Source organism: Amycolatopsis tucumanensis, assembly GCF_021654135.1.
Classification (GTDB): domain Bacteria; phylum Actinomycetota; class Actinomycetes; order Mycobacteriales; family Pseudonocardiaceae; genus Amycolatopsis_E; species Amycolatopsis_E tucumanensis.
Genome location: NZ_JAKGSD010000006.1, coordinates 1 through 54990 on the forward strand (window position 1 = coordinate 1; position 54990 = coordinate 54990).

The window sequence follows — 54990 nt, forward strand, 5'->3', positions numbered from 1 at the left end:
CGGCGACTGAAACACACTCAAGGAGAGGGGGCGGGGGTGGTCGGAAGGTGACCTTTCGGCGCCGTAAGGCGCACCGCCCGCAGGGCGGACTCCCCGCCGCGCGAAGGCGCGGCTTTAAAGATCAAAAGAGTCCTCGCCGGACGGGCAGGCTCCGGGATGACCAGGGGTTGGGTGCCTCGTCCCACCTCGTGCAGTGGGTCGCTGGGTGGTCATCCCGTCGCCTTCCGGTTTGTGCATATCACCTTGATCCAGGGCCGCAAGGTTGGCATGTCCGGCCGCCGGTGAGCACGGAGGTTGCGGCCCTGGCTCAAGGTGATCGTCCAGTTTCAGGCGACGGGATGACCACCCAGCTACCTTGGTTCGTTCGTTCAGAACGGTTCGTCGTGCAGCCAGTCCAGTGCCTTGCGCGCCGCATTGGACACGGCGCGGTCGGGGTGTGCCACGACGACCGATTCGAGCACTTCGCGTGCGCTCGGGTGGCCGCAGATCGTCGCTCCGGCCAGGAACAGCAGTTGGTCCGGCCGGGGTTGTGAGGCGAAGTCGGCGAGGGCCTTTTCCCGGCCTTCCGTCCGGATGTCCGCCGCCAGGAGGTCCACCTTGCTGTACGTGCGCTCGCGGCCGGCGACCTCGCTGCGGTCGATCAGGCCGGCGTCGAACAGCCACGTCGTCGCGGCTGGGCCTGCTGCCGAGTGGTCCCGCAGGGCGGCGATCGCCGCGACGCCGTCGCCGCCGAGGCGCGCCAGCAGCCGGAACGTCAGCATCAGGTGTTCGAAGTCGTCCGTGCGGCGGGCCAGCGCCGACAGCTCGGCGATCGCTCGTTCGGGGTCCCGGGCGCGCAGCCACGTCGCCGAGCCCTCGTCGAGCACCTGCGCGTCCAGCGGCGCCAGGCGCGCGAACAGGACCTCCGCCGTTTCGGTCGCGAGGTCGTCCACCGTCAGCACCGGCTCGCCCTCGGCGACCCGCAGTTCGTAGGCCGCCTGCACGCCGAGCGGCAGCAGTTGCACGACCTGCCGCTCCTCTTCGGGCACCTCGTCGAGGTAGTCGACCCCGGCGAAGTCCAGCAGGTCCTCGACGTGCTCCTCGCCCGCCGGGAAGATCTCCACCAGCCCGTACTCGGCCAGCCGGTGCACCACGCGCAGGATCGTGCCGCCGTCGCCGCCCAGCATCTCCACCAGCATCGGGATCGTGGCAGGCTCCGAAGCCAGTTCGGTGACCATCTCGGCCGCGACCGGGTTGCCCAGGACCGACGCCACCGCCGCCCGCCACAGCTCGACCGGGTCGGCCAGCCGCCGCGCCGCCTTCTTCACCGGCACCAGCCGACCGCGGTAGACGCGCACCACCCCGGCCCGCTTGGCCATCGCGACGAACTCGGCAGGCGCGCTGATCTCCGCCAGGTCCCGGCCGTCGCCGACCCACTCGACGAACCGGCGCAGCTGCGGCACCACCGCCGTGACCTCGGCCTCCGCCGCCAGCCGGTCGGGCGACGCGAGCGGGAACACCGGGGACGGCGCGGCCGCCTCCGCGTCCGGGTCGCCCTGGTAGTGGCGGTACGCCAGGTCGTGCAGCAGCGTCTGGTCGACCTCGACCTCACCCCGCCGCACCCGGTCGATGAACGCCTGCGCGGCCACCTCGTTCAGCGGGTCGATGCCGTGCTCGGCCATCGCGACGGCCCAGAACTTGGCCAGCCCGAAGTTCGACGGCTCGTTCATCGCCGTGTCGAACCGGTCGGCGATCGCGGTCAGGTAAGTGCGCAGCACGGCCGGCTGCTCGCTGCGCTCGTCCAGCAGGTCGGCGTCGTCGAAGAAGTCCATCAGCGCCTCGACCGTGGACAGCACGGCCGAGGAGTGCGGGTCGAGCAGCACGACCTTGCGCGGGAACCACACCAGCAGCGCGTTGCGGAGGATGTCACGCGTCCAGCGGCCGAGCAGGCCGTCCCGTTCGAAGCGGAAGTCCAGCATCGCCCCGGCGACCACCGGGTCCACCACCCGTTGCCGCATCTGCGACCAGGCGTCCAGCTCGACGAGCAGCCGCTGCCGGGCGTCGATGAACTCTTCCTCGTCCGCTCCGGTGTACACCATCCGCATGGGTCCGATCGTCCCCCAGATGGCGCGTCTTCACACCCCCGGCGACCGTTGCGGGCCGCGAATTCCTTCGAACGCCGCAGCCAGCTGCAGCACACCGAGGTCGTCGAAGCGCCGTCCGGCGATCTGCAGCCCGACCGGCTGTCCCCCACTCGTATAACCGCAGTTCAACGACACCGCGGGCTGGCCGGACATGTTGTAGGGCACGGTGAACGCGATGTGCTCGAACGGCCGCTCCGGGTCGTTGGTCGGCGACGCCCACTCCGCGGGCGGGGCGGAAACCGGGCAGGTCGGCGACAGGACGAAGTCGTACGGCTCGCCGGCGCGTAACGCGGCGACGCTGATCGCGTCCATCTGGGCGAACCCGCGGTACGCCGCGACACCGGAGACCTCCGCGCCGCCCTGCGCCCAGGCGGCGATGTACGGCAGCACCAGCGCCTGCCGTTCCGGGGGCAGCGCGCTGATGTCGCACCACGCCCGCACGCGCCAGAAGTCGTCGAGCCCGTCCAGCATTTCCCTGGTCAGGAAGGGTTCGACCGGTTCGACGATCGCGCCGGCCGCCTCGAACCGGCTCGCCGCGTCGAGCACCGCGGCCCGCACGTCGTCCTCCACCGGCAGCCCGACCCCGGCGTCCAGCTGCAGGCCCAGGCGCAGTCCGGTGACGTCGAGTTCCAATTGTGACCAGGCGATTTCCGCCGGCGGCAGGCTCAGGTGGTCCCGGCTGTCCGGCGCGGACACCACACCCATCAGCAACGCCGCGTCCGCCACCGTGCGCGTCATGGGCCCGGCGACCCGGCCGGGGAACGGCGGGTGCACCGGCACCCGCCCGAAGCTCGGCTTCAGGCCGACCAGCCCGCACCACCCGGCGGGCAGCCGGATCGAACCGCCGATGTCGGTGCCGACGTGCAGCGGTCCGTACCCGGCGGCGGCCGCGGCGGCGGCGCCCGCGCTCGACCCGCCGGGCGTCCGCGAGAGGTCCCACGGGTTGCGGCTCGCGGTGTGGAAGCTGGACAACCCCGAGGTCAGCATCCCGTAGTCGGGCATCGTGGTCTTGCCGAGCAGCACCGCTCCGGCCTCGCGGACGCGGGCGGCGGCGGGCGCGTCGGCCGGGGCCGGGACCAGCTCGGTGGCCGCGGTGCCCAGCGGCACCGGCGTGCCCTTGGTCGCGATGTTCTCCTTCAGCGTGAGCGGCACGCCGTCGAGCGGCCCCGCCTCCCCCGCGACCCACCGCTGCTCGGACGCCTTGGCCGCGTCCCGCGCCTGCGACGGGTCGTAGGCGTAGAGCGCGTGCAGGGACGTCTCCAGCGCGTCGATGCGGGTCAGCACCGCCTCGGTGACCTCGACCGGGGACAACGTCCCGGCGCGGTAGGCGGCGAGCAGCTCGGTCGCGGTCAGATCGGTCGGCTCCACGGGTCCCTCCTCATTCCGGCGGTGTGTAGCGGCCGTCCACCGCGGTCCAGCCGCCGTCGACGGCCAGCACCGCCCCGGTGACGAAGCTCGCGGCGTCGGAGGCCAGGTAGACGACGGCCCCGGCCAGCTCGGACGCCTTGGCCCAGCGGCCGAGCGCGCTCTTGCCCGCGTACGCGGCGTACCAGTCGGGGCTGGCCTTGATCTGTTCGGTCAGCGGCGTCTCGACCACGCCGGGCGCGATCGCGTTGACCCGCACGCCGGACGGCCCGAACTCGGCGGCCGCGGTGCGGAACAGCTGCACGAGCCCCGCCTTCGTCGCCGCGTACGGCCCCTGACCGGGTTCGACGGTGGTGCCGCGGATCGAGGAGAACCCGATGATGCTGCCGCGCCCACGCTCGACCATGCCCGCACCGAAGGCCCGGACGACGTCGAAGGTCGCGCCGAGGTTGAGCGCGACGACCCGGTCGAACTCCTCGCGCCGGTAGTCGAGCAGGCGTTTGCGCACGTTCGTCGCCGCGGTCAGCACGACGACGTCCAGCACACCGAGCTCGCCCGCCGCCCGCTCGACGGCAGACGAGTCCAGCACGTCGATCTCGTAGGACTCGCCGCGGATCTCGCGCGCGGTCTCCGCCGCGGCGGCGGCGTTGCGGTCCGCGCAGATCACCTCCGCGCCGTGCGCGGCGAGCGCGAGCGCCGATTCGCGGCCGATGCCGCTGCCCGCGCCGAGCACAACGGCACGCTTCCCGTCGAGCCGGAACAGCTTCTCGTAGTTCACGCCCTGATCACCGCCATCCGCGTCACGGTCAGCTCGTCGATCGCGAACCGCGGCCCCTCGCGCCCGATGCCGGAGTCCTTCACGCCGCCGTAGGGCATGGTGTCCGACCGGAACCCGGGCACCTCGTTCACCACGACACCACCGACCTCCAGCTCGTCGAGCGCCCGCATCGCGGTGCGCAGCGAGCGGGTGAACACGCTCGCGTGCAGCCCGTACCGCGAGTCGTTGACCTGCGCGAACGCCGTGTCCACGTCGGGCACGCGGCGCAGGCAGACCACCGGCCCGAAGATCTCCTCGTCCCAGCAGTCCACGCCGTCGGGCACGTCCGTCAGCACGGTCGGCCGGATGATCCCGTCCACCGCTTCGCCGCCCGCGGCCACCTTCGCGCCCGCGGCGACCGCCGCCGAGATCCAGTCCAGCACGCGACGGGTGGACCGTTCGTCGATCAACGCGGACACCCGGGTCTTCTCGTCCCGCGGGTCGCCGGTGACGACCTCGGGCAGCCGGGCCAGCAGGCGTTCGGTGAACTCGTCCGCCACCGCGTCGACGACGAGCAGCCGCTGCACGGAGATGCACGCCTGCCCGGACGCGTAGAACCCGCCGCGCAGCACCGCGTCCACGGCCGCGTCGAGGTCGGCGTCCTCGGCGACCACCAGCGCCGAGTTCGAACCCAGTTCCAGCAGGGTCTTCCGCGGCGCCGCGTCCTTCGCGATCCGGTGCCCGACGGCAGCCGAGCCGGTGAACGACACCGCGCCGATCCGCGGGTCGGTGACCAGCGCGGATCCGACCTCGGCATCACCGGTGACCAGCTGGACCATCGGCAGCGGTGCGCCGACGGCAGCCGCCGCCTCGCGCACGAGGTGCACCAGCCACAACGTCGACAGCGGCGTCTGCGGCGCCGGCTTCACGATCACCGGGCACCCCGCGGCGACGGCGGGCGCGATCTTGTGCGAGGCGAGCAGCAGCGGGTAGTTGAACCCGGCGACGCCGACGACCACGCCGATCGGCTTGCGCACCCAGAACCCGGTGAGCCCCTCGCCGGCGGGCAGCAGGTCCAGCGGCACGGTCTCGCCGTGCAGCCGGGCGACCTCCTCGGCCGCGGCCTGCCACGTCACCATGGTGCGGGCGACCTCGACGCGGCAGTCGACGAGCGGCTTGCCGGTCTCCACGACCAGCAGTCCCTCCAGCTCGTCCCGCCACTCCACCAGCGACCGGTGCACGCCCAGCAGCACCTCGCGGCGCACGTGCGAGGGCAGCTTCGCCACCTCACGCGCGACGAGCACCGCCTCGTTGACCGCGAGGTGCGCCAGGTCGGGCGTGCCGACCGGCGCCCGCGCGACCACGCAGCCGTCGTAGGGAAACCTGATCTCCGTCGTGTCCGGTGTGGACACCCAGTCGGACCCGATCGGCAGTCCGTCGGGATAGGGGTCGAACATCATCGTCCTCCCTGCAGCCTGGCCAGTTCCGCACGCAGGTTCGGGGCCGCCGCGACGAGCTCCCTCGTGTAGGGATGTCGCGGATCGCCGTAGACCTGTTCCACCGCGCCCAGCTCGACGAGCTCCCCGGAGCGCATCACGGCGACCGTGTCGCAGACCCGGCGTACCACGGCGAGGTCGTGCGAAACGAACACCAGCGTCAGCTCGAAGCGCTCGGTCAGCTCGGCGAGGAGGTCGAGGATCTGCTTGCGCACCGACACGTCCAGTGCGCTGACGGGCTCGTCCGCGATCAGCACCCGCGGGCGCGGCGCGAGCGCGCGGGCGATCGAAATCCGCTGCCGCTGGCCGCCGGAGAACTGGTGCGGGTACCGGCTCGCCGCGTCCGGCGGCAACCCGACCGCGGTCAGCAGCTCCGCGACGCGGTCCGGATCGCGGCGGCCCAGCGGTTCGGAAATGATGTCCCGCACGCGCATCCGCGGGTCGAGCGAGCCCATCGGGTCCTGGAACACCACCTGCAACGCGCTGCGGAGGAACCCCAGCTTCCGCTCGGGCAGGCCGTCGATGCGCCTGCCGTCGAAGGAGATCTCGCCGGAGGTGGGCCGGTCCAGCCCGGCCAGCAGGCGCACCAGGGTGGACTTGCCGGAGCCGGATTCGCCGACGATGCCGAAGCGCTGCCCGGCCGCGACGGTGAACGACACCCCGCGCAGCGCGTGCACCTCGCGTGGCCGCCGGTAGTGGCGGTGGACGTCCCGCAGTTCGATCACGCCGCCTCCAGGTCCGACGCGGCCAGCAGCTTCTTCGTGTAGTCGTGCCGCGGCCGGGTGAGAACGTCCGAAGTAGACCCTTCCTCGACGATCCGGCCCTCGAACATGACGAGCACCCGGGTGCAGACCCGCGCCACCACCGCGAGGTCGTGCGTGATGAACAGCAGCGCCGTCTCCCGCTCGGCGACTCCGGTCAGGATCAGGTCGAGCACCTGCGCCTGCACCGTGACGTCCAGCGCCGTCGTCGGCTCGTCGCAGATCAGCAGCGCCGGATCGTTGGCCAGGGCGATCGCGAGCACCACCCGCTGCCGCTGACCGCCGGAGAGCTGGTGCGGGTAGGCGCGGGCGAGCTGCTCCGGATCGGGCAGCTTCACCGCGTCCAGCAACGCCACCGCGGCCTCGTGGGTGGCTTGCCGCGACCTGCGGGTGTGCAGCCGGATCGCCTCGGCGACCTGGCGGCCGACGCGCATCAGCGGGTTCAGCGCGGTCATCGGCTCCTGGAACACCATCGCCAGGTCCCGTCCCCGCCGACGCGACAGCTCTCGTTCGGACGCGCCCAGCAGCTCGGTGCCGGTCAGCTTCGCCGAACCGCTCGCCCGCAACCCCTCCGGCAGCAGGCCCATCACGGCGGACGCGGTCAGCGACTTGCCGGACCCGGACTCGCCGATCAGCCCGACCCGCTCACCGGCGCCGACCGCGAACGACACCTCGCGCACCAGCGGGTGCGCGCCGGCGTGCACGGACAACTCCGAAACTTCGAGGGTCATCGCCGCTCCAGCCGGGGGTCGAGTCGGTCGCGCAGACCGTCGCCGAGCAGGTTGAACCCGAGCACCGCGATCGCGATCGCGAGACCCGGCACCAGCGCGAGCCGCGGCTGCACCGTCAACAGTTCCTGGGACTCCTGCAGCATGCGCCCCCAGGACGGCGTCGGCGGCCGCGTGCCGAACCCGAGGAACGACAGCGCCGCCTCGGCCAGCACCGCGATGCCGAACGACACCGAGCACTGCACGATCACCAGCCCGCCGATGTTCGGCAGCACGTGCCGCCGCGCGATGAAGAACCGCGACCGGCCCGCCGAGCGCGCCGCCAGCACGTACTCCGTGCTCATCACCTGCAACGTGCCGGAGCGGGCCACCCGCGCGAACGACGGGATGGTCGCGACTCCGATCGCGATCATCGCGGTGACCGTGCTCGCGCCGTAGACCGCGCCGAGCATGATCGCCAGCAGCAGCGCCGGGAACGCGAGCACCAGGTCGTTGACCCGCATGACGAACTCGCCGAGCCACCGCTTCGACATCCCGGCCAGGATCCCCAGCGGCGTCCCGACCAGCGCGGCGACGCCGACCGCGATCACGCCGACGTACAGCGTCGTGCGCGCGCCGACGAGGATCTGGCTGAACACGTCCCGGCCGAACTTGTCGGTGCCGAACCAGTGCTCACCGGTCGGCCCGAGCAGCCGGGCGGTCGATTCGACCTTCAGCGGATCGTGCGGCGTCCACACGAACGACACCAGCGCCGCCAGCACCACGAGCCCGACCAGTACCGCCCCGGCGATCAACGCCGGCGATGTCCGCCCCTTCACCGCGCCGTCCTCAGCCGGGGGTCGATCACCACGTACAGCAGATCGACCACGAAGTTGACCACCAGCACCGCGACCACCAGCACGAGCACGATGCCCTGCACCGACAGCAGGTCACGCGCCGACACCGAGTCCAGCAGCATGCTGCCCAGGCCGGGCAGCACGAACACCCGCTCCACCACGACCGCGCCGACCAGCAGCGTGGTCAGCTGGAGCCCGAGCACGGTCACCACCGGGACGGCGGCGTTGCGCATGCCGTGCCGCATCAGCGCCGGGTACGGACGCAGGCCCTTAGAGCGGGCGGTGCGCAGGTAGTCCTGGCCGAGCGTGTCCAGCACCGCCGAGCGCACGTACCGCGTGAGCACCGCGCCCTGCACGAGCCCGAGCGACAACGCGGGCAGGATCAGCCCGCGCAGGAACTCGCCGGTGTCGACGTTCGGCGGCGTCCACCCGCCCGACGGCAGCCACCGCAACTGCACCGCGAACACCTGCACGAGCAGGATCCCGGCGAGGAACGCCGGCACCGCCACCCCGAGCTGCGAGAGGCCGGAGATGGCCGTGCCACCGAAGCGCCGGTGCCACACCGCGGCGAGCGCGCCGAACGGCACCGCGAGCACCACCGCGACCAGCATCCCCGCGCCCACCAGCCACAACGTCACGCCGAGCCGGTCCACCAGCTGCGGCCCGATCGCCTCGCCGGTGACGTAGGAGCGGCCGAAGTCGCCCTGCAGCACCCCGCCCATCCAGCTCAGGTACTGCTCGACCAGCGGCCGGTCGAGGCCGAAGTCGGCGCGCGTCCTGGCGAGCAGCTCCGGGGTGGCGTTGATGCCGAGCGCGACCTGCGCCGGATCGCCGGGCAGCACCGCCATGAACGCGAACACCACGATGGAGGCGACCAGCACGCTGACCACCAGGATCGCCACGCGGCGCAGGATCGCGGCGGTCATCAGCCCAGCCCCGTCAGGTCGAAGGACTCGCTGACCTGGTTGGCGGCGAGCCCGGTCACCTTCTTCTTCGCCACCACGACGTTCGGGTACAGGAACAGCCAGTCGGCGGCCGCGTCCGCGGTGATGGTGCGGGCGGCCTCGCGCATGTCCGCGACCTGCTGCTCCGGCGTGCCCGCGTCCGCGTCCGAGATGAGCTGCTTCACCCGCGGGTTGTCGTAGCCCCAGTAGTACTTGGGGTTGCCGAAGGTGGTGATGTCGCGGGCTTCGACGTGCTGGACGATCGAGGCGTCGAAGTCGTGGTCGGTGAACACCTGCTTGAGCCACACGGCCGGGAAGTCCAGCGGCTCGATCGTGACTCGCACGCCGATGTCTGCCAGATCCGAGGCGACCACCTGCGCGGCGGCCGTCGCGTACGGCAGGTTCGCGACGCGCAGCCGGATCGACAGGTTCGTCTGCCCCGCCTCGGCCAGCAGCGTCTTCGCCTGCACCGGGTCGTGCGGGTAGTAGCCGGCGAGGTCCTCGTACCAGGGGTCGGTGGGCGGGACCATGCTGCCGAGCACCGTGCCGCGACCGGCCCACGCGGTGTCCAGCAACGCCTTGCGGTCGATGGCCAGGGTGAGGGCGCGGCGGACGCGCACGTCGTTGAAGGGTGCTTTCGCGCCGTTGAAGGAGAGCACGACCTCGCCGTTCGTGGTGCCCTGCAGGACGGTGAACCGGTTGTCGTTCTCGAACTGCGGGATCGAGTCCGGCGCGGTGATCTGCGCGATGACGTCGATGCCGTTGCTGAGCAGCGCGTTGTTCAACGCGGTCGGATCCTTGATGTACTTCAGGATCACCGTCCGGTAAGCCGGTTTCCGGCCCCAGTAGCCGGGGTTGGCGGCCAGGACGATCGAATCGCCGCGCCGCCGGGACTGCACCTCGTACGGCCCGGTGCCGACGGGCTTGCCCGCCAGGTCGGCGACCCCGGTGGGGCTGAACATCGCGCCGACGCGGCCGGTCATGTCGAACAGCCAGCCGTTGCTGGGTTTCTTCAGCACCACCCGGGCGTGCAGCGGGTCGACCACCTCGACGTGGTCCACGACGTCCATCTTGGACTTGATGGAGATCGTCCAGTCGGTCTTGACCCGGTCGATGGAGAACTTCACGTCGTCGGCGGTGAACGGCGCGCCGTTGCTGAACGTCACGCCGGGCTGGAGCTGGAAGTCGTAGGTGCGCCTGTCCTCGCTCACGGTCCAGGACCTGGCGAGCAGCGGCACGATCTTGCCGCTGCTGTCCAGCTTCACCAGGCCCTCGTAGACGTTGTAGAGCAGGGCCTGCGGGATGGCGGTGCCGTCGGTGCGGGTGAAGTCGAAGTTCGCCGGCTCGGCGGTGAACCCGACCGCGAGCGTGTCCGGGCCGGAGCCGACCGTCGCCGTGGATCCGGCGGAGCAGGCCGAAACCACCAGCAGGAGTGCCAGTGCCGCGGAAATTCGGACTTTCATCCTCACCCCGAGTCAGTATGCTGGTCCGACCAGTAGCCTAGGTTTGCACCACACGGGGTGAAGGTCAAGACACGATGGAATTCGAGCCGGTCAGCCCGGTCCGCGCCTACGAGCGGATCGTGGAACAGATCGAGCAGGCCGTGCTCACCGGCCGGCTCCGGCCGGGCGAGCGGCTGCCCGGCGAACGCGAGCTGATGGCCCAGTTCGGGGTCAGCCGCTCCACGATCCGCGAGGCGCTGCGGGTCCTGCAGGCCGGCGAGGTGATCCGCTCGCGTCCTGGTGATCCGCGTGGGCCGGAGGTCCTGCCCGCGTCACCGGCGAGCCTGCAGAAGTCGCTGGACCGGCTGGCGCGCGCGGAAACGCTCGGGCTGGCCGAGCTGCTGCAGTTCCGGATGATCCTGGAGGGCTCGGCGTACCGGCTGGCCGCCGAGCTGCGGACCGAAGAGGACCTGTCGGAGCTGCGCGCGGCGCTGGCGGCGATGACGGAGAGCCTGGACGACTACGCGACCTTCAGCCGCGCGGACGTCGCGTTCCACGACGTGGTCGCGCGGGCCGGGCGGAACACGCTGATCGTGGTGTGCGGCAAGGTCGTGCGCGGGGTGGTGCTGGACCTGATCGCGGGCAAGCTGAAGAACTCGACGGACCGGCAGTCGCTGATGGCGGCGTCGGTCGCGCACCACAAGGAAGTGCTGCGCGCGGTGGAGGACGGCGACGGCCCGCTGGCGGCCCGGCTGGCGCGGCGCGCCCTGTTCGACTACTACGCCGAGTACGTCGGCGCGGACGAGCGGATCGTGCTGGAACACCTGCTGGACTGAAAATTCGGTGGTGCCACGCAATGGTTGATCGCTACCGTCCGGGCGTGGCGTACGAACACCCGCTGGCCTACGTCCTCGGCCTGGAAGGCCTGGCGCTGCTGCGATCCTTCCGCGGCGAGCACGACCGCGCGTTCGTCGCGGAACGCCTCGCCGAGATCCGCCGGCTGCTGGCGGAGTCCCCGGACGGCGTGGAGGTCGCGCACGTCGACCCGGTCGAGGGCTACGACCTGTGGGCGCCGACCTACGACTCCCCGAACCCGGCGTTCGACTTCGACGAGCCGTTCGTGCGCGAGATCGCCGGCCGGCTGTCCCCGGGGGTGGCATTGGACGCGGCCTGCGGAACTGGCCGGGTGACGGCGGTGCTCGCGGAGTGCGGCCACCGGGTGGTGGGCGTCGACTCCTCGCCGGGGATGCTCGAACTGGCCCGGAAACGCTTGCCCGACGGGGAATTCCACGTCGGGAGCCTCACCGAGCTGCCGTCCGGGCCGGTCGACCTGGTGACCTGCTCGCTCGCGCTGACGCACGTGCCGGACCTGGGCCCGGTGTTCGCGGAGTTCGCGCGCGTGTTGCGCCCCGGCGGGTGCGTGGTGATCGCCGACGTGCACCCGGAGCAGGTGGCGCGTGGTCACGTCCCGGCGGTGCGCCGCGCGGACGGTGCGCCCGGCCGGGTCCTTTCGCACTGCCACCGCACCGGCGACTACCTGCGGGCCGCGCTCGCCGCCGGGCTGGAACCGGTGCGGTGCGAGGAACCGGCGGCGCCGGCGCGGGAGATCCCGGCGTCCGAGCCCGGCCCGTGGGAGACGTGGCCGTGGTCGCTGGCCGGACTGGCGCCGGCGGCCGCGCAGGCCGCCGGCGCCGGTGTCCCGTCGATGATCCTGTGGGAGTTCCGGAACTAGTCCTCGGCCAGTAGCGCGTCGATCTGGCCCTCGGCGAGCTTCATGCCCTCCTCCATGCCCATCTCGATCAGCTTTTCCAGCTGCTCCAGGCTGTCGAAGGAGTTCACGGTGGTCATCCGGGTGCCGCCGCCGTTCGCCTCGATGGTGACCGCGCAGTGGATGACCGGCATCTCCGTGTTCCGCTCGCCCTTGTCGTCGGCGAAACCGTCGTCGAACTCCAGCCGGTGCGGGGCCTCGACCGCGGTGATCTCCCACCAGCCGTGGGACTTCGTGCCGTCCGGCCCGGTCATGAAGTAGCTGGAGCGGCCGCCTGCCTTGAAGTCGTGCTGCTCGAACGTGGCGGGCCAGGTCGGCGGGCCCCACCACCGCTCGAGCTTGCGCGGGTCCTCCCACACCCGCCACACCCGCTCCGGCGCGGCGTCGTACTCCGCGACGATCGTGAGGGTGAGGGCTTCGGTGTCCTTGTGCGAGCTGATGACCGTCATTCGTCCTCCTCGGACAGGATGTCGCCGATCGCGTCGGCGCGGTGGCGCCAGATCTGTTCGTATTCGTCGAGCAGGCGGGCCGCCTTGCGCAGGACCTCGGGATTGCCGTGCACGAGCTGCTCCCTTCCGCTCCGCTGTTTGACGACCAGCGACGCCCGCGCGAGCACCGCCACGTGCTTCTGCACGGCGGCGAAACTCATGTCGTACCTGCGGGCGAGCTGCGAGATCGACTCCTCCTGGCGGAGCACCCTGGTGACGATGTCGCGCCGGGTGGTGTCCGCGAGTGCGTGGAAGATGCGATCGATCTCCGCGTCGTCGAGTTGACTTACAACCACATGGTTGTACGTTAGTGGCCGCGGAACCGTCTGGCAAGAGGTGACTCCTTGCTCCCGGCGGGACACCCGTAGTACACCCGTCCGTATGACTGGGGTCGGGCTTTGCCTGTCCGGTGGCGGCTATCGCGCGATGCTGTTCCACCTGGGCGCGTTGTGGCGCATCAACGAACTGGGCTGGCTGCCCGAGCTGACGCGGATCTCCAGCGTCTCCGGCGGTTCGATCACCGCGGGCGCGCTCGCCGTCGCGTGGCCGCGGCTGGAGTTCACCGGCGGGGTGGCGGCCAACTTCACCGACGAGGTCGTGCGGCCGGTGCGCGCGCTCGCCGGGCGGACGCTCGACGTGCCGGTGATCCTGCGCGGCTTGGTGACGCCCGGCCGCAGCACCGGGGAGGTCCTCGCGGCGGCGTACCGGAAGCACCTGTTCGGCGACCTCCTGCTGCCGGACCTGCCCGCGCACGGCCCGCACTTCGTGTTCACCGCGACCGACCTGCAGGACGGCGACCAGTGGTGGTTCTACCGGGAACGGCAGCAGGACCCGCCGGTCCAGCTCGCGACCGCGGTCGCGGCGTCGTCGGCGTTCCCGCCGTTCCTGTCGCCGGTCGTGCTGACCACGCCGGTCCCGGGCGAGGACCGGCGCATCGAGCTGAGCGACGCCGGCGTGTTCGACAACCTCGGCCTGGACCCGGTGATCGGGCACTGCGACACGGTGCTCGTCAGCGACGCGGGCAAGCGGATGGACAAGCTGCGGTCGGTGTCCCGGAACTGGCCAGGCCAGCTGCTGCGCACGCTCGACATCATGGACAACCAGGTCCGCACGCTGCGCACGTCGTCGCTGATCAAGTCCTATGTGGACGGCACGTTCGCGGGCGCCTACTGGGGCAGCTACAGCGACATCGACAACTTCGAGGTCGACGACGCGCTGCCCGCGCCGCTCAGCCGGACCCGCACGCTCGCCGAGTCACCCACCCGGCTGCGGCGCACCCCGGCCGCGGCGCAGGAGCGGCTGATCAACTGGGGCTACGCCATCTGCGACGCCGGAATGCGCCGGTGGGTCGACCCGAAGGCCAAGCCACCGGCGGACTTCCCCTACCCCGCCGCGGGCGTTTAGCGGAGCAGCTCCTCCAGGAGGTCGGCCGCCCGCGTGGAGCCGCCCTCGGCGCGGGTCTCCTCGCGCAGCCGGGCGGACCTGCGGGCGACCTCGGGGTCGGCGACGAGTTCCAGCAGGGTGCTCCGCAGCAAGTCGGCCGTCGCGTCCGGGGTGTCGATCCGCCGCGCCACGCCGAGTTCGACCAGGCGGTCGGCGTTCATGAACTGCTCGGCGGCCTGCGGCACCGCGATCATCGGCACGCCCGCGTGCAGTCCTTCCGCGCTGCTGCCCATGCCGGCGTGCGTGACGAACGCGTCGGCCTGCGCCAGGATCGCCGGCTGCGGCACCCAGGACCGGACCTCGACGTTGGCCGGGACCTCCCCCAGCTCGGCCGGGTCGACGTACTTGCCGATCTGCAGCACCACGTGCCAGCCGGGCAGGTTCCCGAACGCGGCGAGGCATTCCCGGTAGAACGCGGCCTGGCGCGTGTAGGCCGAGCCGAGCGAGACCAGCAGGACCTTCCCGGCGTCCGCGGGCCGCGTCCACGCGCCGACATCCCCGCGGTCGCCGAGGCACGGCCCGACGAAGGTCACGCTGTCGTCCACCCGCTCGGCGTTCGGCTGCATCGCGCGGGGGATCAACGCCAGCGCGCGCGGCGGCCGGCCGGAGAACGCGTCGCTGTCCAAAGTGGTCGCCCCGGACGAGGCGAGCCAGTCGGCGAACTTCGCCCGGTGCGCGTCGGCACCAGGCAGCGCCCACAACTGCGCCGCGACCTCTTCCTCGTAGCCCTTCCAGGCCACGAACGTCGGCGACAACTGCACCAACGGGCGCCCCTGCGATTCGGCGAGGACGCGCGCGCCGTACGCGCCGATGTCGTAGAGGTAGAGGTCCGCCGGATCCGCGTCGTAGACGGCACGCAACTGCGGGAGCGCCTGGATCGCGTCGTCGAGGAACAGGTCCATCGCCGCGATCGGGTCGGCGGGCCAGTCGTTGTCGGCCACCGGTAGCGTCGAGGTGCACGGCACCAGTTCGGCGCCGGTCGGCTCGATCAGGTGGGCCACGGCCGGGTCGTTGGCGTAGGTCACGCGGTGGCCGCGGGCGACCAGCTCGCGGATCACTTCGAGGCTGGGCAGGACGTGGCTGACGGCCGGGACCCCGACCATGGCGATGTGCTTGCTCATGTCAACGGCGACCCTAACGGGATCACGCCGGGCGGGCATCCGGATTTCCTTGACCTCCAGTTATCTGGAGGTTCTAGCGTGAATCCCATGATCTTCACCGAACGCGAGCGCGCGTACCTGGCCGGCCAGCGGCTCGGCCGCATGGGCACCGTCGACACCAAGGGGCGCCCTCAGGTCCGGCCGCTGAGCTTCCGGCTCAACGACGACGGCACGATCGACATCGGCGGACCCGCGCTCAGCAAGAGCCAGAAGTGGCGCAACCTCGAACGCAACCCCGAGGTGTCGTTCGTCGTCGACGACATCACCCCGGACGAGCCGGGCGCCGTCAAACCCGGCTGGGGGCGCGGCGTCGAGGTCCGCGGCACCGCCGAACTGATCACCGGCGTCGAGCCGCCGGAGTTCGGGCGCGGCTTCTTCAGCGACGAGCTGATCCGGATCCACCCGCGGGTCGTGCACGCCTGGCACCTGGACCCGGACCAGCTGACGCGGCGGGCTCAGGTCAGCGCCTGAGCCAGGTCCCGCCAGAGGTCCTCGGGGTCCTCCAGGCCGACGCTGAACCGCACCAGGCCGGCGGGCACGTGCGCGTCGCCCGGCCACATAGCGCGGCGCTCGACGATGCTCTCCACCCCGCCGAGGCTGGTGGCGTGCCGGATCAGCCGCAGCGACGCGCACAGGCGGTCGGCGGCGTCCGCGTCGGCGAGGTCGAAGGCGATCATCGTGCCCTGGCCGGGATAGCGCACCTTCGTCACCGCCGGGTGCGCGCCGAGCCGCTCCGCGAGCAGCGCCGCGGTGCGGGACTGTTCGGCCAGCCGGACCGGCAGCGTCCGCAACCCGCGCAACGCGAGCCACGCCTCCAGCGCGCCAGGGGTGGCGCCGTTGCGGGTGCGGGCGTCGCGCAGCTCCGCGGCCACGCCCTCGTCCGCGGCGATCGTCAGCCCGAGCAGCAGGTCGCTGTGCCCGCCGATCAGCTTGGTCGCGCTGTGCACGACGATGTCCGCGCCCAGCGACAACGGCTGCTGGGCCAGCGGCGTGGCGAACGTGTTGTCCACGACGACCCGCGCGCGCTGACCCGTCAGCGCGGCGATGTCGATCAGGTCCAGCGTCGGGTTGGTCGGCGACTCGACCCACACCACGTCGGCCTCACGGGCGGCGGCCAGCCAGCCCTCCCGGTCGGACGGCTCGATGCGGCGCACCTTCAGCCGCCCCTTGGCCGCGGCGTGGTCCAGCAGCCCACGGGTGCCCGCGTAGCTGTAGACCGGCACGGCGACCTCGGCGCCGACGTCCAGCAGGTCCAGCACCGCGGCCGCGGTCGCGATGCCGGACGCGAACGCCGTCGCGTGCCCGCCTTCGAGCGCTCCCACGGCTTCTTCGAGCGCGGCCCAGGTCGGCGTGCCGTCCTCCCGCGCGTACCGGAAGCCCGCGCCGGCGAGGTAGGTGCTCGCCGGGACCAGCGGGGTGTTCAGCGGCTCACCGGCTTCGTCCGGTCGTCCGGCGGCCACCGCACGGCTGCGCGGCGTGAGGTCGTCGAGGTTCACGCTGCTCATTACAACAGCCGACCACGAGCTGGGCGTGCGGCCCCCGGAGCCGCTGGGTACCGTGCAGCGACCGCAAACACAGGGAGGAACACGCATGGCACTCGAACGCCCCGAGGTCGACAAGCCGACCGGGCCGCCCCCGGCCGAGCTGGAGGTCACCGACCTCACCGTCGGCGACGGTCCCGAAGCCGCCGCGGGCAACGTCGTGTCCGTGCACTACGTCGGCGTCTCGCACTCGACCGGCGCGGAGTTCGACGCGTCCTGGAACCGGGGTGAGCCGCTGCGCTTCCCGCTCGGCGCCGGGCACGTCATCCCGGGCTGGGACCAGGGCGTGCAGGGCATGAAGGTCGGCGGTCGCCGCCGTCTGGTCATCCCGCCGCACCTGGCCTACGGCGACCGCGGCGCGGGCGGCGTCATCAAGCCGGGCGAGACCCTCGTCTTCGTGGTGGACCTGGTCGACGTCAGCTGAGCCGGGACGCCACCCGCGCCAGCAGGCCCGCCACGGCCTCGACGTGCGCGGCCGGCCGGGGGCGGTGCACCGCGTACACCTCGCGGTCCAGCGCGCTCCCGGCCAGGTCGCGCACCACGATCCCGTCGGCGCCGCGCACCACGCTCGCCGGCACCAGAGCCGCGCCCAGCCCGGCCCGGACCAGCGCGAGGATCGCCGCGTAGTCCCGGGTCTCGTAGGCGATCCGCGGCTCCACCCCGTCCTTGGCGGCCAGCAGGTCCAGGCACTGGCGGTCGGCCGAGATCCAGTCGTCGTCGGCGAGGTCGATCAGCTTCACCTCGGGCTTGCGCGCGGCCGGGTGGTGGGCGGGCAGCACCAGCCGCAGCCGGTCGGCGAGCAGCGGCACCCGCGTCAGCCCGCGTGACGGCGGCAGCTGCCGCCCCGGGTAGCGGTGGGTGATCAGCAGGTCCAGCTCGCCCGAGACCACCAGGTCGTAGCCCTCCGGCGGCTCCAGGTCCACCAGCCGCAGCCGGGTCGACGGGTACGCCCGCCGGAACTCCCCCACGACCTGCGGCAACAGCACCTGCCCCGCGGTCGCGAAGGTGCCCACCGTCAACGCGGCGGGCGGCTGGTCGCGCAGGGCCGCAAGCGTTTGCTCCGCCTCCCGCAGCTCCCCCGCGATCGCCTCGCCGTGCCGGACCAGCAGCCGTCCGGCCTCGGTGAGCACCGTCCCGGTCGCGCGGCGCTCCAGCAGCGCGCAGCCCGCCTCGCGTTCGAGCCGGGCCAGTTGCTGGGACAGCGCGGAGGCGGTGAAGCCCATGTTCCGCGCCGCGGTGGCGATGGACCCGGCGTGGGCGACCTCGACCAGGACGCGCAGCCGTTCGGCGACGAGCATGCCGTAAGTATCGCTAATGCCGGGCAACGGGAAAGCGCTGGCGGCTTACGGCCGTCCTGCGCACAGTGGAGTCATGACAAGCACGGTCGTCCCCGACGTCACCGCCGCCGCGGAGCGCATCCGCCCGTACGTCCGCCACACCCCGGTGCTGCGCGCCGAAGTCGACGGTCGCCCGCTCGTGCTGAAGCTCGAGCACCTGCAGCGCACCGGCTCGTTCAAGCTGCGTGGCGCGCTGAACGCCCTGCTCGCCGGGGAGCGGCCGGAGCAGGTCGTCACCGCGTCCGGCGGCAACCACGGCATCGGCGTGGCGACGGCCGCGGCGATCCTCGGCCTGCCCGCGACCGTGTTCGTGCCGGACGGCGTCCCGGCCGGCAAGGCACGCCGGATCGAGGCGGCCGGCGCGCGGCTGGTGCGGGCGGGCACGCGGTACGCCGACGCGGCGGCGGCAGCCCACGAAGCCGCGCAGGCGCCGGGCGCGCGGTACGTCGAGGCCTATAACGACCCGGTCGTGATCGCCGGCCAGGGCACGGTGGCCGCGGAGATCGTCGCCGACGCGCCCGAGGTGGATGCGATCGCGGTGGCCGTCGGCGGCGGCGGGCTCGCGGCCGGGGTGGCGCTCGGCTCCGGCGGGCGGCTGACGGTCGCGGTCGAGCCGGAGCGGTGCTCCTGCCTGCACCAGGCGCTCGCGGCCGGGCACCCGGTGGACGCGGAGGTGGACTCGGTCGCCGCGTCGGCGCTGGGCGCGACCCGCGTCGGGGAGGTCCCGTTCGAGGTGCTGTCCGGGCCGGGCGTGCGGTCGCTGGTGGTCAGCGAGGCGGAAATCCTCGCGGCGCGGGACCGGCTGTGGGACGAGTTCCGGCTGGCCGTCGAACCGGCGGCCGCGGTGCCGTTCGCCGCGTGGCTGGCCGGCGCCGTGCCCGGCGAAGTGCCGTGCGTCCTGCTCTGCGGCGCCAACGCGGATTGGACGCCGTGACTACCGCGGGGCCGGGCCGGATCCGATCGTGGTGAGCATCGCCACCGCCGCCGCTACGCCTGAGGCGCCGGAGACCGTCGAGGTCCTCGCCGATCTCGTCCAACCGCCCCGCCGCGGCCACGTTCAGGTTGTCCCGTCGACGCGGTCACGCATGTGACAGTCCCTGTCGTTGTGCATCAGAACGCCCACCACCTCGCGGGAGCGCTCCTCACCGCGGCGGGGTGGAACGAAAAAACCCGGGCTCTGGGATCCAGAGCCCGGGTCATCGGGTGGGCGAGGAGGGAGTTGAACCCTCACGTCCTTTCGGACACACGGACCTGAACCGTGCGCGTCTGCCATTCCGCCACTCGCCCGAGTTGCCTGCGACAGCGAAGAGAACTCTAGCAGGCCGTTTCGGGGCCCTTCACCGGGGGTCGTGTCGAAGGGCGCGGATCCCGATAGGATCGATGCGAAAGCACATGGTGCGAAGGAGGGTGAGGGGTTCCGTGGGTCGCGTTGAGCGCTTCGATCGACGCCTGGAATCCCTGGTGGGAAACACCTTCGCACGCATGTTCGGCGGCAACGTCGTCACGCAAGAAGTGGCGCAGGCCCTGGAACGCGAAGGCGAGGACAACGTTCGTGAGCTGGCCGGTGGCAGGCTGCTCGCCCCCAACCACTACATCGTGTCACTGGGGCCGACTGACTACGACCGGATGGCCGGCGATGAGTTGCGCGTCACCAGGGTGCTCACGGAAGCCGTCAAGGAGCACCTCGCCGAACACGGTTGGGACACCTATGGTGACGTCGTAGTTTCGCTCGAGCGCAACGACGCGCTGCATACTGGACAATTCAAGACCCGTTCATCCGTCGACCCCGACGTCAGCGCGCGTAACGTCGCGGGTGCAGGACGGTCAGCACGACCCAGCAACGCAGGAGACCCAGCAATGAGCCAGCCCCCCGGCTACGGCCAAGGCCAATACGACCAGGGTGACCCGTACGGCCAGCAGGGCCAGTACGGCTACGGACAGCAGGGACAGCCCGGTTATGACCAGGGTGGCTATGGCCAGCCGGGTTACGACCAGGGTTACGGCCAGCAGCCCGGGTACGACCAGGGCTATGGCCAGCAGCCCGGGTACGACCAGGGCGCCGGCTACGGCGGCCAGCCGGGTTACGACCAGGGTTACGGGCAGCAGCAGCCCGGCTACGACCAGGGCTACGGCCAGCCGCAGGGCGGCTACGACCAGGGTTACGGCCAGCAGCCCGGCTATGACCAGGGCTACGGCCAGCAGCCCGGGTACGACCAGGGCTACGGGCAGCAGCCCGGCTACGGCACCCCGCCGGGTGGCTACGGCCCGCCGCAGGGCGCTCCGGACCCGTACGCGCAGCAGGGCTACGCTCCGCCGCCCGCCGCGCCGGGTGCGGGCCGCCAGCTGCAAGCCGTCCTCCAGCTCGACGACGGCTCGAACCGGAACTACACCCTCAAGCAGGGCGGCAACGTCATCGGCCGCGGCCAGGACGCCGACTTCCGCCTGCCCGACACCGGTGTCTCCCGCCGCCACCTGGAGATCACCTGGGACGGCCAGAGCGCGACGCTCGCCGACATCGGCTCCACGAACGGCACCACGGTCAACGGCACGCCGGTGCAGACGTGGCAGCTCGCGGACGGCGACGTGATCCGGGTCGGCCACTCCTCGCTGGTGTTCCGCACGCAGGGCTGACACGCGCGCCGGTAACCTGCGCCTGACCGGGTTCGCACCCGAAATCCCGTGTCCCGCAGAATGACCCCTGCGGGACGCCGCGGCGCACGCGTGCCACGGTCGGGAGAACAGAAGGCGGAGACACGTGCCGGAGCTGGTCGTTCAACTCACCAGAGTGGGCTTTCTCGTGCTGCTCTGGCTGTTCGTGCTGGCTGCCCTTCGGGTGGTGCGCTCGGACCTGTACGCGGCGTCGGGCCTGAAGGTCGCGATGCCCGGGTTGCGCCGCGCCAAGGAGCAGAAGAAGCCGCGGGGCAACGCCAAGACGCCCCGCCAGCTGCTCGTCACCCACGGGGCGCTGGCCGGCACGCGGATCACCCTCGACGGCAGGCCGATCACGCTCGGCCGGGCCGACGACTCCACCCTGGTGCTGGACGACGACTACGCCTCGACCCGGCACGCCCGGCTGTCGCTGCGCGGCACGGACTGGTACGTGGAAGATCTGGGATCGACCAACGGGACTTATCTGGACCGGGCTAAGGTCACTGCACCCCTCCGAGTTCCACTCGGTGTCCCCATCCGGATCGGCAAGACGGTGATCGAGCTTCGCCCATGACACTCGTTCTTCGCTACGCGGCCCGCAGCGACCGTGGCCTGGTGCGGTCCAGCAACCAGGACTCGGTGTACGCGGGCCCCCGCCTGCTCGCACTCGCCGACGGCATGGGTGGCCATGCCGCGGGTGAGGTGGCCAGCAAGGTCGTGATCGCCTCGCTCGCCCCGCTCGACGACGACGAGCCCGGCGACGACCTGCTGACCATGCTGAGAGACGCGGTGGCCGGCGGCAACGCGGCCATCAGCGAACTGGTGGCGAACGACCCGGACCTCGACGGGATGGGCACCACGCTCACCGCGATGCTGTTCTCCGGTTCGCGCCTCGGCATGGTGCACGTCGGCGACTCGCGCGCCTACCTGTTCCGCAACGGGCAGCTCACCCAGATCACGCGCGACGACAGCTTCGTCAACGAGCTGCTCGAACAGGGCCGCATCACCGCGGACCAGGCCGCGACCCACCCGCAGCGCTCGCTGCTGCTCAAGGCGCTCACCGGGCACGAGGTGGAGCCGAGCCTGACCGTGCGCGAAGCCCGCGCGGGCGACCGGTACCTGCTGTGCTCGGACGGCCTGTCCGGCATGGTCAGCGACGAGACGCTGGCCGAGGCGATCCGCATCCCGGACCCGCAGGACTGCGCCGACCGGATGATCGAGCTCGCGCTCAAGGGCGGCGGCACCGACAACGTGACGGTCATCGTCGCGGACGTGGTGGACGTCGACTACGGCGAAAACGCCCCGATCGTGGGCGGCGCGGCCGGCGACGGCAGCGACCAGTACGACCACCAGGGCGACTCCCCCGCGGCCAGGGCACGCGCGCTGACCCAGCCGCCGCCTCCGCCGCCGCAGATGATCGCGCCGCCGGAGGAGCCCAAGAAGCGCCGCAAGTGGCGCTGGATCGTGGGCGTCCTGCTGGTGCTGGTGGTGCTGGGCGCGGGCGCGATCGCGACCCGCTACTTCGTGCTCAGCCAGTACTACGTCGGCGAGGGCGCCAATTCGGAGGTCGCGATCTTCCGCGGCGTGCCCGGCAGCATCCTCGGCATCCCGCTGCACCAGCAGGCCGAGGGCTCGTGCCCGTCCGGTGACCAGGTGTGCGACGAGCTGACGGTGCCGCAGCTGCAGCAGGACGCGCAGGCCGCGGTGCGCAACGGCGTGAAGAAGGACAGCCTGGCCGACGCGCGCGACTACATCGACAACTTCCTGCGCTACAAGACGCTGCGGGACTGCACCCAGACCACCATTCCCGGCGTGCCGACGCTGCCGAGCGAATCGACGAGCCAGCAGGCGGGGAGGGACTGCGCGACGACGACGGTGCCAGGTGGCGGTGGCTGATGAGCCAGCCACCGCTGTCGGACCAGGCAGCCTCCATCTACGCGACCAACCCCCCGCGGGAAATGCCGACCCGGCGTGGCACGGAACTGGCCATGCTGGGTTTCGCCGCGTTCATCGTGACGTGCGCGTTCGTGCTCGTGCAGGCGAACCAGGAGCAGGAGCTGTCCTGGTCGATCGTCTGGTACGGGCTGGCCTACCTGGGGCTGTTCTCGGTCGCCCACGCCGCCGTGCGCAAGTGGGCGGCGTACGCGGATCCGCTGATCCTGCCGTGCGTCGCGCTGCTCAACGGCCTCGGCCTGGTCATGATCTACCGGATCGACCTGGCCAACGCCGAGAAGGCGACGCAGGCCAGCAAGGACTTCACCGCGGACGCGCCGAAGCAGGTCTTGTTCACCGCGCTCGCGCTGGTGCTGTTCCTCGCCGTGCTGATCCTGGTCAAGGACCACCGGACGCTGACCCGCTACGGCTACACCGCCGGCCTGGTCGGCATGGTCGCGCTGGCGCTGCCCGCGGTGCTGCCCAGCTCGCTGTCCGAGGTCAACGGCGCGAAGGTGTGGCTGAAGCTGCCGGGCTTCTCCATCCAGCCGGCGGAGTTCTCGAAGATCCTGTTGATGATCTTCTTCGCGTCCTTCCTGGTGGCCAAACGCGACCTGTTCATGATCGCCGGCCGCAAGGTGTTCGGCGTCGAGCTGCCCCGCGCGCGTGACCTGGGCCCGCTGCTCATCGCGGCCGGTGTCTGCCTGCTGGTCCTGGTGTTCGAGAAGGACCTGGGCACCTCGCTGCTGCTGTTCGGCATCGTGCTGGTGATGCTCTACGTCGCCACCGAGCGCGCGATCTGGGTGGTCACCGGGCTGAGCTTCTTCATCGTCGGCTGCCTGATCGCCTACCAGCTGTTCACGCACGTCGAGCAGCGCGTGGCGAACTGGATCGACCCGCTGGCGACCTACTCCGACCCTGGCGGCGGCTACCAGATCGCGCAGGGCCTGTTCGGCCTCGGCACCGGCGGCGTCGGCGGCACCGGCCTCGGCGCCGGGCGCCCGGAGATCGTGCCGGAGTCCAACACCGACTTCATCACCGCCGGCCTCGGCGAGGAGCTCGGGTTCGTCGGGCTCGCCGCGATCCTGATGATCTACCTGCTGCTGGCCACCCGCGGCATGCGCAGCGCGCTGGCGGTGCGGGACACCTTCGGCAAGCTGCTCGGCTGCGGCCTGTCGTTCGCGATCGTCATGCAGGTGTTCGTGATCGTCGGCGGGGTCACCAAGCTGATCCCGATGACCGGCATCACGACGCCGTTCCTGTCCTACGGCGGCTCGTCGCTGCTCGCCAACTACATCCTGGTCGCCCTGCTGCTCCGCATCTCGGACGCGGCGCGGCGGCCCGCCCAGAAACCCCGGCCCAAGCAGCCGCAGCAGCAGGCTCCGCTGGCCGAGGCGCACACGGTGATGGTGCAGCGGCCGCCGGCCGGGGGCAATCCGACAGGGGAACCGACGGCATGAACAAGCCCATGCGCCGCGTCGGCATCGCCATGATCACCATGGTGGTGCTGCTGCTGGTCAACATCACCTACATCCAGGTGGTGAAGGCCGACGACTACCGCACCGACTCGCGCAACCAGCGGGTGCTGCTGGACCAGTACTCCCGGCAGCGCGGCAGCATCGTGTCGCAGTACGACGGCCAGGTGCTCGCCGACGTGGTGGCGACGAACGACAAGCTGAAGTTCGAGCGCCGCTACACCGACGGCCCGATGTACGCGCCGGTCACCGGCTACTACTCGGTGCGCTACGGCTCCGGCGGCCTGGAGCGCGCCGAGGACGACATCCTCAACGGCGAGGACCCGCGGCTGTTCGTGCGCCGCCTGTCGGACATGGTCACCGGACGGGACCCGCGCGGCGGCAACGTGCAGCTGACGATCAACCCGGCCGTCCAGTCGGCGCTGTACAACGCGATGACGTCGAAGGGCTACACCGGCGCCGCGGTCGCGATGAACCCGAAGACCGGCGAGATCCTCGCGATGGTCTCCACCCCGTCCTACGACCCGAACGCGCTGGCCTCGCACGACAGCACGGCCCAGCAGGAGGCGTGGACGCGGTTCACGGACGACCCGAAGGAGCCGATGCTCAACCGGGCGATCTCGCAGACCTACCCGCCGGGCTCGACGTTCAAGCTGCTGGTCGCGGCCGCCGAGCTGGAGAACGGCGCCACCGCCGACACCCCGGTGAGCAACGCGCCGAACGTGCAGCTGCCGGGCACCCGGGTCACGCTGGAGAACTACGGCGGCGCGGCCTGCCCCGGCACCACGTTCAAGGAGGCACTGGCGCACTCCTGCAACGTGCCGTTCGCGACGTTCGCCGGCCAGCTGGGCGCCGACAAGCTGAACCAGATCGCGGTCAACTTCGGCATCGGCACGCCGCTGTCGATCCCGATGAACGTGGCGCCGTCCAGCCTCGGTGAGATGGACTCGCAGGCCGCGCTGTACCAGAGCGGCATCGGCCAGCGCGACGTGCGGCTGACCCCGCTGCAGGACCTGATGCTGTCCGCCACGATCGCCAACGGCGGCATGGCCATGAAGCCGCAGCTGATCAAGAAGCTGCTCGCGCCGGACCTGTCCGACCTGGAGACCTTCTCGCCGCAGGAGCTGACCGGCACGCCGGCGCTGTCCGCGGAGAACGCGGCCGTGCTGCGCGACATGATGATCGCCTCCGAGGCCAACACCAAGGGCGGCGGCAAGCGCGCGAACATCCAGATCGCGTCCAAGACCGGCACCGCCGAGCACGGCACCGACCCGAAGGCCACGCCGCCGCACGCCTGGTACACCGCGTTCGCGCCGGCCGCCGACCCGCAGATCGCCGTCGCGGTCATCGTCGAGTCCGGTGGCAACCGCGGCCTGGAGGCCACCGGTGGCACCGTGGCGGCCGAGATCGGCCGCGCCGCGATCAACGCCCAGCTCGGGGGTGGGTAGCGCATGCTGTCCACCGGTCAGCTGCTGGCCGATCGCTACCGTCTCGTCCACCGCATCGCCGTCGGCGGGATGGGCGAGGTCTGGCAGGCCAGCGACACCCGGTTGGACCGGATCGTCGCGGTGAAGGTGCTCAAGGCCGAGCTTTCCCAGGACGCGGAGTTCCTGCACCGCTTCCGCACCGAGGCGCGCACGACCGCGTCGCTGAACCACCCCGGCATCGCGGCCGTGCACGACTACGGCGAAACGGTGGCGGGCGAGCACGCGATCGCCTACCTCGTGATGGAGCACGTCGACGGCGAGCCGCTGGCCGGGATCCTGATGCGCGAGGGCAGGCTGGCGGCCGACCGGACGCTGGACATCCTCGAGCAGGCGGGCAACGCGCTGCAGGCCGCGCACGAACGCGGTCTGGTGCACCGGGACGTCAAGCCGGGCAACATCCTGGTCACCCCGAACGGCACGGTGAAGGTCACCGACTTCGGCATCGCGAAGGCGGCCGACGCGGCGCCGGTGACCAGGTCCGGCATGGTCATGGGCACCGCCCACTACATCGCGCCGGAGCAGGCGCTCGGCCACGACGCGGAGCCGGCGAGCGACGTGTACTCGCTGGCCGTGTGCGGTTACGAGTGCCTGGCCGGGCACCGGCCGTTCCTGTCCGAGAACGCGGTCACGGTCGCGATGATGCACATCCGCGACCTGCCGCCGCCGCTGCCGCCGGACGTGCCACCGCACGCCCGCGCGGTCATCGAGGCGACCCTGGTCAAGGACCCGCGGCAGCGCTACAACAGCGGCGGCGAGTTCGCGGCCGCCATCGCCGCGGTCCGCAACGGGCACGCGCTACCGACGCCGTCCGGACTGGTGCAGACTTATGCCCCGGTCGTCGGCCCGGTGGCTGCCGTCGGCCCGGTTTCGCAGCCGGCGATGCAGCCGGTGAGCCCACCCGGTATGCCGCACCCGAGCGGGGTGCTGCCGATGCCGGTGCCACCACGGCGGCGGGTGCCGATCGCCGTGTGGGTGCTGCTGGCCGTTCTGGTGGCCGGGATCGTGGTGGTTCTGCTGGTGCTCCTGCCCGACTGGGGCGGCGACAGCGGAACCGGCCGGGTCCCGGGCGGTCAGGTCGGCACGACCGACATGGTTCCCGGCACGCGGCAACTCCCTCCCCCCGAAGAGACGACCTACGAGGCATGATGAGCACACCTTGGACGGAACGGAACGGCTTTCTCCGATGACTGCACCCAGGATGCTGTCCAACCGCTATGAACTGGGCGACACGCTCGGTTACGGCGGCATGTCCGAGGTCCACCACGGCACGGACGTCCGGCTGGGCCGCGAGGTCGCCGTGAAGATCCTGCGTGCCGACCTCGCCCGCGACCCCCAGTTCCAGGAGCGGTTCCGCCGCGAGGCGCAGAACGCCGCGGCGCTCAACCACCCGGCGATCGTCGCCGTGTACGACACCGGTGAGGCGCAGACCGAGTACGGTCCGCTGCCCTACATCGTGATGGAGTACGTCCGCGGCCGGACGCTGCGGGACATCGTCAAGACCGAGGGGCCGCTGTCGCAGAAGCGGGCCATGGAGGTCATGGCCGACGTCTGCGCCGCGCTCGACTTCTCGCACCGGCACGGCATCGTGCACCGGGACGTGAAGCCGGCCAACGTGATGATCACCGACCAGGGTGCGGTCAAGGTGATGGACTTCGGCATCGCCCGCGCGATGCACGACGGCCAGGCCGCGATGACCCAGACGGCCGCGGTGATCGGCACGGCCCAGTACCTGTCGCCGGAGCAGGCGCGCGGCGAGGGTGTGGACGCCCGCAGTGACGTCTACGCCGCGGGCTGCGTCCTGTTCGAGCTGATCACCGGCGAGCCGCCGTTCACCGGTGACTCGCCGGTCGCGGTGGCCTACCAGCACGTGCGGGAGGACCCGAAGGCGCCGTCGGCGGTCAACCCCGCGGTGTCGCCGGAGCTGGACGCGATCGTGCTGAAGGCGCTGGCCAAGGGCCCGGCCAACCGGTACCAGTCGGCCGCCGAGATGCGCGCCGACCTGGTGCGGACGCTGTCCGGGCAGCGGCCGTCGGCGCCGATGGTCATGACCGCCGACGAGCGGACGCAGGTGATCGGCGGGGCGCCCGGCCACGCGGCCGACTACGACTACGACCCCGACGCGGTCGAAGAGGACGAGAAGCGCCGGAAGCGCAGGCGCGTCACGGCCGCGGTGATCTTCACGTTGATCGCCCTCGGGCTGATCGCGTTCATCATGTGGCTGGCGGGCGCGTTCGAGTCGAAGCCGGCGACCGCGATGATCCCCGAGGTCAACGGCCAGCAGCAGGCGCAGGCCGAGGCGACGTTGCGGGACAAGGGTTTCACCAACATCGTGCTCGCGGACAAGCCGTGCGTGCGCCAGCCCAACGGCGTCGAGACCTGCTCGGCCGACGCGATCGGCAAGGCGATCAACACCGATCCCGCCGCCGGCGTGAGCGTCGCGCTCGACCAGAAGATCACGCTGTACATCGGACGCGCGCCGGCGAACGTCGCGGTGCCGAGCGTGCTCGGCAAGACCCGGGAGGAGGCCCTGGCCCTGCTCAACCAGGTCGGGCTGCTCCTGGACCCGAACGTCCAGGAGGTCGACGTCAACGACGAAGACCAGTACGGCAAGGTCCAGAGCCAGAACCCGAACGCGAACACGCAGATCGCGCAGGGCAGCACGGTGTCCATCAAGATCGGCAAGACGCCGAACATGGTGGAGGTCACCGACTACACCGGCCAGCAGTACGACGTCGCGAAGGCCGGCCTGGAGGCGCTCGGGTTCAGGGTCAGCAAGCAGGAGGCCGACTCCGACCAGCCGGAGGGCCAGGTGCTCAACCAGAAGCCGAACGCGGGCCAGCAGCGCGAGGGCTCGACCGTGACCCTGACGGTGTCGAACGGGTCGGAGCAGAGGATCTCGATGCCGGACCTGCGTGGCCTGACCCAGAACGAGGCGCTGCAGCGGATGCAGCAGCTCGGCTGGGACGGCCAGGTGAACTACCAGTCCGACAAGCTGTCCGACGAGGACATGGACGGCAAGGTCACCGGCAGCGTGCCGACGGCGGGCAGCCAGATCAAGAAGAACGAGACGATCACGCTGCTGATCGGCGACTCCGACGGCGGCGGCGGCGGTGGCAACGACAGCACGACGCCGACGACTCCGGGAGGGATCTTCCCGACCGGTCGCAACAACGGCTGATCCACGCGCATGACGAAGGGCCCGCTTCCCCCAGGGGAGGCGGGCCCTTTCGTTTGGCACACGATCAGCGAGTGGCTGTGACAGAACTGGCACACAACGCGAATAGCGTGCGGACATGGTCTCCGCTCCGCCGATACCCCCTGCCCGGATTCGGGAACCCGATCTCGCCTCGCGCGAGCCGATCGAGAGCGGCAAGCGATGGCAGGCGGTCGTGGCAGTGGCCGGTGGGACCGCCCTGATCGCGGCACAAGCCGCGCGGTACGGCAACTGGATCGTCGACGACGCCGCCATCACGTTCGGCTACGCCCGCGGTTTCGCGGAAGGTCTGGGGCCGGTTGTGCAGCCCGGCGCGGAAGCCGTGGAGGGGTACTCGAATCCCACGTGGACCGCGCTGCTGGCGATCGGCAAGCTGCTCGGCTTGTTCGACCGGGGCGCGATCCTCGGCATCCCGGACTACGTCCTGTTCCCGAAGGCGCTGGCGCTGGTGTGCTGTGCGGGCATCCTCGCCGCGGTCCACTCGGCGGCGACGGTCGTGGGGCGTCGGCCTTGGGTGGTGACCCTGGTCGCCGGGGTTGCGCTCGCGTCCGTGCCGTCGTTCGTGATCTGGTCGTTCTCCGGTCTGGAGAACTCGCTGTACGCGCTGGTGGTCGTCGCGCTCGCGGTGACGGTCTTCCGAGCCGTCCTGGCCGGGCGGTTGCGGACGCGGGGGGTCGCGGCGGCGGCCGGGGTACTCGCTGCGGCGGCGGCCCTGACCCGGCCGGAGGGCGCGGTCTACGCGGCGGTTTACCCGTTGGTGTTGCTGATCCACCTGCGCGGGCCGGTGCTGTGGTCGAGCGTCCGGCACGTCCTCGTCTCGGTCGCGGCGTTCGCGGTCCCGTACGGCGGGTACCTCCTGTGGCGTTACGCCGAGTTCGGGCGGATGGTGCCGAACACCGCCGTGGCGAAGAAGCAGGGCGTGCCGGAGATCGAGCAGCTGACCCGCGCCGGTGACCTGGTGCAGTACCTCGGGGCGCCGGCCGTGCTCGTGCTGGTCGTCCTGATCGGGCTCGCCCTCGCCCGCTCCTCGTCGTGGCGAGACGGCCTGGTCGCGTTGCTGGTGCCGCTCGGTCTCGCGTCGCTCGCGTACGCGGTGCTCGAACCGGACTGGATGGGCCAGTTCCGGTTCGCCACACCCGTGTGGGCGCTGCTGGCGTTGATCGCCGCGCTCACGACGGTGGAGGTCTTCCGAGCCGCGCGAGCGCGTGGCCGCGCACTGATCACAGTCGCGCTCGTCGCGACGCTGCTGCCGTCCGGTGTGGTGCTCGCGGAGGCGGGCGAGAAGTTCAGCCGGACGCCGACACTGCCGATGTGCTTCATCGCAGACCGGTTCGGGCGGATGTTCAACCAGTACGCGGACATCCTGGGTGTGCAGGAGGGCTCGGTGCTCGAACCCGACCTGGGGGGCACGGCCTTGACCAGCCGGTTGCACGTGGTCGACCTGGCCGGTCTCGTGGACGCGAAGATCGCGGACTTCTACCACGACGGGGACATGGCGGGACTGCGCGACCACGTGTTCGAGACGGTCCAGCCGACGTTCGTGCACTTCCGCTTGTACTGGGGCGGAGTCACCGGACTCGCCGGCGATCCACGACTCGCACGCGACTACGTGCCGCTCTACGAGTACCCGCTCCCGGCCGAGTACGGCGGCGACTTCGTGCGCCGTGACGTGGCCGGCGACCCGGTGCTGCTCGACGCGGCACGGGAGTACGCCCGGGAGACGATCCCGGTGACGGAGAGCCGGATCAACGCGTGGGGCCTGCGGCAGTGCGGTGACACGCTGGCACCGGGACAGACGACGCTCGGACTTCACTGACCCCGCGGCAAGACCACGGTGAACACCGCACCGTCCTGTTCGGACACCGTGATGCGGCCGCCGTGGATGCGGGCGTTCTCCTGGGCGATCGCCAGTCCGAGTCCGCTGCCGGAGGTCGCCGTGCGCGCCCGGTCGCCGCGGGCGAAGCGGTCGAAGACCAGCTCGCGGAGATCCTCGGGAACACCCGGACCGGAGTCGGCCACTTCGGCCGTGACCACCCCGGGCCGAGTTCCGTCGATGGTGACGGTGATCGGCGCGGCACCGTGGGTGAGCGCGTTGGTCAAGAGGTTGCGCGCGATGGTGTGCACCCGCCGCGGATCGGCGCACACCGTCACGTCGCCGACCGTGTGAAGGGTGGTGCCGTCAGCGCCACCGACCAGGTCGATCGCCTCCGCCCACAGGTCGGCCAGGTCCAGGGGGCCGGCATGGAAGTCGGCCACACCCGCGTCGAACCGCGACATCTCCAGCAGGTCCTCGACGAGGTTCGCGAGGCGCCGCGACTGCACGGACAGCAGCCGGGCGGCGCGCCGGCGGGCGTCCGGGTTCTCGCTGTCGACTCCGTCAGCGGCGGCGACCACCGTCGCCACCGGTGTGCGCAGGTCGTGTGCGACGTCGGCGACGAAACGGCGCTGCTGTTCCTCTTTCGCGCGCAGCTCCGCGATCGACCGCCCGACCTGCTCGGCCATGGCGTTGAACGACCCGGCCAGGTCCGCGAGCTCGTCGCCTCCCCGAACGACCAGGCGCGTGTCGAGCTCACCCCCGCCCAGCCGGATCGCGGCGTTCGCGACCGCCCGCACCGGCCGCTGGATCCGCTTGGCGGCCACCATCCCGCCCGCGATCCCGAGCACCGTCACCAGCAACGCCATACCGGCGAGGTTGCGCCGCAACTTCGACAGGTCCGCCCGCAGCGCGTCCAGGGTGTAGTACTCGACGAGCACAACGTGCTTGACGGGCGACCCGGCCAGCACCAGGAACGGTGAGTTCTCGGGCTCGGTGCCCAGCGGCTCGTCCCCCGCGCGAGCGGCGGACAGCAGCCATCCCGGCACCGCCACCGGCGGCTCGGCGCCGTGCAGTACCGCCTGCTCGCCGGTGTAGTCGAACACGCTCCACGCGACCGCGTGTTCGCGCGACATGTAGTCGATCACCCGGTCGGTGGACAAGTTCTGAGCGACGAACCGCACCTGGGCGAGATCCGACGCGAAGTCGGCGCGCGACGCCGAGTGGAAGCGCCGCGTGGTGTCGTTCGACTGGAGCTGGTAGGCCGCCAGCGCCATCGCCGCCGTCGCTGCCACCGTCACCACGACGACCGCGGCCGCGATGCGTGCGCGCAGACCGAAGTGCGGCCTCATGGCCTGGTCAGCCGGTACCCGAGGCCGCGTACGGTCCGAATCAGCTCGGGATGCGCGGGATCCTTCTCGATCTTCGCCCGCAGCCGGGCCACGGCGGCGTCGACCATGCGCGAATCGCCCACGTAGCCGTAGTCCCAGACCCGTTTGAGCAGCATCTGCCTGCTCAGCACCTGCCCCGGGTGGTTGGCGAACTCGACGAGCAGTTTCAGCTCGGTGGCGGTGAGGTTGAGCTCCGCCCCGTCGGCCCGCACCGTCAGGCCGTCGGTGTCCACCTCGAGGTGACCGACCTGCAACTTCGGGGTGGACGGCGCGGCACCGCGCCGCAGGATCGCCTTGATCCGGGCGTCGACGACCCGCGGTTCGACGGGTTTCACCACGTAGTCGTCCGCGCCGCCCTCCAGCCCGACGATGACGTCCACCGGGTCGCCGCGCGCGGTCAGCATGATGACCGGCACCAGGCTGCGGGCCCGGATGCGACGGCAGACCTCGAACCCGTCGACGTCCGGCAGCATGACGTCCAGCAGGATCAGGTCGACCACGCGTGCGCCGTCGAACAACTCCGCCAGCGCGCTCTCGCCGGACTCCGCAACGACCACGTCGTGCCCGAGCCCGCCGAGCGCGAGCGAAAACGCCTCCGCCAGTGCTTCGTCGTCCTCAACCAACATCACCGACGCCACGAACACCCCCAAACCGGTGTTCCGGCACGATACTCAAGCCCGCCGGTGCACGAGCCAGCCCGTGGCCGCGGCACTCGCCACCAGCAGCAGCGCGCCACCGAGCAGGCCGAGCGCCACCGCGCCGCTGTGGGAGCCCGCGCCGGTCAGGGAGCGCAGCATCGGGTTCACCACCGGCACCCACCGGACCAGCAGCACGACCCCGAGCAGCGCCAGCGCGGCCAGCACGGTGTAGCCGATCCGCGGCAGCAGCAGCCGCGAGCAGGGCAGGCCGAGCGCGATGCCGGTCGCCGCGCAGGCCGCGTGCGCTACCACCCCGTCGGTCAGGACGGCGGCGGGCAGACCGTGGTGCACCAGGGCCGCCCACGCCAGGGACACCGCGGTGAGCACCACGCAGCAGAGCGCGGCCGCGGCCACGAACCCGGCGAGCACAGTGGACAGCCGGCGGGCGTGGACCAGCGTGATGAGCCGCTGCACCGGGTCCTCGGCGTCCACCAGCGCGATGGTCAGCCAGCACGCCACGACCGTGAGACCGCCCGCGCTGACGGCGAACTCCGGCGGAACCGGCGCCGTCGGATCGTTGTACAGGACGGCGAGCAGGACCAGGTAGGCCAGCGACGGTGGCAGCCAGCGCTGCGAATGCCCGAGCAGCGCGAGCTGGTAGCGGATCACCGGCGTGCCTCCGGGGTGTCGACCCGCACCACCGACCAGCCGCCGCTCAGCGCCTTGAGCAGCAGTTCGTCCGCGCTCCCCGCGGCGACGGTCAGTTCGACGTGGTCGCCGTCGTGGTGGGTGGCGAGCACCCCGGGCAGGTCCACCGCGCCGGAGCCGCGCAGCACCACGCGTGCGGATCGGTCCACCACCCGCAGCACGCCGTCGGTCAGGCGGACGACCTCGGTCGCGTGGGCGTGGGCGCGCTCGTCGCGGTGCTCGGTGAACACCACGCTCGCCCCGCGGGCGCTGGTCTCGGCGATGATCTCGGCCAGCACGCCGTGCGCGTCCGGGTCGAGCCCGGACCACGGTTCGTCCAGCACGAGCAGGTCCGGTTCGGTCAGCAACGCCTGGGCCAGCCCGACTTTCTGCGCGTTGCCCTTCGACAGCTGCCGCAACGGGGCGCGCGGGCCACCGGCCAGCGCCAGCCGGTCCAGCAGCGCCCGCGGGTCCACTTCGGATGCTCCGGAGATCCGGCCGAGGTGCCGCAGGTAGGCGAGCGCGCTCATCCGCGTCGACGCCGGGAACCGGTCGGGCACGTACCCGACGCGCGGGCGGCCGGTGACCGTGCCGGACGTGGGCCGGGACAGCCCGGCGAGGATCCGCAGGAGTGTCGACTTGCCGGAGCCGTTGGCGCCGACGATGCCGACCACGGTCCCGGGGCGCACGTCGAGGTCGACCCCGGTCAGCACCGGGGCGTCACCGTAGCGCTTGCCGACCCCCAGCAGCCGGATCACGCAGCGGCGGCCTTCTGCAACGCCGCGACCTCACGCTCCAGCGCGTCGACCACGGGCGCCTGGACCGGGTGCCCGGCGGTCGCCATCCAGTTCGCCAGCATCCGGTGCCCGCCCTGCGTCAGCACCGACTCGGGGTGGAACTGCACGCCCTCGACCGGCAGCTCGCGGTGCCGCATGCCCATCACCACACCGGACTCGGTGCGCGCGGTGACCTCGAAGGAGTCCGGGATCGTCTCCGGCAGCACGGTCAGCGAGTGGTAGCGGGTCGCGGTGAACGGGTCGGGCAGGCCGGCCAGCACGCCGCTGCCCTCGTGGTGCACCTGGCTGGTCTTGCCGTGCAGCAGCTCCGGCGCGCGGTCCACCGTCGCGCCCCACGCCACGCCGATCGCCTGGTGGCCGAGGCAGACGCCGAGCATCGGGGTGTGAGTGTCGGCACACTTGCGCACGACGTCGATGCTCTGGCCGGCGCGCTCCGGCGTGCCCGGGCCGGGCGAGACGAGCACCCCATCGAACTCCGGCACGCGGTCGAGGTCGACGACGTCGTTGCGCCAGACAGTGCATTCGTTGCCGAGCTGGGCCAGGTACTGGACCAGGTTGTAGACGAAGCTGTCGTAGTTGTCGACGACCAATACGCGCATGCCGCCCAGCGTACCGGCGTCCACATGGTGGACCGCAATTCATATCACAGTGAAAGTAAGGGTCACCTATCTTTACCGTGGCAAGGGTGAGCCGTAGTCCTCTTCGCGTCGCCATCATGGGCGCCGGCCCCGCCGGCATCTACGCCGCCGACATCCTCGACAAGTCCGACGCCGACGTCAGCATCGACATCTTCGAACGCATGCCGGCGCCGTTCGGGCTGATCCGGTACGGCGTCGCGCCCGACCACCCGCGCATCAAGGGCATCGTCACCGCGCTGCACAAGGTGCTCGACCGGCCCGGCATCCGCCTGCTCGGCAACGTCGACTACGGCACCGACATCAAGCTGGACGACCTGCGCGAGTTCTACGACGCAGTCATCTTCGCCACCGGCGCGATGAGCGACCGCGCGCTGAACATCCCGGGCGTCGACCTGCCCGGCAGCTACGGCGCCGCGGACTTCGTGTCCTGGTACGACGGCCACCCGGACGTCCCGCGCACCTGGCCGCTGGACGCGACCAGCGTCGCCGTCCTCGGTGTCGGCAACGTCGCGCTGGACGTCGCCCGGGTGCTCGCGAAGACCGCGGACGAGCTGCTGACCACCGACATCCCGCCGAACGTGTACGAGGGCCTGAAGTCGAGCAAGGTCACCGACGTGCACGTGTTCGGCCGCCGCGGGCCCGCCCAGGCCAAGTTCACCCCGCTCGAGCTGCGCGAGCTGGACCACTCGCCGAACGTCGAGGTCATCGTCTACCCCGAGGACATCGAGTTCGACGACGGCTCGATCGCCGCGATCCGCGCCTCCAAGCAGGTCGACATGGTGGTCAAGACGCTCCAGGAGTGGGCGATCCGCGACCAGGGCGACCGGCCGAAGCGGCTGCACCTGCACTTCTTCCACTCGCCGACGGAGATCCTCGGCGACGACCGGGTCACCGGCCTGCGCACCGAGCGCACCGAGCTGACCGGCGACGGCAACGTCCGCGGCACCGGCGAGTTCCACGACTGGGACGTCCAGGCCGTGTACCGCGCGGTCGGCTACCTGTCGTCCGAGCTGCCGGAGATCCCGTTCGACCACGACAGCGGCACGGTCCCAAACGAGGGCGGCCGAGTGCTGGACATCGACGGGGACCAGGTGCCGGGCGTGTACGTGACCGGCTGGATCAAGCGCGGCCCGGTCGGCCTGATCGGCCACACCAAGGGCGACGCGGCCGAGACGATCCGCAACCTGCTGGCCGACGCGGACCAGCTGACCGCGCCGGAGCAGGCCGACCCGGACGCGATCACGTCGTTCCTCGCCGACCGCGGCGTCCCGTTCACCACCTGGGAAGGCTGGGGCAAGCTGGACGCGCACGAACGCGCCCTGGGCGAGCCGCAGGGCCGTGAGCGCGTGAAGGTCGTGGAGCGCGAGGAGATGATCCGCGTCTCGCGCGGCTAGTTCACCGACACCTGGTTGAACGGGAGCATCGGCTCCAGCCAGGGGAACACGACGAACAGCAGCAACGCGATCACGCCGAGCACCAGCACGAGCGCGATCAGGGCCCGGACCGCGACCGGTCCGGGCAGCTTGCGCCAGATCCAGCCGTACATCACACGCCTCCGATCGCCTGCAGCAGCTGTTCGTAGGTGGCACCCGGGGTCTTCGGGTACTGGTTGGTCAGCACCGCGTGCACGATCAGCCGCTGCTTGTCGGAGAACCGCGGGTGGCAGGTGGTCAGCGTGAGCAGGGCGACCTGCTGGGCCGTCGGCAGCACGTCGGCGGTCTGGTGCGGCACCGGCGCGACCACCTCGCCCTGGTCCGGCCGCACGATCTCCCGGCCGAAGGTGCGGCCGTACGGGCCGCCGTCCGGCGCGTCCGTGCGCAGCGTGCCGACGTTCGCGCACTGCGGCCGCGCCGCCTTGTCCGCGTTCCAGTTCGCGAGCTCGTCGGAGTGCGGCAGGACGCGGTAGACGAAGAAGTCGCTCTGGGTCTCGATCACGATCGCGTCGCACGAGGCGAGCAGGTCGAGGTCGTTGAACGGGGCGCCCTTGCCGACGCGGTGCCCGGCGACGGCGAAGTTCCCCGGCTCGCCCGGCAGCGCGGTGCCCTTGTAGTGCCCCGGCCCGACTTCGAGCGCCTTCGCGTCGGTGCCCTCCTGGATCGTGAAGTGGTAGTCCGCGCCGAAGCTCGGGATGTACATCTTCGCGAACGCCTCGCCGTCGATCAGGTCGGCGTGCAGCGTGCGGCCCTGCGCCCAGTCCTGGTCCAGCGCCACCGTCGCGCTGGCCTGCTTGCGCGCGGAGAACAGGTCCGTGACGTAGAGCTCGTAGACCACGAACAGGAGCACGACGAGTCCGGCGGTGATCAGCAGTTCGCCGATCGTCCGCACGGTCCTGGCGAAACCGCCACCGGACTTCTGCGGTGGCGGGGCGTCGAGGACTGCCACGCGCGCTCCTCTCTCGGGGACGCTTACGTTAACGTGTGAGGTAGGAGGTGGATGCGCACCACCTGGCCAAACCCGAACACCGCGAGGTTCCGATGCCCAAGTCCAAGGTCCGCAAGAAGACGGCTTACACGCCGCCGGCCGATCGGCGCACGCCGGTCAAGGTGCGTGCCGCTGGGCCGTCCAGCCTGATCTACAAGATCGTGATGTTCGGGCTGATGCTGCTCGGCCTGGTCTGGCTCGTCGTGAACTACATCGCGGGCGACAAGATCCCGTTCATGGCGGACCTCGGCAACGGAAACTTCGCGGTCGGCTTCGCGTTGATGATCGTCGGTCTGCTCATGACGATGCGCTGGCGCTGAGCGGAAGATCACAGCGATTGCCCCGAACAGCCGCTTGACCACTAATTACAGCACTGTGACTTTTCCCCAGTGTGGATAACCACTGTGGATAACTCGTCTCCGCACTGGGCTCCGCGACCCGTTCTGGTCGGAGCCGGTTGTGCCGCGGCCGTTTTCGCGGCGGCCGCGGCGGTACTGGCGAGCGACCGCATGGGCACCGTGTTCTTCGCCGTCGCGGCGATCGCGCTGACCGCGTTGTCCCTGCACGGTTTGCTCGTCCGCCCCCGTCTCACCGCGGATCCGCGTGGGCTGCGGATCCGCACCACGACGGGAAAACACGACCTGCACTGGCCCGAGGTGACCGCGCGCGTGCGCACCACGCGCCGCCTCGGCCGCGACTCGGCGACGCTGGAAATCGAAGCGGGCGAGCAGCTGTTCGTCTTCGGCTGGCTCGAACTCGGCGCCGACCCGCGGGACGTGCTCGACACGCTGACCGCGTTGCGGCCCTAGCCGGGAATCCCGCAGTTCAGCTCGTCACCACGGTAGCCGCACACCACGCTCGCCAGCTGCGCGTCACGCACGAACACCAGCACCAGCAACGCGATCAGCAGCACCGCCACCGCGCCGCCCTGCCAGTACTGGCGCCCCTTCGCCGGGGCGTACACCATCGCCGCCGTGACGAGCGCGCCGACGACCAGGCCACCGAGGTGGCCGAGCAACGAGATGTTCGGCAGCGACACGGTGATGATCAGGTTCAGCACGATCGTGCCGATCGCGTACGCCGGGTTCAGCCGCAGCCGGATGACGGCGACGAGCATCGCGCCCAGCAATCCGTAGATGGCACCGGACGCCCCCGCCGTGCCCCGGTCGACCCCGTCGAACAGGTACACCGCCACCGCGCCGCCCAGCAGCGACACCAGGTACAGCGCCGTGAAGCGCACGCGCCCCAGCAGCGTCTCCATGTCGCGGCCGAGGATCCACAGGGCGAGCATGTTGACCGCGAGGTGGATGGGGCCGTAGTGCAGGAAGCCGGACATGACCAGCCGCCACCACTCGTCTTCGCCCGCGATCGCCAGCGGCCACAACACCCCGTCGCCGAACAGTGGCGCGGTGTCGTTGCGGGTCAGGCTGCCCGCCTGCGACACCGTGACCACGTACGCCAGCACGTTGAGCACGATGAGGATCGGCGTGACCACCGGCCGGTGCGAAACCTGGGCGCCGGCGACCGTGCGCGGCGTGTAGCGCTGGACGTTCTGCTCGCGCCGCCCGGTCTGCACGCAGTCGATGCACTGGTAGCCGACCGAGGCCTCACGCAGGCAGTCCGGGCACGCCGGACGGCCACACCGGACACAGCTGAGCCCGGTGGGGCGCGACGGGTGCCACCAGCAACCGGGCAGGGCCGACTGCTGGGGCGGCTGCGAGGCAGGCGGGTGGGGAGGCATGTTCACGATGCCTCCAACCTACCCTGGCTCAGCCTGCGCGTTCGATGTCGATCTTCTCGATGACGACGTCCTGCAGCGGCTTGTCCGCCGGGCCGGTCGCGGTGTTCGCGATCGAGTCCACGACGTCGCGCGACTGCTGGTCGGCGACCTCGCCGAAGATCGTGTGCTTGAAGTTCAGGTGCGGCGTCTTTGCCACGGTGATGAAGAACTGCGAGCCGTTGGTGCCCGGTCCCGCGTTCGCCATCGCCAGCAGGTACGGCCGGTCGAACTGGAGTTCGGGGTGGAACTCGTCGCCGAACTGGTAGCCGGGGCCGCCGCGGCCGGTGCCGGTCGGGTCGCCGCCCTGGATCATGAAGCCCGAGATGACGCGGTGGAAGATCGCGCCGTCGTAGAACGGGCCGGAGTTCTCGCCCTTGGCGTTCGGGCGCTGGTACTCCTTCGTGCCCTCCGCGAGGCCGACGAAGTTGGCCACCGTCTTGGGGGCGTGATCAGGGAAAAGGTTGATCCGGATGTCCCCGGCGTTGGTGTGCAGGACGGCGGTCGCCTTCGCACCAACGAGGGATTCACTGCTCTGGGTCACCGCTTCATCGTGCCATCCGCAGCGAGATCGGCCGGAAACGGGCAGGATGGTTACGGGGATGGAACGTGAGACGAAACGATTGTCGAGGTGAAAGGCCATGACCCGAGCTGCGGACTCGGTGGGTGAGTCGGTCAAGGCCGGCTTGCTCGGCCTGAGCAAGCGGGCCGTCGAGGTCGGCAAGGCAGGCGCCGAGGTGACCGCTCAGGCCGCCCATGCGGCCGAGAAACGGCTTTCCGAGAGCACCGAGGAGGCGCGCAAGGAAGCCGCCAAGCGGGGCCGTCAGGCCCGGAAGGACCTGAGCAGGGCCAGCAAGCAGGCGCGCAAGGAGGCCGCGGCACGGCTCGCCGAGCTGCGCAAGCCCGGCCGCAAGGCCCGCAAGGCCGCGGTGCAGGCCGCGAAGGCCGCCGGCGAGTCGAAGCGCAAGGCCAAGAAGGACTTCAAGCAGGCGAAGAAGGACTTCCGGGCCGCGCTGGAGGAGGCGAAGCTGGCCGCCAAGGGCACGAAGAAGAGCCGCAAGTGGCCGCTCTTCCTGGTGCTGGGCGTCCTGGCCGCGGCGGGCGCCGCGGTCGCGCTGCGTGGCAAGCAGGAGCCGCCGGTGGCCACCGAGCCGCCGCGCGCCGCGCCGAAGCCGGCCACCCCTGAGTCGACGGCGAACGGCCAGCACGCGCCGAGCCCGTCACCCGCGGAAAAGCAGAACTGACACGTTCCACCGGAGGTGCCGCTCGGCTCTGAGCCGAGCGGCGCTTCCGCCTGCGCGGGCGACGTCCGCGGGATGCCCGCACATGCGAAAACGGCCGCTTTCCCTACTGGTACCGAAGGGAAAACGGCCGCTTCGCGCGCGTGGCCTGCCTCAGGCGGCGGCCGCGTGCTTGTCGATCAGCTTGCCCAGGCGGGGCAGCGCCTCCTCGACGTTCTTCTTGCCGTTCGGGCGCAGCTTCTCGTAGACCTTCTTGATGCTGTCGCGGCTGCTCTTGGCGGCGCGCGCGTCGGTCACGCCCAGCAGCGCGTCGGCGGCCTGGTCACCACGGCTGGACAGGTAGGCGCCGAAGTCGCCGCCACCCTGGCCCTTGAAGTCGGCGTAGAACGGCTCGAGCGCGGCGGTGAAGTCGTCGAGCAGGCTGTCGACGGCGGAGCCGATGATGCCCGGCTTGATCTTCTTGACCGCGGCGAAGCCGGTCTTGATGACGGCGCCGGACACGCCGCCCTTGTCCGAGACCTCTTCGTCGACCAGCGTCTCCAGGTCGGTCACAACGGCCGGACGCCTGCTGGAGTCGAGCAGGATTTCCTTGAGGGTGTCAGCCACGAATGTCTGTCCTTCTTCACATCGAGGTACACGGGGGGCTTCTCGCAGCCCGTGGCACGGCGCCGGCCGCAGGTCTCGACCGAACGCGTGCTGGTCCTCCCCCGGCTGCGAGGTGCGATCAGGGTAATACAAGATCAACTTGACACTGCACCCTGGCGGCCTTAAAGCCGCGAGATCGCCTGCCGGGCAACGGTTCTCGCCTTCACCGTCTGTTGCTGATCGGTGGTCACCACGACGGCCGTACCGCCCTTGGCCACGGCATATACCGCGCCGTCCGGTTTCGCTGCGTAACCGCCCTGCCACCCTGGCGGATCAGTCGCGGGGTTGCTCGTGGCCACCGGGGCCGCCTGGTCGACGATCGCCTTCGCCACCGCCGGATCGCCGGTGTAGACGCGCACGGTCAGCTGGAGCTTCCCGGAGCGCGCGTAGAAGAAGCACGTCGGGTGCGGCTGGTCGGCGGAGACCTCCACCTTCGACACCCGCTGCCCGTTGGCGTCCGCGACGAACGAGTTCTCCAGGTACGGGCAGGGCGCGGCACGGGCCGGCGTGGGCTCCGGCGGCAGCTGCACGGCGGTCGTCGCCGGCGCGCTCGGGGACGGCGGCGTCTCCGGAGCCTGCTGGGCGGCACAACCGGCCAACGCGGCGGCCGCGATCAGGGCGGGCAGAACTCGTCGCATAACCCGATCAGTCAACCACCCGGCGCCCGCCGGGTTGTGGCGGGCGCGCCGCTACAGCAGGGTAGAAGGCACTACTCTACGTGTTCGTTCGGAGGCGAAATGTATTCACGTCGGGCCGCCGGTGGCGTGCTCGCCCTGGTGACCGGAGCCGCCCTGCTGGCCGGGACCGCGCCCGCGCAGGCCGTCGCGGCCGAATTCCCGGCCGGCGACGAGGGCTACCACACCTACGCCGAGGTCACGACGGAACTGCAGAAGGCGACCGCGAACCACCCGGACATCGCGGTGCTCTCCAGCGTGGGCAAGTCCTACGAGGGCCGCGAGCTGAACCTGGTGAAGATCAGCGACAACGCCGCCGCCGACGAGGGCGAGCCCGAGGTGCTGTTCACCTGCAACCAGCACGCCCGCGAGCACCTGACCACCGAGATGTGCCTGCACATCGTGCAGCGCTTCACCGACGGCTACGCGACCGACCCGCACATCCGCTCGCTGGTCGACGGCCACGTGATCTGGGTGATCCCGAACGTCAACCCGGACGGCTCGGAGTACGACATCTCGGACACCGACTACAAGTACTGGCGCAAGAACCGCAGGCCCGTGGACGGCGGCAAGATCGGCACCGACCTCAACCGCAACTGGGGCTACAAGTGGGGCTGCTGCGACGGCTCCAGCACGCGGCCCGCCTCGGACACCTACCGCGGCCCGTCGGCCTTCTCCGAGCCGGAGACGCAGGCCGTGTCGAGGTTCGTCGACTCCCGCGCGGCGGGCGGGAAGCAGCGGATCAAGGCGCACATCGACTTCCACACCTACTCCGAGCTGGTGCTCTGGCCGTTCGGGCACACCGAGGAGGACATCGGCGAGGGCATGACGGCCGAGGACAACGCCCGCTTCCGCGACATCGGACAGCGCATGGCGGCGACCAACGGGTACACCGCCCAGCAGTCCAGCGATCTCTACGTCACCGACGGTGACATCAACGACTGGATGTGGGGCACCCACAAGATCCTGACGTTCACCTTCGAGATGTACCCGACGAGCCCGTTCCCCGGCTTCTACCCGCCGGACGAGGACATCGTGCGGGAGACGACCCGCAACGACGCGGCCGTGGACATCCTGATCTCCGAGGCGCGCTAGACAATCGATCCAGGTTTTGTACATCATGCCCAGGTGACCGATGCCGACGCGGTGCTCTCCGCGCTCCGACCCGTGCTCGACGGCCTGGCCGCCACCTTCGGCGGCAACTGCGAGGTCGTCCTGCACGACTACCGGCGGCCGGAGGGCTCCGTCGTCGCCGTCGCGGGCGAGGTCACCGGCCGCGCCCCCGGCGGCTCGATGAGCGAGCTGGGGCTGAGCCTGCTCAAGCAGGGCCGCGACGCGCGCGACCAGATCAACTACCTGACGCGCACCCCGGCCGGGCGCGTGATCAAGGCCTCCACGATGCTGCTGCGCGACCGCGACGGCGAGGTGTTCGGGGCGCTGTGCGTGAACCTGGACGTGACCGACCTGCGGCACGCGGCCGTGCTGCTCGGCGAGCTGGCGGCGGTGACCGCGCTGCCCGACGCGACCACGACGTTCACCAACGACGTCGGGCAGCTGATCCGCGCGGTCGTGGCCGAGGAGGAGCTGAAGCTCGGCCGTCCGGTGAGCCGCATGACGCGCGCCGAGCGGCTGGACCTGTTCCGGGCCCTCGACGAGCGCGGGCTGTTCGCGCTGCAGAAGGCCGTGCCAGAGGTGGCGGCCGCGCTGGGGATCTCCCGCGCGTCGGCCTACAACCACCTGGCCGAGATCAGGTCCTAGGCGGCAGGCCGAAGACGTTCCACGGCGGGCGCGGGGTGTCCAGCGCCTCGTCGTCGTGGATCGGTTTCGCGTTGCCACGGAACCGGTCCAGCTCCTCGCCGCCTGTGACGCGGGCCGGGAAGGCCGCGGACGCGGCGCGGCGGGTGATCTCGTCGACGGGCAGGTCCGCGCGCGAGGCGACCAGCACGACGTTGCCGAACCGCCGCCCGCGCAGCACGCCCGAGTCGGCGAGCATCACGACGTGCGGGAACACGGCGCCGATGGTGGCGACGACCCGGCGGGCGAACTTCAGGCCCGGCCCGTCGGCGACGTTGATCAGGTACGTGCCCGCCGGCCGCAGCACCCGCGCGACGTCGGTGGTGAACTCCAGGGTCGCCACGTCGCCCGGCATCTTCGCGCGCTGGAAGACGTCCGCGACGACCAGGTCGGCCGAGTCGTCGCGGCGCGTTGCGACGCCCTCGCGGCCGTCGGAGATGCGCACCCGCAGGTTCGGGACCGCGCGCAGGTCGAGCTGTTCGCGGACGAGGTCGATGAGCGGCTCGTCGGCGTCGAAGACGAGCTGCCGCGAGCCGGGCCGCGTGGCCGCGATGTAGCGCGGCACGGTGCAGCCCGCGCCGCCGAGATGCAGCGCCTCCAGCGGGCCGCCGGCGAGGCAGTCGATCACGTCGCCGATGCGCCGCACGTACTCGAACTCCAGGTGCGTCGGATCGTCCAAGTCCACATAGGACTGCGCGACCTCGTCGACGGTCAGGAGCCAGGCGTTGGGGCGGTCGGCGTCGGCGAGCAACTCGGCGAGTCCGAAGCGGACCGGGTAGCGGCCTGGAATCGGTCGGGCGGCGCCGCGCCGCTTCGTGCCTCTGCCTGCCATTGCCGCAACTCTACGTGACGCGACGGCAGCGTTCGCTCAGCGCGTCGACCCGCTTGGCCAGCGCGTTGTAGTCCGCCTCGGTGCGGGCGTCCGGGATGTCGTCCAGCAACCGCACGTAGTCGTTGATGATCGAGGCGGGGTGCCGTCCGTCGAGGTCGATGATCTGCTGGGCCAGCACGGCGGCTCCGGCGTTGAGCCTGCTGCGGGCGTCGCCTTCCGCCGTCCGCTGTTCCTGCACGCGGATCGCGAGCCGGGCGGCGCGCCGGGCCGCGAGGTTGAGACCGACCGCGCCGAGCACGACGGCCAGCACCGCGGCTCCGGCGATGAGGAACCTCGGCAGCGGCGCGCTGACCTCACGCGCGCCGTCCGGGACGGTGCCAGCGCGGACGAGCAGGTCGTAGTTCACCGCGGCGACCTTGATCGCCTCCAACGGCCGGTCGGCGAACTGGTCGATGCCGCGCTTGATGATCTGTTCGGCCACGAAGGCCTTGCCGAAGTTTTCGTCGTCGCGGTCGGGCAGGAGCGCGCAGCCGTAGGTGTCGTACTCGTCGCCGTCCTGGCTGAGCAGCAGGACGAGGTTGCCGTCGGCGGCGCGCTCGACGTCGTCACAGCCTTCGCGGAGGTCCGCGCCGGGTTCGTCGAGGATGACGACGAGCCGCCGGTTGCCGATGACCCGTTCCGCCGCGGCCTCGTCGAGGTCCACCCCGTCCGCGACGTACACCGAGGACGTGCGCACGTCGCGGGCCATGGCGCCGTCGAAGATCCCGCCGGTCCACAGTGCCCAGAGCGCGAAGGCGAAGCAGACGACGGTGGCGATGCCGAAGGTGCTGCGGAAGAACTTCGTCATGCCAGCCTGCCCCGGAGGTAGACAGCGGGCCGGTACTCCCGGCGCTTCAGGGTCTTCGCCACGTGGTCGAGTTCGGCCTCGGCGTCGTCGAGGAGTGCGGCGACGTGCTGGTCCGGCAGCTTCTGGGCGACGGCTTCCCGCGCGGACTGGAGGGTGGCGATCGCCCTGGTCAGCGCGGGGTCGGTGGTGTCACCGGTGAGGCCGGAGACCTCGATGGCCAGCGCGGTGAGGCCGGCCATCCGCACACCCGCGCCCGACCGCCGTTGCGCGGCCGTGCGCACCGCCCGCGCCGTCAGGACCAGGAAGACCACCGCGCAGGCCGCGAAGATCCACGGCAGCGCGGGCAGCGCGACCCGGACGGGGTCGAACGGCTGGTACGGCAGGGGGCGGTCGAACAGGCCCGCGTAGCGGACGTCGGTGACGCGGTCGAGGTAGGCGCCGAGGATGTTGCGCTGCGGGTAGGCGTAGAGGCTGAGCCGGTCGCTGTACTGGCCGTAGAAGCTGGCCGCCGCGACCTCGGCGAAGTCGGCGGCCTGCGGCCCGTGGTACTCGACCCACTCGCCGACCATGACGACGATCGGCTTGTCCGGGAAGACGCTGGTCAACGCGGTGCCGTAGTCCGGGATGGGCTGCCCGGCCTGCTGCCGCGGGAGGACGACGAACAGCGCGCCGTTCGGGAAGGCGTCGGCCGCGGAGGGGATGTCGGTCATGCCGTGCACGCCGGTGGCGCGCAGGTCCGCGACGACGGGTTCGAGCTCGGCGGCGGTCGGCTGGCGGTACCGGATGGTGTCGGTGTCGGATGGTTCGGGCCGGTCCTGGATGTGGGCGATCAGGAAGAGCAGCAGGTCGGTGACGTCACCGGCGGCGAACTGGGCGCGCCAGCCGGTGAGCCGGTCGGCGACGACCTGGCCGGGGTCGCCGGTGACCTGGGTGCCCATGATCGTGATGTTCGCGTTGTCGACGTCCCGGACTCGGTCGCGCTCGGCCTTGTCCAGCCCGGGCGGGGCGACGAGGATGCGGACGTCGGTGGCGCCGAGCGCCGCGCGGACCTGCTGTTCGTCCCACTGCGCGATCGAACCGGGCAGGCGGGTGACCGGGTTGGCGGCGACGAGCGCGGTCATCTCCTCCACGGAGGGGACGGTGGTGTCGCTGAGCTCGCCGGCCTCGCCCTCGCGGATGGGTTCGGTTTGCGTCGGCGACTGCCCGTAGCTGACGTCGAAGGCCTGCCCCTGGGCGACGAGGAAGACGACGAGAACGCCGATCGCGGCGGCGAGGCAGCCCCAGCGCAGCCATTCGAGCCCGCGCTTCACGCGTCGCGCCACAGCTGATCGGCCCGGCGGGCGGCGTGCTCGGCGGTCTCGGCCGCGCCGGTGCCGCCACCGTCGGCGAGCAGGCGCTCCGCCTTGGCGAGGAGATGCTCGGCCTCCTCGACGTCGGTCCGGGCGGCATCACGACTGATCTGCGCCCTGACGACAGCCGCCCGCGCCGACGACCAAGCGGTGCCGGTGGAGCGGCGCCGGTCGCGCCACCGCGGAAGCAAGACGACACCACCGCCCGCGAGGACGAGCACCACGGCAGCGGCGAGCCAGACGGCCAAGGAGGACAAGGGAACCCCAGCGGATCAGGTGATCAACGAGCCCTGATTGTCCATGATCGGAAGGCCGGGCGCGACAGGTTCACCCAAGATGTCACACCGCACGCTTCGCTTCGGCAGCGATCTCGGGCACGGGATGGTGGGCGACGATCTCGGCCAGCATGTCGCCGCGACCGGGGTGGTCACTGGCGGCCAGCCCGCGGACGATGCCGATCTGGTCGTCCGGCGAGTGCTGGGTGAGCTCCGCGACGAGCAAGCCCTGTTCGTGCAGCGCCGCGAGGTTCTCGGCGAGGGACAGGACCATCTCCTGTTCATCCACCGCACGAGCGTCCAGCGCGCCTCGGCGGACCAGCCACTGCGCGGCGCTCGCGCCGACCACTCCGCCACCTGCCCGCAACCGCTCCGCTTCCCGGATGCCGTCGTCACCGGCCAGTTCCAGCCCGCCCCAGGCCAACACCCGCTGCGACGGCGACTGCGTCCGCTCGCACAACGAAGCCAGTGCGACTGCCGCCCCGGCGGGGGTCCTGGCCCGGATCCACTCGCTCATCGCGATCTCGGCCACTTCGCGATCGGCGTGGTTCAGCGCCTCACAGAGGCGTTCCGGCGACAGGGCAGCCAGTTCGTGGGCGAGCGGTGCGGGAATCCCCTGCGCCAGCGCCACCTGCCGCGCGGCCCACAGTCCCAGCGGCGTGAGCTGCACGAGCCGGTCGTCCGGGTTGCCGAGGCCGGACACCTCGGCGATCTTGTCGAGGTCGCGGAGGGTGCTCTTCGTGATCTCCACCGCGCCCAGCACCTCGAGCGCGGCGAGGATGCCGTCCAGCTCTCGCCGCCACATCAGCGCGGACGCGAAACCACCAGGACCGCCGAGAGTCTCCTGCACGTACTGGACGAGGAGTTCGACCGGCAACGGCGTTCGGCCTGCCCGGTAGAGAGCCAGCCACAGGTCCGGCGCCAGCTCCGGAAGCAGGTGCCCCAGCCAGGGCTGGTCGTACCGGTTCGCCGGCAGGCAAACCGCCGGCCCGAGGTGGGGGAAGGCGTCGTAGGCCTGCCGCCACAACGCCCACGGCCGCCGCAGCAGGCCCGCCGCGCTCTTGACGGCGACCAGCCTGCCCTTGAGCACGCGCACCAACCGGACCGCCTTCGCCCACGCGACCAGCAAGGTGACCTCGGGCAGGTCCGCGCTGCTGCGAACCCGCTCGGCGGTCCGGTCGACGTCGAGGAGCGCGGCCAGCTCACGAGCGTCCGCAACCCGAAGCCGATTCGTCTGCGTGAGCGCGCGTCCCGTGCCGACCCACTCCGTCAACGTACGCAGCCGGTGCACGACAGCGGTGTTCGCGGCGAGCGCCTCGATCTCCTCCTGCGGCGGCAGGACGACCGGCGGCAGCGGTTCGGGCGGCTCTTCTTCGGACTCGGTCCGTCGCCGCACGATCTCGTCCAGCACGTCCCGGTCGTAGTCGATCTGCCCGGCGTTGACCCCGTCGAGGAACTCGCGGACCTGGTCGCCGTCCTCCGGATCGACACCGTGCTCGAGCATCCGCGCCGCCCAGAACTTCGCCAGCCCGAAGTTGCGTTCGTCGGACATGGCCGCGAAGAACGCATCCGCGTTCCGGTCGATCTCCGCGTGCAGCGCACCCGCGTCACGGATGCGGCCGACGGGCGTGGTTGACAGGAAGTCGATCCAGTGGTGGAACGTGGAAAGCACCGCCGGCCGCGCGGCGTGTTCGAGGGTCACGTTGCGCGGGAACCAGTGGAGCAGCAGGTCGCTGATGTCCTCAACTGTCCAGCGCGCGGGATCGAGATCCTGCTCGACGAACCGGTCGAGGGTCGCGTCAACGAAGAACAGGTCGGCTTCGACACCGTGGTCGGCGCACCAGCGCTCGAACCTGTCGAGGAGGTCGTCGGCAATGAGTTCCGTCTGGTCGATCACCGCAACCCTCTCCGAGTGGAGCTGAGGGGAATCGAACCCCTGACCTCTGCCTTGCAAAAGCAGCGCTCTACCAATTGAGCTACAGCCCCGGACGCGGGCCCCCAAGCCCGCGGAAGTTCAGTTGTTCGTGCCTGCCTCGGCGGCCTTCGCCGGCGCGCTGCCGTTCGTCGAGACCGCGGCCAGCGGGCGCTCGGTCGGGGCGGTGGCCTCGCGCCACAGGTCGGCCTCAGCCTTCGCGTCCTTGTTGCGCTTGATCACGAACAGCACCCCACCCGCGACGACTGCGAGCGCCAGCAGCTTCTTCACGTTCAGGCCCCTCTTCGACGGTCCGGCTGACCTCACGATGCTACTGCACCCGCCAGGGGGAGGTTCGCGCGGTGCGGACGGCCGCGAGCTGTAATGCAGGTCACATCCACTTCGACTTCCTCTGGTGGTTCGCGCCACGTCCACCGTCCGCCCGCGAAAGCAGGAAGTCATGAACCCCTTCGACGTGGAGACCTTGCGGCGGTCCCTCGACGGCGCCGCCCTGACACCCGGCGATCCGGGCTACGACCAGGGCCGCGCCGTGTGGAACGGCCTCATCGACCGCCATCCCGCGGTCATCGTCCAGCCGTCCGGCCCGCGTGACGTCGCCACGGCGCTCGCGACCGCCCGGAACTCCGGCCTGGAGGTGGCTGTCCGCGGCGGCGGGCACAACGTCGGCGGGGCCGCGGTCGCCGATGGCGGCCTGACCATCGACCTGAGCAGCCTCGACCAGGTCGTGGTCGACCCCGGCAGCCGCACCGCGCGGGTCGGCGGCGGCGCGCGGTGGCGACAGGTCGACACCGCCACCCAGGGGCACGGCCTGGCGACCGTCGGCGGCACCGTCAGCGACACCGGCGTCGCCGGCCTCACCCTCGGCGGCGGCTTCGGCTGGCTCACCAACCAGTACGGCCTGGCCTGCGACAACCTGCTCTCCGCGGAGGTCGTCCTCCCCTCCGGCGACGTGCTGCGCGCGTCGGACACCGAGAACACCGACCTGTTCTGGGCCCTGCGCGGTGGCGGCGGGAACTTCGGCGTCGTCACCGAGTTCGAGTTCCAGCTCCACCCGGTCGGGCCGATCATCCAGCTCGGGCTGTTCTTCTGGGAGGACGACCGCGGCGCCGAAGCACTGCGGCACATGCAGGGGATCGTCGAATCGTTGCCGCGGAAAGCCGGCGCCATCATCGCGGCGCTGAACGCTCCGCCCGCCGATTTCGTGCCCGAGGAACACCACTTCCGCCCGGGTTACGCGCTCCTCCTCGCCGGTTTCGGCCCGGAACCGGAATTCGCCGAAGCCGCGCAGCAGGTCCGCACCGGTCTCGCGCCGCTGTTCGAGTTCACCACCCCGATGCCCTACGTCGCGCTCCAGCAAATGCTCGACGAGACCGCGCTGCCGGGCATCCTCGCCTACGAGAAAGCGCTTTACCTGGATCGCTTCTCGGACCCGGTCATCACCGCGGTCACCGAACGGATGCCGCTGCGGAGCTCGCCGATGTCGTTCCTGCCCAACATGTTCGCGGGCGGCGCGTTCACCGAGGTCGCCAACGACGCCACGGCGTTCGGCGGCGCCCGGAACCCCGTGGTGCTGTTCAGCATCGCCGCGCTGGCCACGGACGCAGACCTCCTCGCGCGTGACCGGCAATGGGCCCGGGATCTGTGGGACGCCGTGGCACCGCATTCGTCCGGCACCGGCGGCTACGTCAATTTCATGACCGACTACGAGGACGACCGCGTGCGCACGAGTTTCGGGGCCGCGAAATACGCACGGCTGGCCCGGATCAAGGCGCACTACGACCCGGAGAACCTGCTGCACCGCAACCCGAACATAAAACCCGCACTCGCACCCGCGTGAGTGATTAGCGCTCCTGCCACCCGGGTAGCCGATTCGTGACGGTGACGAAGGAGGGGCAGGAATGACCGACAAGGAAGACCGTCAGGAAGGCATCAAGGGCGCGGTCGAGGGCCTGAAGGGCAAGGTCAAGGAGACCGCGGGCACGTTCCTGGGGAACGACTCGGCGCAGCGGGAAGGCCGCGCGCAGCAGGAGAAGGCGGACGCGCAGCAGCGGGTCAGCGAGAAGGAAGCCGAAGCCGACCGGGCGCGGGAGGAAGCGGCCCTCGGTGAGGCGCGGCAGCGCAGCGAGCAGTAACACACCCCGAGACACGGCCAGGTCAGACGCGGCACAGTTCCCCGTCTGTCCTGGCCGTTCCACGTGGAACCAAGGTTGACCTTGTCCCTGGGGCAAGCCCCACAGTCGCTTCCGCCGGGCAAAATGCCTGGTACGAGGAGGGCGACATGGGACTGCTCACGATCGGGGCGTTCGCCCGCGCGGCGGGACTGTCCCCGAAGGCCTTGCGGCTCTACGACGACCTGGGCCTCCTCCGGCCCGCGTCGGTCGACCCGGTGTCCGGCTACCGGCGGTACTCGCCCGACCAGCTGGAGCGGGCCCGCCTGATTGGTTTGCTGCGCCGGACCGGGATGCCGCTGGCGCGGATCTCCCTGGCGTTGTCCAGCTCCGATCCGGCAGCCGAGGTCCTCGCCTACTGGCGTTCGGTCGAGGCCGACGTCGCGGCGCGCGGGCGGCTCGTCGCCTTCCTCGTCGAGCAACTGTCCGGAAAGGACACTGCGATGACGGGACTCATCCACGCCGCACGCGCCGACCGTGGTCTGGTGCGGGAATCGAACCAGGACGCCGCCTACGCCGGGCCGCACCTGCTGGCCGTCGCCGACGGGTTCGGCCAGGGCGGGCACCAGGCGAGCGTCGCCGCGATCGAGGCCGTGCGGCCGCTGGACTCGCTGACGAGCGGCGATCCGCTGGCTGCTCTGGGCGAAGCGTTCCGCGCGGCCGGCGCCGCGGTCCGGAACCTCGAGGACGCCGGCACCACGCTGACCGCGCTCCTGTGGTCGGGTTCGCGGCTCGGGGTCGTACACGTCGGCGATTCGCGCGCGTACCTGCTGCGCGCAGTCGAGCTCCACCAGCTGACGCAGGACCACGTGCAGGGCAGCGCGATCCCGGCGACGCTGGTCAAGGCCTTGCACCGGCAGCCGGCCGAGCCGGATCTGCTGCTGAGCGACGGCCGGAACGGCGACCGGTACCTGCTGTGCTCCGACGGCCTCTACAACGCGGTGCCGGCCGACGTGCTGCAGGCCGAGCTGAGGGCGGCCGCCACCCCGGGCGACGCCGTCGGCACGCTGGTCGACCTCGCGAACCGGCGTGGCGGCCCGGACAACATCGCCTGCGTGGTCGCCGACGTCGCGGCTTAGGCGCCGCGGACGGCCTGGACGTCGAAGCGGAGCTCGACCGTCGAACCGACCACGACCAGGCCCTTCGCGAGCGTCTGCTGCCAGTTGATCGTGAAGTCCTCGCGGTGCAGCTCGGCCTTCGCGACCGCGCCGAGGCGTTCGCCGTTCCACGACCGCAGTCCGAGGTAGCTCGCGTCCAGGCGCACGCCGCGGCTCGCGCCGCGCAGGTTGAGCGTGCCGTCGATCTGCCAGCGGTCCCCGGCCACGCGCTGGGCCCGGTCGCTGAAGAAGTGGATCTTCGGGAAGCGTTCGACGTCGAGGAAGTCGGGCGAGCGCAGGTGCTCGTCCCGCTTCTCGGCGGCGGTGTCGATGCTGGCCGCGTCGATGACGACCTCGATCGACGAGTTCTCGATCCGCTCGCCGACAGTGACGCTGCCGTGGAAGCGCGTGAACCGGCCGTGGACGCGGGACAGGCCGATGTGCCGCGCGACGAAGCGGATCGACGTGTGGTCCGGGTCGATCACCCAGCGGCCCGGACCCGGCAGGCGGACGCTCGCGTCGGGGTGCAGCTCGACGTCGCCCAGGGAGGTGTGGTCGCCGCTGGCGACGTCGACGGTGTGGGTGGCCTCGCGGTAACCGCCCGCGGTGATCGTCACCTGGTAGGTGCCGGTGGCCGCGGTGACGACCACCAGTCCGTAGTCGTCGGACACGGCCCGGAACACCCGCGGACTGCGCTTGTGCCGGAGGACCATCTCGGCGCCGGCCAGCGGGTTGCCCGTCTCGTCCCGCAGCCGGGCGCTCACCAGGCCGGCGCCGGCCGCGAAGGTGACGGGCTCCCCCTGCCGGCCGTCACGTCGACGCAGGCGGCTGAACATCGGAGGCGCTCCCATCGGTCGGTGGTCCGCAGGCGACCATAACCAGCCGAACGGCGTTCCGTGACCCGGTCGTTACCAGAGTCACCGCTCCGGCATCGCTGAATCACCCCATCCAGTCGAGGCAGATGACGCAGGCGTCGTCCTTGGGGTGCCCGGCGGCGGCATCGACAACGGCCCTGGTCATCACCTGCACCACGGCACGCGGGTGCAGGCCGGCGGTCTCCCGCGCCAGCCTGCGCAGGTCCACCGACGCCGCCTCCCGCTCCAGCATCCCGTCGGTCAGCAGGAACAGCCGGTCACCCGGGCGCAGGTCGACGACCTGGACCTCGTGCGGCTTGTCCTGCAGGCCGGTGCCGAAGGGGGTGTCGCGGTGCAGCGGCAGCTCGCGGACGTGGCCGTCGCGCAGGAGCAGCGGGAGCGGGTGCCCGGCGTTGACGACTTCGGCACGGCCTTCGGCCAGTTCGAAGCGGAACAGCTGACCGGTCGCGTAGGGGATCTTCGCGTGCTCCCGCACAGCCCGGTCGGCCTCCGCCGCCTGGTCGGCGAGGGACCGGTTGGCGCGGCGGGCGCCGCGCAACGCGCCCATGAGCAGGGTCGCGGCCAGGCCGGACTGGACGTCGTGGCCGACCGCGTCGGTGATCGTCAGGTTCAACGTGCCGTGGTCGAGGGCGTAGTCGTAGGTGTCGCCGCCCACGTCGTCGGCGGGCACCAGCGCGCAGGCGAGCGTGAACTCCGGGGCCTCGCAGCACGGGGCAGGCGGCAGCAGCTGGTGCTGGATCTCGGCGGCCAGGCTCACCTGGGTGGTGCGCTCGCCCCACTCGTAGAGATCGGTGAAGCGCCGGTCGGTGACGATGAGGTAGGCGAGGGCGTGGGCCACCTCGCCCACCTGCTCCACCACGTCGGGGCGGGGGACGGTCGTTTCGAGCAGACCGATGGCGTCGCCGCGGTGCGTGACGGGCACGATGACGCGCCCCTGGTCGTGGAACGGCTCCTGGCTGTAGAGGACGCGCTCGTAGACGGTGCCGGCCAGGTCGACGCGGTCGGCGTCCGCGCCGTGCAGGGCTGTGCCGTGAAGCCGGACGAGCGCGCGGGCCACGAGGTCGACGAGCAGGAACGAGGTGTCCGAGGCGGCGAACCGCTCGGCCAGGTAAGCCGCGACCACGTCGACCGAGCGAACCGGAGAGGCCCGCTCAGCGGCGGCGAGCACCGCCGCAAGACCGGACGGGACATCGGACATCGCCGGCTCCCTCCCTCGGTGGCGGTGGATACCCGCTCAGACCAGCCGGTTAACCCTCCAGCGGCGGGTCCTGTCGGATGCACGGTGGCTCGTTCGTAGAAGATGTGAAGCTCGGCACCAGGCCGGGCCACGTGGGAGGAGCTCCACCGATGACGGGTGGTTCGACACACGAGATCAGGCCGTTGCGGTTCGGCGTCGTCGCGCCGATCACCACTGACATGCCGGCTTGGCGTGATCAGTTGCGCGGGCTGGCCGACAGTGGTTTCTCGACGGTCCTGATGCCCGACGTGCCGCAGTGGCAGCCGGCACCGGGCCCGGCGCTCGCCGTGGCGGCAACGATCACCGGCCTGCGCGTGGGCACCTGGGTGTACGCGTCTCCGGTCCGGCCCGCGTGGATCACGGCGTGGGAGGCGCACTCGCTGTCCGTGCTCACCGAGGGGCGGTTCGAAATGGGCATCGGCACCGGCCGGCCCGGGATCGCCGACCAACTCCGTGAGCTGGGTCTGCCGCTCCCTCCGGAGGGCCAGCGGTGGAGCCAAGTGCGTGACGTCGTCGCCGCCCTGCGGGAGCTCGACGGTCCGGACCGGCACACGCCGGTGGCCATGGCCGTGCGCGGTCCGAAGGCACAAGCGCTGGCGGCTGAACTCGCCGACACGGTGACCTTCGTGATGCCACAGATCGAGACCCGGGCGGCGACGGTGCAACGGGTAGAAAGCTTCGACAACCGTCGCGGTGCGGAACTGGCGTTGCACGTACCCGTGGTCGGCGACTCGGTCGCCGCGTTCATGGCCGGACCCGACACCGACCCCGCCGCCGTCCGGGCCGCGGACTCGCTCGCGTTCCTGCCCAGCGATCCCGCCGCCGCGGCCGAGGAAATCCAGCGGCGACGCGAGGAGATCGGCTTCTCCTACTTCGTGTTCGGCGCTGACGCCGCCGGTGCCCTCGCGCCGGTGG

At 71.2% G+C, this 54990-nt stretch carries 57 protein-coding genes and 2 tRNA genes (1 of these 59 only partly in view); 24 read left to right on the forward strand and 35 right to left on the reverse strand.

Annotated elements, in window-relative coordinates:
• Nucleotides 1-368 precede the first annotated feature (368 nt).
• The 9 genes from L2C96_RS08710 to L2C96_RS08750 are packed head-to-tail and all read right to left on the reverse strand — an operon-like array spanning nt 369 to nt 10473.
• Complete coding sequence (locus L2C96_RS08710) at nt 369-2084, reverse strand: hypothetical protein (protein WP_020416295.1); 1716 nt, start codon at nt 2082-2084, stop codon at nt 369-371.
• 30 nt (nt 2085-2114) lie between these two features.
• Nucleotides 2115-3491 (reverse strand): amidase, encoded by a 1377-nt coding sequence (locus L2C96_RS08715; RefSeq protein ID WP_237335803.1) that lies wholly within the window; start codon nt 3489-3491, stop codon nt 2115-2117.
• A 10-nt stretch (nt 3492-3501) separates the two neighbouring features.
• Entirely contained in the window at nt 3502-4266 is a 765-nt protein-coding gene (locus L2C96_RS08720; RefSeq protein WP_237335804.1) for an SDR family NAD(P)-dependent oxidoreductase, read from the reverse strand.
• Nucleotides 4263-5702 (reverse strand): aldehyde dehydrogenase family protein, encoded by a 1440-nt coding sequence (locus L2C96_RS08725; RefSeq protein WP_237335916.1) that lies wholly within the window; start codon nt 5700-5702, stop codon nt 4263-4265. Before L2C96_RS08725 ends, L2C96_RS08720 begins: the two co-directional genes overlap by 4 nt.
• Nucleotides 5702-6466 (reverse strand): ABC transporter ATP-binding protein, encoded by a 765-nt coding sequence (locus L2C96_RS08730; RefSeq protein ID WP_237335805.1) that lies wholly within the window; start codon nt 6464-6466, stop codon nt 5702-5704. Before L2C96_RS08730 ends, L2C96_RS08725 begins: the two co-directional genes overlap by 1 nt.
• Nucleotides 6463-7233: an ABC transporter ATP-binding protein gene (locus L2C96_RS08735; protein WP_237335806.1), complete on the reverse strand. Its 771-nt coding sequence runs from the start codon at nt 7231-7233 to the stop codon at nt 6463-6465. The genes L2C96_RS08730 and L2C96_RS08735 overlap by 4 nt, the downstream gene beginning before the upstream one ends.
• A complete protein-coding gene (locus tag L2C96_RS08740; protein ID WP_020416289.1) occupies nt 7230-8048 on the reverse strand; it encodes an ABC transporter permease in 819 nt (272 codons plus the stop codon). The genes L2C96_RS08735 and L2C96_RS08740 overlap by 4 nt, the downstream gene beginning before the upstream one ends.
• Nucleotides 8045-8992: an ABC transporter permease gene (locus tag L2C96_RS08745; protein ID WP_020416288.1), complete on the reverse strand. Its 948-nt coding sequence runs from the start codon at nt 8990-8992 to the stop codon at nt 8045-8047. Before L2C96_RS08745 ends, L2C96_RS08740 begins: the two co-directional genes overlap by 4 nt.
• On the reverse strand, nt 8992-10473 hold the full coding sequence (locus tag L2C96_RS08750) for an ABC transporter substrate-binding protein (RefSeq protein WP_237335917.1): 1482 nt from the start codon (nt 10471-10473) through the stop codon (nt 8992-8994). Before L2C96_RS08750 ends, L2C96_RS08745 begins: the two co-directional genes overlap by 1 nt.
• A gap of 74 nt (nt 10474-10547) precedes the next feature.
• Between L2C96_RS08750 and L2C96_RS08755 the strand changes: the two genes are divergently transcribed.
• Both L2C96_RS08755 and L2C96_RS08760 read left to right on the forward strand, forming a co-directional pair.
• The gene (locus L2C96_RS08755; RefSeq protein ID WP_237335807.1) at nt 10548-11288 is read left to right on the forward strand and encodes a FadR/GntR family transcriptional regulator; all 741 of its coding nucleotides are present in this window, start codon (nt 10548-10550) and stop codon (nt 11286-11288) included.
• Between the two features lie 44 nt (nt 11289-11332).
• Complete coding sequence (locus tag L2C96_RS08760; RefSeq protein ID WP_237335808.1) at nt 11333-12184, forward strand: class I SAM-dependent methyltransferase; 852 nt, start codon at nt 11333-11335, stop codon at nt 12182-12184.
• On the opposite strand, the gene L2C96_RS08765 is transcribed toward L2C96_RS08760, so the two are convergent.
• Both L2C96_RS08765 and L2C96_RS08770 read right to left on the reverse strand, forming a co-directional pair.
• Nucleotides 12181-12669 (reverse strand): SRPBCC family protein, encoded by a 489-nt coding sequence (locus tag L2C96_RS08765; protein WP_237335809.1) that lies wholly within the window; start codon nt 12667-12669, stop codon nt 12181-12183. The two genes, L2C96_RS08760 and L2C96_RS08765, sit on opposite strands and share 4 nt — an antisense overlap.
• Nucleotides 12666-13004: an ArsR/SmtB family transcription factor gene (locus L2C96_RS08770; protein WP_020416283.1), complete on the reverse strand. Its 339-nt coding sequence runs from the start codon at nt 13002-13004 to the stop codon at nt 12666-12668. Before L2C96_RS08770 ends, L2C96_RS08765 begins: the two co-directional genes overlap by 4 nt.
• 85 nt (nt 13005-13089) lie before the next feature.
• Here L2C96_RS08770 and L2C96_RS08775 point away from each other — a divergent pair, with 85 nt between their 5' ends.
• Nucleotides 13090-14112 carry a patatin-like phospholipase family protein gene (locus tag L2C96_RS08775; protein WP_237335810.1) on the forward strand — a complete coding sequence of 341 codons (1023 nt, stop codon included), beginning with the start codon at nt 13090-13092 and terminating at the stop codon, nt 14110-14112.
• Here L2C96_RS08775 and L2C96_RS08780 read toward each other — a convergent pair.
• Entirely contained in the window at nt 14109-15332 is a 1224-nt protein-coding gene (locus L2C96_RS08780; protein WP_372491190.1) for a macrolide family glycosyltransferase, read from the reverse strand. The genes L2C96_RS08775 and L2C96_RS08780 overlap by 4 nt on opposite strands.
• Before the next feature lie 27 nt (nt 15333-15359).
• On the opposite strand from L2C96_RS08780, the gene L2C96_RS08785 reads away from it, so the two are divergent.
• Nucleotides 15360-15782, forward strand: a complete 423-nt coding sequence (locus L2C96_RS08785) for a PPOX class F420-dependent oxidoreductase (protein ID WP_237335812.1) — start codon at nt 15360-15362, stop codon at nt 15780-15782.
• On the opposite strand, the gene L2C96_RS08790 is transcribed toward L2C96_RS08785, so the two are convergent.
• Nucleotides 15767-16816: a trans-sulfuration enzyme family protein gene (locus L2C96_RS08790; RefSeq protein ID WP_237335813.1), complete on the reverse strand. Its 1050-nt coding sequence runs from the start codon at nt 16814-16816 to the stop codon at nt 15767-15769. The genes L2C96_RS08785 and L2C96_RS08790 overlap by 16 nt on opposite strands.
• A gap of 85 nt (nt 16817-16901) precedes the next feature.
• On the opposite strand from L2C96_RS08790, the gene L2C96_RS08795 reads away from it, so the two are divergent.
• On the forward strand, nt 16902-17276 hold the full coding sequence (locus L2C96_RS08795; protein ID WP_020416278.1) for an FKBP-type peptidyl-prolyl cis-trans isomerase: 375 nt from the start codon (nt 16902-16904) through the stop codon (nt 17274-17276).
• Here L2C96_RS08795 and L2C96_RS08800 read toward each other — a convergent pair.
• Nucleotides 17269-18150: a LysR family transcriptional regulator gene (locus L2C96_RS08800; RefSeq protein WP_237335814.1), complete on the reverse strand. Its 882-nt coding sequence runs from the start codon at nt 18148-18150 to the stop codon at nt 17269-17271. The two genes, L2C96_RS08795 and L2C96_RS08800, sit on opposite strands and share 8 nt — an antisense overlap.
• Nucleotides 18151-18223: 73 nt before the next feature.
• Between L2C96_RS08800 and L2C96_RS08805 the strand changes: the two genes are divergently transcribed.
• Nucleotides 18224-19123 (forward strand): serine/threonine dehydratase, encoded by a 900-nt coding sequence (locus L2C96_RS08805; protein WP_237335815.1) that lies wholly within the window; start codon nt 18224-18226, stop codon nt 19121-19123.
• Nucleotides 19124-19393: 270 nt separating this feature from the next.
• Here L2C96_RS08805 and L2C96_RS08810 read toward each other — a convergent pair.
• Nucleotides 19394-19476, reverse strand: a tRNA-Leu gene (locus L2C96_RS08810).
• Between the two features lie 132 nt (nt 19477-19608).
• Between L2C96_RS08810 and L2C96_RS08815 the strand changes: the two genes are divergently transcribed.
• The 8 genes from L2C96_RS08815 (at nt 19609) to L2C96_RS08850 (ending at nt 30762) form a co-directional block, all read left to right on the forward strand.
• Nucleotides 19609-20820: an FHA domain-containing protein gene (locus L2C96_RS08815; protein ID WP_027935589.1), complete on the forward strand. Its 1212-nt coding sequence runs from the start codon at nt 19609-19611 to the stop codon at nt 20818-20820.
• 124 nt (nt 20821-20944) lie between these two features.
• The gene (locus L2C96_RS08820) at nt 20945-21412 is read left to right on the forward strand and encodes an FHA domain-containing protein FhaB/FipA (protein ID WP_026153666.1); all 468 of its coding nucleotides are present in this window, start codon (nt 20945-20947) and stop codon (nt 21410-21412) included.
• Nucleotides 21409-22734, forward strand: coding sequence for a PP2C family protein-serine/threonine phosphatase (locus L2C96_RS08825; protein WP_020416272.1), 1326 nt, complete (start codon nt 21409-21411; stop codon nt 22732-22734). Before L2C96_RS08820 ends, L2C96_RS08825 begins: the two co-directional genes overlap by 4 nt.
• Nucleotides 22734-24230 carry an FtsW/RodA/SpoVE family cell cycle protein gene (locus L2C96_RS08830; protein ID WP_020416271.1) on the forward strand — a complete coding sequence of 499 codons (1497 nt, stop codon included), beginning with the start codon at nt 22734-22736 and terminating at the stop codon, nt 24228-24230. The genes L2C96_RS08825 and L2C96_RS08830 overlap by 1 nt, the downstream gene beginning before the upstream one ends.
• The gene (locus L2C96_RS08835; RefSeq protein WP_020416270.1) at nt 24227-25693 is read left to right on the forward strand and encodes a peptidoglycan D,D-transpeptidase FtsI family protein; all 1467 of its coding nucleotides are present in this window, start codon (nt 24227-24229) and stop codon (nt 25691-25693) included. The genes L2C96_RS08830 and L2C96_RS08835 overlap by 4 nt, the downstream gene beginning before the upstream one ends.
• A 3-nt stretch (nt 25694-25696) precedes the next feature.
• A complete protein-coding gene (locus L2C96_RS08840; protein WP_020416269.1) occupies nt 25697-26878 on the forward strand; it encodes a serine/threonine-protein kinase in 1182 nt (393 codons plus the stop codon).
• 37 nt (nt 26879-26915) lie between these two features.
• Nucleotides 26916-28910, forward strand: a complete 1995-nt coding sequence (pknB, locus tag L2C96_RS08845; RefSeq protein ID WP_237335816.1) for a Stk1 family PASTA domain-containing Ser/Thr kinase — start codon at nt 26916-26918, stop codon at nt 28908-28910.
• Nucleotides 28911-29121: 211 nt separating this feature from the next.
• The gene (locus L2C96_RS08850; protein ID WP_237335817.1) at nt 29122-30762 is read left to right on the forward strand and encodes a hypothetical protein; all 1641 of its coding nucleotides are present in this window, start codon (nt 29122-29124) and stop codon (nt 30760-30762) included.
• On the opposite strand, the gene L2C96_RS08855 is transcribed toward L2C96_RS08850, so the two are convergent.
• Genes L2C96_RS08855 through L2C96_RS08875 form a run of 5 tightly spaced genes read right to left on the reverse strand, consistent with a single transcriptional unit; the run spans nt 30756 to nt 34871 of the window.
• Nucleotides 30756-32111, reverse strand: a complete 1356-nt coding sequence (locus tag L2C96_RS08855) for a sensor histidine kinase (RefSeq protein ID WP_020416266.1) — start codon at nt 32109-32111, stop codon at nt 30756-30758. The two genes, L2C96_RS08850 and L2C96_RS08855, sit on opposite strands and share 7 nt — an antisense overlap.
• Nucleotides 32108-32788, reverse strand: a complete 681-nt coding sequence (locus L2C96_RS08860) for a winged helix-turn-helix domain-containing protein (RefSeq protein ID WP_157358391.1) — start codon at nt 32786-32788, stop codon at nt 32108-32110. The genes L2C96_RS08855 and L2C96_RS08860 overlap by 4 nt, the downstream gene beginning before the upstream one ends.
• Before the next feature lie 33 nt (nt 32789-32821).
• On the reverse strand, nt 32822-33457 hold the full coding sequence (locus L2C96_RS08865; RefSeq protein WP_020416264.1) for a hypothetical protein: 636 nt from the start codon (nt 33455-33457) through the stop codon (nt 32822-32824).
• Nucleotides 33454-34233 carry an ABC transporter ATP-binding protein gene (locus L2C96_RS08870; RefSeq protein WP_237335818.1) on the reverse strand — a complete coding sequence of 260 codons (780 nt, stop codon included), beginning with the start codon at nt 34231-34233 and terminating at the stop codon, nt 33454-33456. The genes L2C96_RS08865 and L2C96_RS08870 overlap by 4 nt, the downstream gene beginning before the upstream one ends.
• A complete protein-coding gene (locus L2C96_RS08875; protein ID WP_027935587.1) occupies nt 34230-34871 on the reverse strand; it encodes an aminodeoxychorismate/anthranilate synthase component II in 642 nt (213 codons plus the stop codon). Before L2C96_RS08875 ends, L2C96_RS08870 begins: the two co-directional genes overlap by 4 nt.
• A gap of 116 nt (nt 34872-34987) precedes the next feature.
• Between L2C96_RS08875 and L2C96_RS08880 the strand changes: the two genes are divergently transcribed.
• Complete coding sequence (locus tag L2C96_RS08880; protein WP_020416261.1) at nt 34988-36304, forward strand: FAD-dependent oxidoreductase; 1317 nt, start codon at nt 34988-34990, stop codon at nt 36302-36304.
• On the opposite strand, the gene L2C96_RS08885 is transcribed toward L2C96_RS08880, so the two are convergent.
• Together L2C96_RS08885 and L2C96_RS08890 are read right to left on the reverse strand one after the other, a co-directional pair.
• The gene (locus L2C96_RS08885; RefSeq protein ID WP_020416260.1) at nt 36301-36456 is read right to left on the reverse strand and encodes a hypothetical protein; all 156 of its coding nucleotides are present in this window, start codon (nt 36454-36456) and stop codon (nt 36301-36303) included. The two genes, L2C96_RS08880 and L2C96_RS08885, sit on opposite strands and share 4 nt — an antisense overlap.
• A complete protein-coding gene (locus tag L2C96_RS08890) occupies nt 36456-37292 on the reverse strand; it encodes a class E sortase (RefSeq protein ID WP_020416259.1) in 837 nt (278 codons plus the stop codon). Before L2C96_RS08890 ends, L2C96_RS08885 begins: the two co-directional genes overlap by 1 nt.
• Nucleotides 37293-37384: 92 nt before the next feature.
• Here L2C96_RS08890 and crgA point away from each other — a divergent pair, with 92 nt between their 5' ends.
• Together crgA and L2C96_RS08900 are read left to right on the forward strand one after the other, a co-directional pair.
• Complete coding sequence (gene crgA, locus L2C96_RS08895; protein ID WP_027935586.1) at nt 37385-37651, forward strand: cell division protein CrgA; 267 nt, start codon at nt 37385-37387, stop codon at nt 37649-37651.
• Nucleotides 37652-37840: 189 nt separating this feature from the next.
• The gene (locus L2C96_RS08900) at nt 37841-38140 is read left to right on the forward strand and encodes a PH domain-containing protein (RefSeq protein ID WP_020416257.1); all 300 of its coding nucleotides are present in this window, start codon (nt 37841-37843) and stop codon (nt 38138-38140) included.
• Here the strand turns inward: L2C96_RS08900 and L2C96_RS08905 are convergent.
• Complete coding sequence (locus tag L2C96_RS08905; RefSeq protein WP_272882268.1) at nt 38137-39072, reverse strand: rhomboid family intramembrane serine protease; 936 nt, start codon at nt 39070-39072, stop codon at nt 38137-38139. The genes L2C96_RS08900 and L2C96_RS08905 overlap by 4 nt on opposite strands.
• A gap of 28 nt (nt 39073-39100) precedes the next feature.
• Nucleotides 39101-39652, reverse strand: coding sequence for a peptidylprolyl isomerase (locus tag L2C96_RS08910; protein WP_017985993.1), 552 nt, complete (start codon nt 39650-39652; stop codon nt 39101-39103).
• A gap of 97 nt (nt 39653-39749) precedes the next feature.
• Here L2C96_RS08910 and L2C96_RS08915 point away from each other — a divergent pair, with 97 nt between their 5' ends.
• A complete protein-coding gene (locus L2C96_RS08915; RefSeq protein WP_237335820.1) occupies nt 39750-40352 on the forward strand; it encodes a hypothetical protein in 603 nt (200 codons plus the stop codon).
• A gap of 150 nt (nt 40353-40502) precedes the next feature.
• Here L2C96_RS08915 and L2C96_RS08920 read toward each other — a convergent pair whose 3' ends face one another.
• A complete protein-coding gene (locus tag L2C96_RS08920) occupies nt 40503-40955 on the reverse strand; it encodes a DUF6918 family protein (protein WP_027935584.1) in 453 nt (150 codons plus the stop codon).
• A gap of 161 nt (nt 40956-41116) precedes the next feature.
• The gene (locus L2C96_RS08925) at nt 41117-41632 is read right to left on the reverse strand and encodes a DUF2020 domain-containing protein (RefSeq protein ID WP_020416253.1); all 516 of its coding nucleotides are present in this window, start codon (nt 41630-41632) and stop codon (nt 41117-41119) included.
• Between the two features lie 126 nt (nt 41633-41758).
• On the opposite strand from L2C96_RS08925, the gene L2C96_RS08930 reads away from it, so the two are divergent.
• Together L2C96_RS08930 and L2C96_RS45030 are read left to right on the forward strand one after the other, a co-directional pair.
• On the forward strand, nt 41759-42763 hold the full coding sequence (locus L2C96_RS08930; protein WP_372491191.1) for a M14 family metallopeptidase: 1005 nt from the start codon (nt 41759-41761) through the stop codon (nt 42761-42763).
• Nucleotides 42764-42796: 33 nt separating this feature from the next.
• A complete protein-coding gene (locus tag L2C96_RS45030) occupies nt 42797-43426 on the forward strand; it encodes a helix-turn-helix transcriptional regulator (protein ID WP_017985988.1) in 630 nt (209 codons plus the stop codon).
• Here the strand turns inward: L2C96_RS45030 and L2C96_RS08940 are convergent.
• From L2C96_RS08940 to L2C96_RS08970, 7 genes are all read right to left on the reverse strand, one after another.
• A complete protein-coding gene (locus tag L2C96_RS08940; protein ID WP_237335822.1) occupies nt 43416-44294 on the reverse strand; it encodes a spermidine synthase in 879 nt (292 codons plus the stop codon). The genes L2C96_RS45030 and L2C96_RS08940 overlap by 11 nt on opposite strands.
• Nucleotides 44295-44304: 10 nt before the next feature.
• Nucleotides 44305-45141, reverse strand: a complete 837-nt coding sequence (locus tag L2C96_RS08945) for a hypothetical protein (protein WP_237335823.1) — start codon at nt 45139-45141, stop codon at nt 44305-44307.
• Nucleotides 45138-46451: a hypothetical protein gene (locus L2C96_RS08950; RefSeq protein WP_237335824.1), complete on the reverse strand. Its 1314-nt coding sequence runs from the start codon at nt 46449-46451 to the stop codon at nt 45138-45140. Before L2C96_RS08950 ends, L2C96_RS08945 begins: the two co-directional genes overlap by 4 nt.
• Nucleotides 46448-46738: a DUF6403 family protein gene (locus tag L2C96_RS08955; RefSeq protein WP_237335825.1), complete on the reverse strand. Its 291-nt coding sequence runs from the start codon at nt 46736-46738 to the stop codon at nt 46448-46450. The genes L2C96_RS08950 and L2C96_RS08955 overlap by 4 nt, the downstream gene beginning before the upstream one ends.
• Nucleotides 46739-46829: 91 nt before the next feature.
• Nucleotides 46830-48662 carry a hypothetical protein gene (locus tag L2C96_RS08960; RefSeq protein ID WP_237335826.1) on the reverse strand — a complete coding sequence of 611 codons (1833 nt, stop codon included), beginning with the start codon at nt 48660-48662 and terminating at the stop codon, nt 46830-46832.
• A 16-nt stretch (nt 48663-48678) separates the two neighbouring features.
• Nucleotides 48679-48751: transfer RNA gene (locus L2C96_RS08965), tRNA-Ala, on the reverse strand.
• A 28-nt stretch (nt 48752-48779) separates the two neighbouring features.
• The gene (locus L2C96_RS08970) at nt 48780-48968 is read right to left on the reverse strand and encodes a DLW-39 family protein (RefSeq protein WP_017985983.1); all 189 of its coding nucleotides are present in this window, start codon (nt 48966-48968) and stop codon (nt 48780-48782) included.
• A gap of 169 nt (nt 48969-49137) precedes the next feature.
• Between L2C96_RS08970 and L2C96_RS08975 the strand changes: the two genes are divergently transcribed.
• The 3 genes from L2C96_RS08975 to L2C96_RS08985 all read left to right on the forward strand — a co-directional run bounded on the left by L2C96_RS08975 (nt 49138) and on the right by L2C96_RS08985 (nt 51945).
• Complete coding sequence (locus L2C96_RS08975; RefSeq protein ID WP_237335827.1) at nt 49138-50535, forward strand: FAD-binding oxidoreductase; 1398 nt, start codon at nt 49138-49140, stop codon at nt 50533-50535.
• Between the two features lie 61 nt (nt 50536-50596).
• Nucleotides 50597-50830 carry a microaggregate-binding protein 1 gene (gene mbp1, locus L2C96_RS08980; RefSeq protein ID WP_020416244.1) on the forward strand — a complete coding sequence of 78 codons (234 nt, stop codon included), beginning with the start codon at nt 50597-50599 and terminating at the stop codon, nt 50828-50830.
• Between the two features lie 146 nt (nt 50831-50976).
• Complete coding sequence (locus L2C96_RS08985) at nt 50977-51945, forward strand: MerR family transcriptional regulator (RefSeq protein WP_237335828.1); 969 nt, start codon at nt 50977-50979, stop codon at nt 51943-51945.
• On the opposite strand, the gene L2C96_RS08990 is transcribed toward L2C96_RS08985, so the two are convergent.
• Together L2C96_RS08990 and L2C96_RS08995 are read right to left on the reverse strand one after the other, a co-directional pair.
• A complete protein-coding gene (locus L2C96_RS08990; protein ID WP_020416242.1) occupies nt 51942-52799 on the reverse strand; it encodes a YceI family protein in 858 nt (285 codons plus the stop codon). The two genes, L2C96_RS08985 and L2C96_RS08990, sit on opposite strands and share 4 nt — an antisense overlap.
• Nucleotides 52800-52902: 103 nt before the next feature.
• Nucleotides 52903-54036, reverse strand: a complete 1134-nt coding sequence (locus L2C96_RS08995; RefSeq protein ID WP_237335829.1) for a PP2C family protein-serine/threonine phosphatase — start codon at nt 54034-54036, stop codon at nt 52903-52905.
• Nucleotides 54037-54185: 149 nt separating this feature from the next.
• On the opposite strand from L2C96_RS08995, the gene L2C96_RS09000 reads away from it, so the two are divergent.
• A protein-coding gene (locus tag L2C96_RS09000) for an LLM class flavin-dependent oxidoreductase (RefSeq protein ID WP_237335830.1) crosses the window boundary here: on the forward strand, nt 54186-54990 show its 5' portion. 23 nt of this gene lie beyond the right edge of the window; the window shows 805 of its 828 coding nt (coding positions 1-805); the start codon lies at nt 54186-54188; its stop codon lies off the right edge, out of view.

Excerpts from the sequence above, each read along its gene's own strand:
- L2C96_RS08745 (WP_020416288.1), bottom strand. The coding sequence starts at position 8,992 with ATGACCGCCGCGATCCTGCGCCGCGTGGCGATCCTGGTGGTCAGCGTG.
- L2C96_RS08990 (WP_020416242.1), bottom strand. The coding sequence starts at position 52,799 with ATGTTCAGCCGCCTGCGTCGACGTGACGGCCGGCAGGGGGAGCCCGTC.
- L2C96_RS08880 (WP_020416261.1), top strand. The coding sequence starts at position 34,988 with ATGGGCGCCGGCCCCGCCGGCATCTACGCCGCCGACATCCTCGACAAG.
- L2C96_RS08835 (WP_020416270.1), top strand. The coding sequence starts at position 24,227 with ATGAACAAGCCCATGCGCCGCGTCGGCATCGCCATGATCACCATGGTG.
- L2C96_RS08790 (WP_237335813.1), bottom strand. The coding sequence starts at position 16,816 with ATGAGCAGCGTGAACCTCGACGACCTCACGCCGCGCAGCCGTGCGGTG.
- L2C96_RS08925 (WP_020416253.1), bottom strand. The coding sequence starts at position 41,632 with ATGCGACGAGTTCTGCCCGCCCTGATCGCGGCCGCCGCGTTGGCCGGT.
- L2C96_RS08775 (WP_237335810.1), top strand. The coding sequence starts at position 13,090 with ATGACTGGGGTCGGGCTTTGCCTGTCCGGTGGCGGCTATCGCGCGATG.
- L2C96_RS08985 (WP_237335828.1), top strand. The coding sequence starts at position 50,977 with ATGGGACTGCTCACGATCGGGGCGTTCGCCCGCGCGGCGGGACTGTCC.
- L2C96_RS08840 (WP_020416269.1), top strand. The coding sequence starts at position 25,697 with ATGCTGTCCACCGGTCAGCTGCTGGCCGATCGCTACCGTCTCGTCCAC.
- L2C96_RS08725 (WP_237335916.1), bottom strand. The coding sequence starts at position 5,702 with ATGTTCGACCCCTATCCCGACGGACTGCCGATCGGGTCCGACTGGGTG.
- L2C96_RS08900 (WP_020416257.1), top strand. The coding sequence starts at position 37,841 with ATGGGCACCGTGTTCTTCGCCGTCGCGGCGATCGCGCTGACCGCGTTG.
- L2C96_RS08795 (WP_020416278.1), top strand. The coding sequence starts at position 16,902 with ATGGCACTCGAACGCCCCGAGGTCGACAAGCCGACCGGGCCGCCCCCG.
- L2C96_RS08995 (WP_237335829.1), bottom strand. The coding sequence starts at position 54,036 with ATGTCCGATGTCCCGTCCGGTCTTGCGGCGGTGCTCGCCGCCGCTGAG.
- L2C96_RS08750 (WP_237335917.1), bottom strand. The coding sequence starts at position 10,473 with ATGAAAGTCCGAATTTCCGCGGCACTGGCACTCCTGCTGGTGGTTTCG.
- L2C96_RS08785 (WP_237335812.1), top strand. The coding sequence starts at position 15,360 with ATGATCTTCACCGAACGCGAGCGCGCGTACCTGGCCGGCCAGCGGCTC.
- L2C96_RS08755 (WP_237335807.1), top strand. The coding sequence starts at position 10,548 with ATGGAATTCGAGCCGGTCAGCCCGGTCCGCGCCTACGAGCGGATCGTG.
- crgA (WP_027935586.1), top strand. The coding sequence starts at position 37,385 with ATGCCCAAGTCCAAGGTCCGCAAGAAGACGGCTTACACGCCGCCGGCC.
- L2C96_RS08800 (WP_237335814.1), bottom strand. The coding sequence starts at position 18,150 with ATGCTCGTCGCCGAACGGCTGCGCGTCCTGGTCGAGGTCGCCCACGCC.
- L2C96_RS08805 (WP_237335815.1), top strand. The coding sequence starts at position 18,224 with ATGACAAGCACGGTCGTCCCCGACGTCACCGCCGCCGCGGAGCGCATC.
- L2C96_RS08905 (WP_272882268.1), bottom strand. The coding sequence starts at position 39,072 with ATGCCTCCCCACCCGCCTGCCTCGCAGCCGCCCCAGCAGTCGGCCCTG.
- L2C96_RS08825 (WP_020416272.1), top strand. The coding sequence starts at position 21,409 with ATGACACTCGTTCTTCGCTACGCGGCCCGCAGCGACCGTGGCCTGGTG.
- L2C96_RS08875 (WP_027935587.1), bottom strand. The coding sequence starts at position 34,871 with ATGCGCGTATTGGTCGTCGACAACTACGACAGCTTCGTCTACAACCTG.
- L2C96_RS08735 (WP_237335806.1), bottom strand. The coding sequence starts at position 7,233 with ATGACCCTCGAAGTTTCGGAGTTGTCCGTGCACGCCGGCGCGCACCCG.
- L2C96_RS08855 (WP_020416266.1), bottom strand. The coding sequence starts at position 32,111 with ATGAGGCCGCACTTCGGTCTGCGCGCACGCATCGCGGCCGCGGTCGTC.
- L2C96_RS08710 (WP_020416295.1), bottom strand. The coding sequence starts at position 2,084 with ATGCGGATGGTGTACACCGGAGCGGACGAGGAAGAGTTCATCGACGCC.
- pknB (WP_237335816.1), top strand. The coding sequence starts at position 26,916 with ATGACTGCACCCAGGATGCTGTCCAACCGCTATGAACTGGGCGACACG.
- L2C96_RS08915 (WP_237335820.1), top strand. The coding sequence starts at position 39,750 with ATGACCCGAGCTGCGGACTCGGTGGGTGAGTCGGTCAAGGCCGGCTTG.
- L2C96_RS08830 (WP_020416271.1), top strand. The coding sequence starts at position 22,734 with ATGAGCCAGCCACCGCTGTCGGACCAGGCAGCCTCCATCTACGCGACC.
- L2C96_RS08945 (WP_237335823.1), bottom strand. The coding sequence starts at position 45,141 with ATGACGAAGTTCTTCCGCAGCACCTTCGGCATCGCCACCGTCGTCTGC.
- L2C96_RS08765 (WP_237335809.1), bottom strand. The coding sequence starts at position 12,669 with ATGACGGTCATCAGCTCGCACAAGGACACCGAAGCCCTCACCCTCACG.
- L2C96_RS08940 (WP_237335822.1), bottom strand. The coding sequence starts at position 44,294 with ATGGCAGGCAGAGGCACGAAGCGGCGCGGCGCCGCCCGACCGATTCCA.
- mbp1 (WP_020416244.1), top strand. The coding sequence starts at position 50,597 with ATGACCGACAAGGAAGACCGTCAGGAAGGCATCAAGGGCGCGGTCGAG.
- L2C96_RS08975 (WP_237335827.1), top strand. The coding sequence starts at position 49,138 with ATGAACCCCTTCGACGTGGAGACCTTGCGGCGGTCCCTCGACGGCGCC.
- L2C96_RS08885 (WP_020416260.1), bottom strand. The coding sequence starts at position 36,456 with ATGTACGGCTGGATCTGGCGCAAGCTGCCCGGACCGGTCGCGGTCCGG.